Annotated in this window: 52 protein-coding genes and 2 pseudogenes (2 of these 54 cut by a window edge); 20 read left to right on the top strand and 34 right to left on the bottom strand. The window is 66.8% G+C overall.

All coding sequences use genetic code 11. The annotated features are described in order from the left end of the window. The 3 genes and pseudogenes from A5651_RS02735 to A5651_RS02725 all read right to left on the bottom strand — a co-directional run. Positions 1-948, bottom strand: partial view of a hypothetical protein gene (locus A5651_RS02735; protein WP_066975304.1) — the beginning only. The gene continues 1,107 nt to the left of window position 1, outside the view; 948 of the gene's 2,055 nt are visible here — the first part of the coding sequence; the start codon lies at positions 946-948; its stop codon lies beyond the left edge, outside the window. Between the two features lie 89 nt (positions 949-1,037). Next, on the bottom strand, positions 1,038-3,257 hold the full coding sequence (locus A5651_RS02730) for a malate synthase G (protein ID WP_066975303.1): 2,220 nt from the start codon (positions 3,255-3,257) through the stop codon (positions 1,038-1,040). A gap of 72 nt (positions 3,258-3,329) precedes the next feature. Beyond that, positions 3,330-3,614, bottom strand: a pseudogene (locus tag A5651_RS02725) (3-methyladenine DNA glycosylase); the annotation flags it as partial. A 228-nt stretch (positions 3,615-3,842) separates the two neighbouring features. On the opposite strand from A5651_RS02725, the gene A5651_RS02720 reads away from it, so the two are divergent. Further along, the gene (locus tag A5651_RS02720) at positions 3,843-4,706 is read left to right on the top strand and encodes a 3-methyladenine DNA glycosylase (protein WP_066975299.1); all 864 of its coding nucleotides are present in this window, start codon (positions 3,843-3,845) and stop codon (positions 4,704-4,706) included. A 165-nt stretch (positions 4,707-4,871) separates the two neighbouring features. On the opposite strand, the gene A5651_RS02715 is transcribed toward A5651_RS02720, so the two are convergent. From A5651_RS02715 to A5651_RS02680, 8 genes are all read right to left on the bottom strand, one after another. Beyond that, a complete protein-coding gene (locus tag A5651_RS02715; RefSeq protein WP_066975297.1) occupies positions 4,872-5,423 on the bottom strand; it encodes a hypothetical protein in 552 nt (183 codons plus the stop codon). A gap of 368 nt (positions 5,424-5,791) precedes the next feature. Then, positions 5,792-6,136: a hypothetical protein gene (locus tag A5651_RS02710; protein WP_066975295.1), complete on the bottom strand. Its 345-nt coding sequence runs from the start codon at positions 6,134-6,136 to the stop codon at positions 5,792-5,794. Then, positions 6,129-7,184 (bottom strand): hemolysin family protein, encoded by a 1,056-nt coding sequence (locus tag A5651_RS02705; protein ID WP_066975293.1) that lies wholly within the window; start codon positions 7,182-7,184, stop codon positions 6,129-6,131. The genes A5651_RS02710 and A5651_RS02705 overlap by 8 nt, the downstream gene beginning before the upstream one ends. Beyond that, positions 7,184-8,557, bottom strand: coding sequence for a hemolysin family protein (locus tag A5651_RS02700; protein WP_066975291.1), 1,374 nt, complete (start codon positions 8,555-8,557; stop codon positions 7,184-7,186). Before A5651_RS02700 ends, A5651_RS02705 begins: the two co-directional genes overlap by 1 nt. A 221-nt stretch (positions 8,558-8,778) precedes the next feature. Next, on the bottom strand, positions 8,779-10,215 hold the full coding sequence (locus A5651_RS02695; RefSeq protein ID WP_066975289.1) for a GuaB1 family IMP dehydrogenase-related protein: 1,437 nt from the start codon (positions 10,213-10,215) through the stop codon (positions 8,779-8,781). A gap of 89 nt (positions 10,216-10,304) precedes the next feature. Beyond that, positions 10,305-11,762 (bottom strand): NADP-dependent phosphogluconate dehydrogenase, encoded by a 1,458-nt coding sequence (gndA, locus tag A5651_RS02690; protein WP_066975287.1) that lies wholly within the window; start codon positions 11,760-11,762, stop codon positions 10,305-10,307. 63 nt (positions 11,763-11,825) lie between these two features. Then, on the bottom strand, positions 11,826-12,746 hold the full coding sequence (locus tag A5651_RS02685; RefSeq protein ID WP_066975285.1) for a M56 family metallopeptidase: 921 nt from the start codon (positions 12,744-12,746) through the stop codon (positions 11,826-11,828). 14 nt (positions 12,747-12,760) lie between these two features. Further along, complete coding sequence (locus tag A5651_RS02680) at positions 12,761-13,177, bottom strand: BlaI/MecI/CopY family transcriptional regulator (RefSeq protein WP_066975283.1); 417 nt, start codon at positions 13,175-13,177, stop codon at positions 12,761-12,763. A gap of 217 nt (positions 13,178-13,394) precedes the next feature. On the opposite strand from A5651_RS02680, the gene A5651_RS02675 reads away from it, so the two are divergent. Beyond that, positions 13,395-14,186: an iron reductase gene (locus A5651_RS02675; protein ID WP_066975281.1), complete on the top strand. Its 792-nt coding sequence runs from the start codon at positions 13,395-13,397 to the stop codon at positions 14,184-14,186. 120 nt (positions 14,187-14,306) lie between these two features. Here the strand turns inward: A5651_RS02675 and A5651_RS02670 are convergent, their stop codons facing one another. Then, positions 14,307-14,684 carry a rhodanese-like domain-containing protein gene (locus A5651_RS02670; protein WP_066975279.1) on the bottom strand — a complete coding sequence of 126 codons (378 nt, stop codon included), beginning with the start codon at positions 14,682-14,684 and terminating at the stop codon, positions 14,307-14,309. A gap of 56 nt (positions 14,685-14,740) precedes the next feature. Between A5651_RS02670 and A5651_RS02665 the strand changes: the two genes are divergently transcribed. From A5651_RS02665 to A5651_RS02635, 7 genes are read left to right on the top strand one after another with little or no spacing between them, the layout of a single operon-like run. Next, entirely contained in the window at positions 14,741-15,151 is a 411-nt protein-coding gene (locus tag A5651_RS02665) for a PaaI family thioesterase (RefSeq protein ID WP_066975277.1), read from the top strand. 46 nt (positions 15,152-15,197) lie between these two features. Continuing rightward, complete coding sequence (locus A5651_RS02660; RefSeq protein WP_066975275.1) at positions 15,198-15,500, top strand: urease subunit gamma; 303 nt, start codon at positions 15,198-15,200, stop codon at positions 15,498-15,500. After that, the gene (locus A5651_RS02655; protein ID WP_066975273.1) at positions 15,497-15,832 is read left to right on the top strand and encodes an urease subunit beta; all 336 of its coding nucleotides are present in this window, start codon (positions 15,497-15,499) and stop codon (positions 15,830-15,832) included. The genes A5651_RS02660 and A5651_RS02655 overlap by 4 nt, the downstream gene beginning before the upstream one ends. Beyond that, positions 15,832-17,553 carry an urease subunit alpha gene (locus A5651_RS02650; RefSeq protein ID WP_066975271.1) on the top strand — a complete coding sequence of 574 codons (1,722 nt, stop codon included), beginning with the start codon at positions 15,832-15,834 and terminating at the stop codon, positions 17,551-17,553. The genes A5651_RS02655 and A5651_RS02650 overlap by 1 nt, the downstream gene beginning before the upstream one ends. After that, complete coding sequence (locus tag A5651_RS02645; protein ID WP_066975269.1) at positions 17,553-18,188, top strand: urease accessory protein UreF; 636 nt, start codon at positions 17,553-17,555, stop codon at positions 18,186-18,188. The genes A5651_RS02650 and A5651_RS02645 overlap by 1 nt, the downstream gene beginning before the upstream one ends. Positions 18,189-18,205: 17 nt before the next feature. Then, the gene (ureG, locus tag A5651_RS02640; protein WP_066975267.1) at positions 18,206-18,880 is read left to right on the top strand and encodes an urease accessory protein UreG; all 675 of its coding nucleotides are present in this window, start codon (positions 18,206-18,208) and stop codon (positions 18,878-18,880) included. Beyond that, positions 18,881-19,519, top strand: a complete 639-nt coding sequence (locus A5651_RS02635; RefSeq protein ID WP_066975265.1) for an urease accessory protein UreD — start codon at positions 18,881-18,883, stop codon at positions 19,517-19,519. Positions 19,520-19,528: 9 nt separating this feature from the next. On the opposite strand, the gene urtE is transcribed toward A5651_RS02635, so the two are convergent. The 7 genes from urtE to A5651_RS02600 all read right to left on the bottom strand — a co-directional run bounded on the left by urtE (position 19,529) and on the right by A5651_RS02600 (position 26,623). After that, positions 19,529-20,221, bottom strand: a complete 693-nt coding sequence (gene urtE / locus A5651_RS02630; RefSeq protein ID WP_066975263.1) for an urea ABC transporter ATP-binding subunit UrtE — start codon at positions 20,219-20,221, stop codon at positions 19,529-19,531. Then, on the bottom strand, positions 20,221-21,024 hold the full coding sequence (gene urtD / locus A5651_RS02625; RefSeq protein WP_066975262.1) for an urea ABC transporter ATP-binding protein UrtD: 804 nt from the start codon (positions 21,022-21,024) through the stop codon (positions 20,221-20,223). Before urtD ends, urtE begins: the two co-directional genes overlap by 1 nt. Next, a complete protein-coding gene (gene urtC, locus A5651_RS02620; protein ID WP_066975260.1) occupies positions 21,021-22,133 on the bottom strand; it encodes an urea ABC transporter permease subunit UrtC in 1,113 nt (370 codons plus the stop codon). Before urtC ends, urtD begins: the two co-directional genes overlap by 4 nt. Continuing rightward, positions 22,130-23,014, bottom strand: coding sequence for an urea ABC transporter permease subunit UrtB (urtB, locus tag A5651_RS02615; protein ID WP_066975258.1), 885 nt, complete (start codon positions 23,012-23,014; stop codon positions 22,130-22,132). The genes urtC and urtB overlap by 4 nt, the downstream gene beginning before the upstream one ends. Positions 23,015-23,021: 7 nt before the next feature. Continuing rightward, positions 23,022-24,290, bottom strand: a complete 1,269-nt coding sequence (gene urtA, locus A5651_RS02610) for an urea ABC transporter substrate-binding protein (RefSeq protein ID WP_066975256.1) — start codon at positions 24,288-24,290, stop codon at positions 23,022-23,024. 143 nt (positions 24,291-24,433) lie between these two features. Further along, positions 24,434-25,804, bottom strand: coding sequence for an NAD(P)/FAD-dependent oxidoreductase (locus A5651_RS02605; protein ID WP_066975460.1), 1,371 nt, complete (start codon positions 25,802-25,804; stop codon positions 24,434-24,436). A 147-nt stretch (positions 25,805-25,951) separates the two neighbouring features. Next, positions 25,952-26,623: an SDR family oxidoreductase gene (locus tag A5651_RS02600; RefSeq protein WP_197496514.1), complete on the bottom strand. Its 672-nt coding sequence runs from the start codon at positions 26,621-26,623 to the stop codon at positions 25,952-25,954. A gap of 148 nt (positions 26,624-26,771) precedes the next feature. Between A5651_RS02600 and modA the strand changes: the two genes are divergently transcribed. The 6 genes from modA (at position 26,772) to A5651_RS02570 (ending at position 32,204) form a co-directional block, all read left to right on the top strand. After that, positions 26,772-27,530 carry a molybdate ABC transporter substrate-binding protein gene (modA, locus tag A5651_RS02595; RefSeq protein WP_066975254.1) on the top strand — a complete coding sequence of 253 codons (759 nt, stop codon included), beginning with the start codon at positions 26,772-26,774 and terminating at the stop codon, positions 27,528-27,530. Further along, the gene (locus A5651_RS02590) at positions 27,527-28,342 is read left to right on the top strand and encodes an ABC transporter permease (protein ID WP_066975252.1); all 816 of its coding nucleotides are present in this window, start codon (positions 27,527-27,529) and stop codon (positions 28,340-28,342) included. The genes modA and A5651_RS02590 overlap by 4 nt, the downstream gene beginning before the upstream one ends. After that, a complete protein-coding gene (locus tag A5651_RS02585) occupies positions 28,339-29,505 on the top strand; it encodes a sulfate/molybdate ABC transporter ATP-binding protein (protein WP_197496513.1) in 1,167 nt (388 codons plus the stop codon). Before A5651_RS02590 ends, A5651_RS02585 begins: the two co-directional genes overlap by 4 nt. Before the next feature lie 109 nt (positions 29,506-29,614). Then, complete coding sequence (locus tag A5651_RS02580) at positions 29,615-30,682, top strand: APA family fibronectin-binding glycoprotein (RefSeq protein ID WP_066975250.1); 1,068 nt, start codon at positions 29,615-29,617, stop codon at positions 30,680-30,682. A gap of 169 nt (positions 30,683-30,851) precedes the next feature. After that, entirely contained in the window at positions 30,852-31,154 is a 303-nt protein-coding gene (locus A5651_RS02575; RefSeq protein WP_066975248.1) for a GlsB/YeaQ/YmgE family stress response membrane protein, read from the top strand. Positions 31,155-31,175: 21 nt separating this feature from the next. Next, positions 31,176-32,204: a zinc-binding alcohol dehydrogenase family protein gene (locus tag A5651_RS02570; RefSeq protein WP_066975246.1), complete on the top strand. Its 1,029-nt coding sequence runs from the start codon at positions 31,176-31,178 to the stop codon at positions 32,202-32,204. Positions 32,205-32,211: 7 nt separating this feature from the next. On the opposite strand, the gene A5651_RS02565 is transcribed toward A5651_RS02570, so the two are convergent. Together A5651_RS02565 and A5651_RS02560 are read right to left on the bottom strand one after the other, a co-directional pair. Continuing rightward, positions 32,212-33,000, bottom strand: coding sequence for a CPBP family intramembrane glutamic endopeptidase (locus tag A5651_RS02565; RefSeq protein ID WP_066975244.1), 789 nt, complete (start codon positions 32,998-33,000; stop codon positions 32,212-32,214). Continuing rightward, positions 32,997-35,447, bottom strand: a complete 2,451-nt coding sequence (locus A5651_RS02560; protein WP_369803902.1) for a phosphoketolase — start codon at positions 35,445-35,447, stop codon at positions 32,997-32,999. Before A5651_RS02560 ends, A5651_RS02565 begins: the two co-directional genes overlap by 4 nt. Before the next feature lie 76 nt (positions 35,448-35,523). Here A5651_RS02560 and A5651_RS02555 point away from each other — a divergent pair, with 76 nt between their 5' ends. Together A5651_RS02555 and A5651_RS02550 are read left to right on the top strand one after the other, a co-directional pair. After that, the gene (locus A5651_RS02555) at positions 35,524-37,887 is read left to right on the top strand and encodes a CoA transferase (protein ID WP_066975240.1); all 2,364 of its coding nucleotides are present in this window, start codon (positions 35,524-35,526) and stop codon (positions 37,885-37,887) included. Further along, positions 37,884-39,356: an acetyl-CoA acetyltransferase gene (locus A5651_RS02550; protein ID WP_066975238.1), complete on the top strand. Its 1,473-nt coding sequence runs from the start codon at positions 37,884-37,886 to the stop codon at positions 39,354-39,356. The genes A5651_RS02555 and A5651_RS02550 overlap by 4 nt, the downstream gene beginning before the upstream one ends. 1 nt (position 39,357) lies before the next feature. Here the strand turns inward: A5651_RS02550 and A5651_RS02545 are convergent, their stop codons facing one another. The 5 genes and pseudogenes from A5651_RS02545 to A5651_RS02530 all read right to left on the bottom strand — a co-directional run bounded on the left by A5651_RS02545 (position 39,358) and on the right by A5651_RS02530 (position 44,664). After that, positions 39,358-39,942: a hypothetical protein gene (locus A5651_RS02545; protein ID WP_066975236.1), complete on the bottom strand. Its 585-nt coding sequence runs from the start codon at positions 39,940-39,942 to the stop codon at positions 39,358-39,360. A 36-nt stretch (positions 39,943-39,978) separates the two neighbouring features. Then, on the bottom strand, positions 39,979-40,707 hold the full coding sequence (locus tag A5651_RS02540; protein WP_066975456.1) for a DUF72 domain-containing protein: 729 nt from the start codon (positions 40,705-40,707) through the stop codon (positions 39,979-39,981). A gap of 51 nt (positions 40,708-40,758) precedes the next feature. After that, positions 40,759-41,082: pseudogene (locus A5651_RS25865) on the bottom strand (TfoX/Sxy family protein); the annotation flags it as partial. A gap of 88 nt (positions 41,083-41,170) precedes the next feature. Beyond that, the gene (gene lon / locus A5651_RS02535) at positions 41,171-43,522 is read right to left on the bottom strand and encodes an endopeptidase La (protein ID WP_066975235.1); all 2,352 of its coding nucleotides are present in this window, start codon (positions 43,520-43,522) and stop codon (positions 41,171-41,173) included. 134 nt (positions 43,523-43,656) lie between these two features. Next, complete coding sequence (locus A5651_RS02530) at positions 43,657-44,664, bottom strand: esterase family protein (protein ID WP_066975233.1); 1,008 nt, start codon at positions 44,662-44,664, stop codon at positions 43,657-43,659. A 197-nt stretch (positions 44,665-44,861) separates the two neighbouring features. Between A5651_RS02530 and A5651_RS02525 the strand changes: the two genes are divergently transcribed. After that, positions 44,862-46,016 carry a hypothetical protein gene (locus A5651_RS02525; protein ID WP_066975231.1) on the top strand — a complete coding sequence of 385 codons (1,155 nt, stop codon included), beginning with the start codon at positions 44,862-44,864 and terminating at the stop codon, positions 46,014-46,016. Here the strand turns inward: A5651_RS02525 and A5651_RS02520 are convergent. The 3 genes from A5651_RS02520 to A5651_RS02510 are packed head-to-tail and all read right to left on the bottom strand — an operon-like array spanning position 46,013 to position 50,844. After that, a complete protein-coding gene (locus tag A5651_RS02520) occupies positions 46,013-47,227 on the bottom strand; it encodes an alpha-hydroxy acid oxidase (protein ID WP_066975229.1) in 1,215 nt (404 codons plus the stop codon). The genes A5651_RS02525 and A5651_RS02520 overlap by 4 nt on opposite strands. A 9-nt stretch (positions 47,228-47,236) precedes the next feature. Next, entirely contained in the window at positions 47,237-48,637 is a 1,401-nt protein-coding gene (locus A5651_RS02515; RefSeq protein WP_066975226.1) for a mechanosensitive ion channel domain-containing protein, read from the bottom strand. After that, positions 48,634-50,844 (bottom strand): adenylate/guanylate cyclase domain-containing protein, encoded by a 2,211-nt coding sequence (locus A5651_RS02510; protein ID WP_066975224.1) that lies wholly within the window; start codon positions 50,842-50,844, stop codon positions 48,634-48,636. Before A5651_RS02510 ends, A5651_RS02515 begins: the two co-directional genes overlap by 4 nt. Before the next feature lie 79 nt (positions 50,845-50,923). Here A5651_RS02510 and A5651_RS02505 point away from each other — a divergent pair, with 79 nt between their 5' ends. Then, positions 50,924-51,367, top strand: coding sequence for a DUF1810 domain-containing protein (locus tag A5651_RS02505; protein ID WP_066975454.1), 444 nt, complete (start codon positions 50,924-50,926; stop codon positions 51,365-51,367). 2 nt (positions 51,368-51,369) lie between these two features. On the opposite strand, the gene A5651_RS02500 is transcribed toward A5651_RS02505, so the two are convergent. From A5651_RS02500 to A5651_RS02485, 4 genes are read right to left on the bottom strand one after another with little or no spacing between them, the layout of a single operon-like run. Next, complete coding sequence (locus A5651_RS02500; protein ID WP_066975222.1) at positions 51,370-52,677, bottom strand: alpha-amylase family protein; 1,308 nt, start codon at positions 52,675-52,677, stop codon at positions 51,370-51,372. 23 nt (positions 52,678-52,700) lie between these two features. Then, a complete protein-coding gene (locus A5651_RS02495) occupies positions 52,701-54,371 on the bottom strand; it encodes a tetratricopeptide repeat protein (RefSeq protein ID WP_066975220.1) in 1,671 nt (556 codons plus the stop codon). Beyond that, entirely contained in the window at positions 54,274-55,356 is a 1,083-nt protein-coding gene (locus A5651_RS02490; RefSeq protein ID WP_066975217.1) for a DUF3533 domain-containing protein, read from the bottom strand. Before A5651_RS02490 ends, A5651_RS02495 begins: the two co-directional genes overlap by 98 nt. Positions 55,357-55,383: 27 nt before the next feature. Next, the gene (locus tag A5651_RS02485) at positions 55,384-55,938 is read right to left on the bottom strand and encodes a TetR/AcrR family transcriptional regulator (RefSeq protein WP_066975215.1); all 555 of its coding nucleotides are present in this window, start codon (positions 55,936-55,938) and stop codon (positions 55,384-55,386) included. Positions 55,939-56,084: 146 nt separating this feature from the next. Here A5651_RS02485 and A5651_RS02480 point away from each other — a divergent pair, with 146 nt between their 5' ends. Further along, positions 56,085-56,714, top strand: a complete 630-nt coding sequence (locus tag A5651_RS02480; protein WP_066975213.1) for a PaaI family thioesterase — start codon at positions 56,085-56,087, stop codon at positions 56,712-56,714. A gap of 8 nt (positions 56,715-56,722) precedes the next feature. Here A5651_RS02480 and A5651_RS02475 read toward each other — a convergent pair whose 3' ends face one another. Further along, positions 56,723-56,984 carry the final stretch of an FUSC family protein gene (locus tag A5651_RS02475; protein WP_066975211.1) on the bottom strand. It continues 1,706 nt past the right edge of the window, so the window shows 262 of its 1,968 coding nt (coding positions 1,707-1,968); its start codon lies beyond the right edge, outside the window; it ends in the stop codon at positions 56,723-56,725.

Here is a 56,984-nt window from a genome sequence, read left to right as displayed (position 1 = left end):
GTAGGACGCGTCGCTGTTCCCGCTTCGCGGAAGCGCCAGCCGCAGCGACCCCCAACCGGGCATGTTCAGGTCGTTGAGCGAGTTCGGGTTGCTCTGCAGTCCTGGCAGTGTGCCCCAGTTCTGTTGCGCAAGAACGTTTTTGAGCTGTGGGCGGACGACAAGCACCACCGGGGAGGTGACCAGTGAGCGGCTGTCGTCGACCGCTTGCTCGCCGGCCACCGCTTCGAGGCGGGCCTGCGAGACCGAACTGCCGGGGATCCACAACGCGGGGCGTTCGCCGAGCCCGGCCGGCCAGCTTCCGACGAACCCGTTGACCACCTGGTCGGAATCGGCCGGCTTGACGTCCAGCGCCACACAGCTGTCGCCGACCGGGTTGGCCGTCTCGTTGAATTTCTTGGCCAGCGAGGAGATGGCGTCCGCGATGGACTGATCGGCGACGACGGGAACCGCCTTCTGCCCGTCGACGCACCGCGCCGAAGCCAGCGTCGACCGGTCGGACAGCGCGTCACCGAAGAAGCGCCACAGGATGAAAGCAGCCACCACCACAACGACCGCAATCAGCGCGCCGATGACTCCCCAGCTGACGCCCCGGCGCCCCGTCTGAACCGCCCGGTGGCTGCCGGTCCACTCGCCGCCCTCCCACTCACCGGAGTGCTGCCCTCGGGAAGGCCTCGGCGGGGGTGTACGCCCGGTGAACGAGAGGCTTTCGGTGGAGCTGTGGTAATCCGGCTCGTCGTCGCCTTCGTCATCGTCGCCGGGCTGCAGATACTCGGGCAGATCGGAGTATCCATCGGAGTAGACGGCGTCCGGATAGCTGTCTTCTTCGAAACCACCGCGATAGTCGTCTGGCGACACCAGCGGTTGGTCGAACGACTCGGTGGCATCGCCTGCCCCTTCGGGGACACCGCCTGAGGACTCCTCAGGGTCGGGAATGCTGTGCCTACCCACTCCTGCGCCTGCGTCCTCTCCGTTCGTCGACCACTACTGGCAGGTCACCCGCCACGGGCGAAGTCTATCGAGCTTGCGGAACAACCCGGTCAGCCGGCGTTCCCGGGGTTTGCTGCTTTGAACTCGCGCCTGCGCCTGTGCAGGATCGGCTCGGTGTATCCATTGGGCTGCTGGGTCCCCGACAGGATCAACTCCTGCGCAGCCTGGAACGCGATGCTGCCGTCCGGGTCGGGCGCCATCGGCCGGAACTCCGGGTCGGCGGCGTTCTGCTCGTCGACCTTGGCTGCCATCCGGCGCAGGCTCGCCTTGACGTCTTCCTCGGTGATGACGCCGTGGCGCAGCCAGTTCGCCAGCAACTGGCTCGAGATCCGCAGCGTGGCGCGGTCCTCCATCAGCGCAACGTCGTGGATGTCGGGCACCTTCGAGCAGCCGACACCCGCGTCGATCCAGCGCACCACGTAGCCCAGGATCGACTGGCAGTTGTTGTCGACCTCTTCTCGGATCTCTTCCGGCGCCCACGCCAGCTCCTTGGCCAGCGGGATGGTGAGCAGCTCATCGACCGTGGTCCTGGTCTTGCCCTGCAACTCCTCCTGCACCGCGAACACGTCGACCTGGTGGTAGTGCATCGCGTGCAGGGTGGCCGCGGTGGGCGAGGGCACCCACGCCGTGGTGGCGCCGGCCTTCGGCTGGCCGATCTTCTGCTCGACCATGTCGGCCATCAGGTCGGTCATGGCCCACATGCCCTTCCCGATCTGCGCCTTGCCGGAGAAACCCGCGGCCAGGCCGACATCGACGTTGGCGTCCTCGTAGGCCTTGATCCACGTCGTGCTCTTCATCGCGCCCTTGCGGATCATCGGGCCGGCTTCCATCGAGGTGTGGATCTCGTCACCGGTGCGGTCGAGGAAGCCGGTGTTGATGAACACCACGCGATCGGCGGCGGCCTTGATGCAGGCCTTCAGGTTGAGGGTGGTGCGGCGCTCCTCGTCCATGATGCCGACCTTGAGGGTGGTCGGCGGCAGGCCAAGCACGTCCTCGACACGGGCGAACAGCTCGCAGGTGAACGCCACCTCGTCGGGTCCGTGCATCTTCGGCTTGACGATGTAGATCGAACCGGTGCGGCTGGCGAGCAGCGGCCCATTCTTGGCGGCACCGTCGTCGTCCGCCTTCAGCCCGTGCATCGCGATCAGGCTGGTGAACAGGGCGTCCTGGATGCCCTCGGGCACCTCGTTGCCGTCAGCCCCGTCCTCGTTGAACACGATGGCGTCGTTGGTCATCAGGTGCCCGACGTTGCGAACGAACAGCAGACTGCGGCCCGGCAGCGTGAGTTCTCCGCCGTCGGGCGTCTTGTAGGTGCGATCGGAGTTGAGCACCCGGGTGAAAGTCTTGTCGCCCTTGGTGACCTCCTCGGAGAGATCGCCGCGGTTCAGCCCCAGCCAGTTGCGGTAGCCGAGGACCTTGTCGTCGGCGTCGACGGCGGCCACTGAGTCCTCGAAGTCGAAGATCGTGGTAACGGCCGACTCCAACACGACGTCCTTGATGCCGGCCTTATCGGTCTTGCCGACGGGCGACTGCGGGTCGATCAGGATCTCGATGTGCAGCCCGTTGTTGACCAGCAGCACCGACCACTGGGGGGAGCCGAGCTCACCGGTGTAACCGACGAACTTCTCCGGGTTGGCCAGGTTCACCTCGCCGTCGGCGGTGGAGATCTGCAGGCGGCCGTCCTCGAGGCTGAGGCCGGTGGCGTCGGCCCATGACCCGGACTCCAACGGCACCGCTTCGTCGAGGAAGTTGCGGGCGTAGGCGATGACCTTGTCACCGCGCACCTTGTTATAGCTCGTGCCCTTCTCGGCGCCGTCCTCCTCTGATATCACGTCGGTGCCGTACAGCGCGTCGTACAGCGAGCCCCAACGGGCGTTTGCGGCGTTGAGCGCAAACCGTGCGTTGAGCACGGGCACCACCAGCTGCGGACCCGCTGTCCTGGTGATCTCGTCGTCGACGCCGGAGGTGGTGATCGTGAAATCTTCGGGCTCGGGCAGCAGGTAGCCGATTTCGGTGAGGAACTGCTTGTAGGCCTCGGGGTCGAGCGGCTCGATGACCCGGTGCCGGTGCCACTTGTCGATCTGGGCCTGCAGCTCGTCGCGGCGGGCCAACAACTCCTGGTTCTTGGGGGTCAGATCGGCGACGACCTTGTCGACGCCCGACCAGAACGTGTCGGGATCGATTTCGGTCCCCGGCAGCGCCTCGTTGTTGATGAAGTCATACAACGTCTGGGCGACGCGTAGGTTCCCTACCGTCACACGCTCGGTCATCTCGTTCCTCCCTCGGCGGTATGGCGCCACGCGGCACCTGCCGTTTGTCCAGCTTACCCGCGAGTAGCTGGGCTAACTCCCCGCGGCGGCCATGGCGGCCTCCAGCAGTTGCTGACAGCGATCGGCGATCGCGGCCCGCAGCGGGGCGGCCCGCACGGCGATGTCCTGCTGCTCGCGGATGTAGGCGGCCCGTCCGGCAGGAGATTCGATCGCGATCGGGTCGAAACCGTACCCGACGAGGTCATAGGGGCTCGCACGCATGTCGAGTTCGCGGGCGTCGGCGGCCAGCGCCAGCGCGTCGAACAGCAATTCGGACTCGATCAGCGGACCGAGTTTGTAGCACCACTTGTACAGGTCCCTACGGTTTCATTCGAATATACGAAGCCGCCAGTCCGGTTATTCACCCAGCGCATTGCGCCCAATCCATCTAGGTTCCTAGAGATTTGAGGTTAGCTCCAACTGCCGGCGACCCGGCACGGCAGCCGTAGGAGAGTAGGGCTGCCGGATAGATCGACCCGGCGACAGGACGGCAAAATAGCCAGGCCCGTCGGCGCAATTGCTCACTGCCAGAGTAATATCCGTGCGATGCTCGACCCGGAAGAATGGTTGCCGCGCCGGGACCACCACCGGAGAAGGGTCCGGGCGCTGCTCGACCCATACCTGCGGCTGCGCAAAGCTGGCCAACCGCATCCGGTCATCGACTTCCTGTTCACTTACTACACCCTCACGCCTGGACAGCTGCGGCGATGGCACCCCGGGTACGGGGTCACGCTGGCCGGTCAGGAATCAGAGGAGTATGCGAACCTTCGCGGCTACCGACGAACTCCCTCCGGTGTCGCTGTCGATCCCGCGCACCTCGAAAAGCGCTGGGGCACAGTCGAATACATCATCCATCTGCTGGAGCAGACGGCGAACAGGCCTCCAAATTTCGGCTGCTTCGGGTTGCACGAGTGGGCGATGGTCTATCGGGCCCGACCCGGTGAACTCCGCCACGGGTTGCCCCTCCGCTTAGGCGATGGCGGCACCGATGCCGTCGTGGAGTCATTGCCGCTGCGGTGTACCCATTTCGACGCCTTCCGGTTTTTCACCGACCCGGCCGTGCGCCGCAACACGCGAATGCTGAGCCGCGAAACGCAGATGGCGAACGAACAGCCGGGCTGTCTTCATGCCGGAATGGATCTGTACAAGTTCGCGGGCAAGCTGCTCCCACTAGTGGGATCTGACCTGTTATGGGACGCGTTCGAGTTGGCTTTCCAGGCAAGGGAACTCGACATGCGGGCCTCCCCGTACGACCTGAGCGCCTTCGGATATACGCCAGTGCCGGTCGAAACGGGGGAGGGCCGGGCGGCGTACGTGCGGCAGCAGACCGGGTTAGCGCGCCGCGCTGCCGCTGTCCGGGCCAAGCTACTCACCCGATGCCAAGAGCTACAGCGGGCTCGCTCGAAATGAGTGCAATTGGCTTGTGCTACGGCGCACGCTTCCGCGACTAACTGGTTAGCCGTCGCCGATGAGCGGAGTAGCACGACCCGACCTGCTGGCGGTCCGCCACACGCAGCAGATCACCGCCCGTACCCCGAGCGGGATACGGGCGGTGACGTGCCACACTAGCGGAGTTTAAAGTCCTCCGAGCGCCGCCAGGATCCGGTTGAGCAGGTCGATAACCTGACCCAGCGTCCCTGGCACTCCTGGTCCACCGGCGAGACTACATAGCAGGTCGCCTAGGATCCCGCCACCTGGGGTCGCTGTGATAACCAAGTGAACCTGGTCAAGATGGACGTTCAGTCCTAGCAGAGTCAGGTCGAGCGGTCCCAGTGTCAGGTTGAGGACCTGACAAGTCGCCTGCTGGACGTCGGTGACGGGCAACGCGACCTGCTGGTCGACCTGCCGTGGGTTATTGCCTTGGCCTTGGCCCGGCGTCATGAGGGTACCGGTAAGTTGGCCGACGACGTCCGCTCCCTTCGGAGCAGACGAGGCCTGGGCACTACTCGCCGTAAACTGGCCGTTGAACTTCTCCCCGTTCGGGCCCGTTCCAGTCACCTTGACGGTGTTCTTCGCGCCCACGCCAGGCGGTGCGGCCGTAGCGGTGCTCGCGGCGCCGAGGGCGCCCATGCACGCGATCATTGCGGCGCTCACCGCAAGGATGAGCAGCCTTATTAGTCGTGACATGCCTTTTCTCCCTTTTCAGATTCCGATTCCAGATGACCGGGCCTGCGCCGTCGCAGCGCAGCCCATAGGACCGAACCCTGACCCCCCTGTGGGACACGCTTCCCATCCCCGGGAATGGGGCTAGCCACTAACTAGCGGTTTAAACCCGGGTCGACGAGATTTATTGACGCCATCGTTCGGACCGACGCCTAATACTCATGTTCAGGTCGGTTTTATGGTGCTAGTGATCAGATCGATCAATGCATTGAAAACGTCGCTTGGCCAGGCGCAAGCACAGATACGAGTCCCGCGGGTGCCGAAGAGCCACAGTCGGCGTGGGCGAGTAGAACCCACCATCTTCGTGTTGCGGCCTGACCTCCGCGACGCTTTTAACCCACGGCAACGTCTGCGATGAACCGCATAGTGTCCACCCGCGCTCGCAGGTACTCGGCGGTCACCGTCACACCCGCCGGGTGGGCGCCGTATCCGGTGCGGCCGAGGTAGCGCCGCGCCGCGGCGCTGTCGCCTCCGTCGAGCAATGTGCCGAAGCCGGGATGCCACACGCGCAGTTGGCGCGGTCGCAGGCTGTAGTGGCGAAAGCGGAAGTCCCACACCGAATGTGCCTCGCCGGCGTGAGCGCGTTGCAGATGGGGCGCGAGGAACCGCTCGACCCGTCGACGGTATGTCTCCCGCCGCGCGATCCAGTCGACCTCGGCGAGCACGGTGTCAATCATCGTGGCTCCGATGCCGCATCGTCCCGACGAGGTCTTCCACCAGGTCCTCGAGTGCCACGATCGCCGTCACGCTGCCGTCGTCGGCGGTGACCAGGGCCAGGTGGCTGTTGCTGCGGCGCAACCGTGACAGCGCATCGGGCAGCGGGGTGGAGGCAGGCACCTGGGGCAGCGGGCGGACCATCGACAGGTCGACGACGGCGTCGGCGTCGGCGACCAGGCTCAGCACGTCCTTGATGTGCACGTAGCCGATGAACTGGTCATCGCTGCCGACCACCGGGAAACGCGAGTAGCCGCTGTCCTGCAACGCCTGTTGGATCGCGCTCACGCGGGGCCCGCGGCCGTCGGCGGCCGCCGCCACGGCGTGCACCTCACGCAGCGGGATCGCCACGTCCGACACGGCCCGGGTGCGGATCTGCAGCGCGCGCGACAACCGGTTGTGCTCCTCGGGGTCGAGCAGTCCCTCGCTCAACGACTCGGCGATCATCTCGGACAGCTCGACGGTCGAAACGGTGTTCTCCAGTTCGGGTTTCGCCTTGATGCCCACCGCGCGCAGCGTCACGTGCGCACACCAGTCGTAGACCGCGATGACGGGGCGCGCCATTCGGACCCAGGCCAGATACGGCGGCACCAGCAGCATGGCAGCCGATTCGGGCCCCGCGATCGCGATGTTCTTCGGCACCATTTCGCCGAGCAGCACGTGCAACACCACCACGACGGTGATCGCGATGACGAACGACACGGTGTGCAGCACCGCGTCAGGCACGCCGAGGAGGTCGAACGGCTTCTCGAGCAGGTGCGCCACCGCCGGTTCGCCGACGCGACCGAGCAGGATCGAGCAGATCGTGATGCCCAACTGCGCGCCGGCCAGCATCAGCGACAGGTTCTGGCCGGCGCGGATCACGATGACCGCACGGCGCTTGCCCTGCTCGGCGAGGGCTTCGAGGCGGTCGCGGCGCGCGGATATCAGCGCAAACTCGGCGCCGACGAAGAACGCGTTCGCCGCGAGCAGCAACACCGTGAACAGCACGCCGAAGATGTCGCCGCCCATCAGCGCCTACCGCCCTGCTCGTCGAGGTCGCTGCGGCGGCCGAGCTTGGTCAGCTCGAGCAGGTCGATGCGCCTGCCGTCCATCCGCACGACCGCGGCCTGCCAGCGCACCGGGTCGTCGATCGGACTGTCGGGATCGAACGCCGTCAACTCGACCGCTTCACCGGGTTTGGGGATGTGCCCCAGCTCCTGCATCACCAGGCCGCCGATGGTCTCGTATTCGCCTTCGGGAGCGCGGAACCCGACCGTTCCGGCCACCTCGTCGGTGCGCAGCAGCCCCGAAACACGCCAACTGTCGCGGCTCATCCGCAACACGTCGGGGGTGACGTCGTCGTGCTCGTCGCGCACGTCACCGACGATCTCCTCGATCAGGTCCTCCATGGTCACCATCCCCGCGGTGCCGCCGTATTCGTCGGCCACCAGCACCGTCTGCAGCCCGCTGGACCGGATCTCGGCCATGACGTCGTCCCCGTCGAGCGTCGAGGGCACCACCGGCACCGGTATGGCCAGACCCGCGAGCTGAGTGCGCGGCCGGTCCTGCGGCGGCACCTCGAACACGCCTTTGACGTGCACCAGCCCAATGGTCTCGTCAAGGTCGCCCTCGACGATCGGAAACCGCGACAGGCCGGTCTCCATCGCCAACTCGATGAGATCGGCGACGTTCTGCTCTGCCTGGAGCACCTCGATCTTGGATCGGGGTGTCATCAGCTCCTCTGCGGTGCGCGACCCGAATTGCAGCGAACGGTCCACCAGCGCGGCCGTGATCGGGTCGAGCGCCCCGCGCCGCGCAGAGTTACGCACCAGGGACCCGAGCTCCTGAGGAGATCGCGCCGACCGCAGCTCCTCGGCGGGTTCGATGCCCAGCCGGCGCAGGATCCAGTTGGCGGTGCCGTTGGTCAGCTTGATGACCGGGGTGAACAACATCGAGAACAGCACCTGCGGGCCTGCCACCATGCGAGCGGTCTCCACCGGTTTGGCCACGGCGAGGTACTGCGCGACCAACTCGCCGAAGACCATCGAAACCGACGTGGCGATCAGCAGCGACAACACCAGCGCGAGGCCGGCGGCGATGTTCTCGGTCAGGGCCACCGAGGCGAAGACGGGTTCGAGCAGGCGCGCGATGAGCGGCTCAGCGAGGTAGCCGGTGATCAGCGTGGTAAGCGAGATCCCGACCTGCGCGCCGGACAGCTGGAACGACAGGGTCTTGTGGGCCCGCTTGACCAGGTGGTCGCGGGTTCCGCCGGCGCGGGCGTTGGCGTCGACCGTGCTGCGCTCGAGGGCGGTCAGCGAGAACTCCGCGGCTACGAACACCGCTGTGCCCGCGGTGAGGACGATGAAGGCGAGCAGCGCCAGCAGGGTGTAGACGACGCTCATCGCGTCCTCGTGGAAGGGTCGCCGGGCAGCAGGCCCGGCCAGCTAGAAGAGGGCTCGGCTCCGGCTTCGGGGTCGGCTCCGGTCGGGTTTCCTGGCATTGCCGGGGCTGGCCCCTCGGCCCGAAAGCTCACGGCCTCAACGGGTGCCTGCGGCACAGGTTGCCTTTCTGATCCACGACCGGTGAAAGTCTCATGTTAGCCGGTCGGCCCCGATCGGCTAACTCACCAGCCGGTCGGCAGCGGGTGTCCCTCGGCGAAGCCAGATGCCGACTGCACGCCCAGCACGGCCTTGTCATGCAGCTCGGCGAGGGTCGCTGCGCCGACGTAGGTGCAGGTGCTGCGCACGCCTGAGGTGATGTGGTCGAGCAGATCCTCCACCCCGCCGCGGGACGGATCGAGGCCCATCCGCGACGTGGAGATCCCTTCCTCGAACAGCGCTTTGCGGGCCCGGTCGAACGCGCTGTCGCCCGCGGTACGCGCGGCCACGGCGCGCTTGGAGGCCATCCCGTAGCTCTCCTTGTACGGCTGGTTCTCGCGGTCACGCATGAGGTCGCCGGGGGATTCGTAGGTGCCGGCGAACCATGACCCGATCATCACGTTGGACGCGCCTGCCGCCAGCGCCAGCGCGACGTCGCGGGGATGACGGACGCCACCGTCGGCCCACACGTGGGCGCCGAACTGTCTTGCCGCCGAAGCACATTCGAGCACTGCTGAGAACTGGGGGCGGCCGACGCCGGTCATCATCCGGGTAGTGCACATCGCGCCGGGCCCGACGCCGACCTTGACGATGGACGCGCCGGCGCTGATCAGGTCCCGGGTGCCTTCGGCTGACACCACGTTGCCCGCAGCCAGCGGCACACCCAGGTCGAGCGAGGCCACCACCTTGATCGCATCGAGCATCTTGACCTGATGCCCGTGGGCGGTGTCGATCACGAGCAGGTCGATGCCGGCCTCGGCCAGCGCGCGGGCCTTGGCCCCGACGTCGCCGTTGATGCCGATCGCCGCCGCCACCCGCAACCGGCCCTGCGCGTCGGTGGCGGGGGTGTAGATGCCGGCCCTGATCGTCGCGGTGCGGGTCAGCACACCGGCCAGGGTGCCGTCCGCCGCGGTCATCACCGCCACGTCGACCGCGGCGTGTTCGAGCAGGTTGAACACCGTGCGTGAATCAGTGCCGACGGGGGCGGTGACGAAATCGGTGATTGCGATGTCGCGCACGCGGGTGAACCGGTCGACCCCGACGCAGTTGGCTTCGGTGACCAAACCGATGGGGCGGCCCTCGAAGACCACCACCGCCGCGCCGTGGGCACGTTTGTGGATCAGCGCGGTCGCGTCGGATACCGAGTCGTCGGGGACCAGGGTCACCGGGGTGTCGACGACGAGATCGCGGCTCTTGACGAAGCCGACGGTCTCCTTGACCGCCGAGATCGGAAGGTCTTGCGGTAGAACGACGATGCCGCCGCGGCGGGCCACCGTCTCGGCCATCCGGCGGCCTGCGACCGCGGTCATGTTCGCCACGACGACGGGAATGGTGGTGCCGGAGCCGTCCGACGTCGACAGGTCGACGTCGAACCGCGAGGCCACATCCGACCGGCCGGGGACGATGAAGACATCGTCGTAGGTCAGGTCGTAAAGGGGCTTCTGGCCATCGAGAAATTTCATCGCCGACCAGTCTAGTTTTCTTACCAGAGCCTGCGGTCAGATCGCTTTGCGGGCTTGTTTCGCGATCTCACCGCAGACTCGAGGTTTGGTCAGGCTTCGACTTCGCTGCGGTCGCCGCTCCACAGCGTGTGGAACTTCTTGTCGCGGTCGGCGTCGATCCGGCCGTAGGTGTGGGCGCCGAAGTAGTCGCGCAGCCCTTGGGTCAGTGCCGCAGGCAGCCGCTCGGTGCGCAGCGCGTCGTAGTACGAGAGCGCCGAGCTGAACCCCGGAATCGGGATACCGAGCTGGGTCGCGGACACCACGACGCGACGCCAGCCGTCGATCGCCGACTCGATGGCGCTGCGGAAGTAAGGCGCGACGATCAGCGTCGGCAGGTCCGGGTTCTCATCGAACGCCTCCTTGATGCGATTGAGGAACTTCGCCCGGATGATGCAACCGCCGCGCCAGATGGTGGCAAGGTCGCCCGGCGTGATGCCCCAGTCGTACTCGGCGCTGCCGGCCTGGATCTGGTTGAAGCCCTGTGCGTAGGCGATGATCTTGGAGGCGTACAGCGCCTGTCGGACGTCTTCAATGAATTTCCCTGCGTCGCTGGGTTTTTCACCGAGATCACCCGATGCCAGGCCGGTGGTGGCTTCGCGCTGTGTCACCGATCCGGACAGTGCACGCGCGAACACCGCTTCCGCGATGCCCGTCACCGGCACACCGAGGTCGAGCGCCGACTTCACCGTCCAGCGACCGGTGCCTTTCTGCTCGGCCTCGTCGAGAATCACGTCGACGAGCGGCTTTCCGGTACGCGCGTCGGTCTGGCGCAGCACCTTCGCGGTGATCTCGACCAGAAAGCTGTCGAGATCGCCTTTGTTCCACTCGTCGAAGACATCGGCGATCTCACCGGCGGACTTGCCGAGGCCGTCGCGCAGCAGCTGATAGGCCTCGCCGATGAGCTGCATGTCCGAGTACTCGATGCCGTTGTGCACCATCTTCACGAAGTGGCCTGCACCGTCGGGTCCGATGTGGGTGCAGCACGGCACGCCGTCCACGTGCGCGGAGATCTCCTCGAGCAGCGGACCCAGCGACTCGTACGACTCGGCCGGTCCGCCCGGCATGATCGACGGGCCGTTCAGCGCGCCCTCCTCGCCGCCGGAAATGCCCGCCCCGACGAAGTGCAGGCCGCGCTCGCGCATCGCCTTCTCACGGCGAATCGTGTCGGTGTACAACGCATTTCCGCCGTCGATGATGATGTCGCCCTCTTCGAAGGCGTCGGCGAGCTCGTTGATAACGGCGTCGGTGGGGTCGCCGGCCTTGACCATGATCAGCGCGCGTCGCGGCTTCTGCAGCGCGGCCGCGAACTCGGCGATCGTCTCGGAGCGCACGAACTTGCCCTCGGAGCCGTGTTCATCGAGCAGCGCGTCGGTCTTGGCCACCGAGCGGTTGTGCAGAGCGACGGTGTAGCCGTGACGGGCGAAGTTCCTCGCGATGTTGGATCCCATCACGGCCAGGCCGGTGACGCCGATCGCAGCGGTGCCATTGGTTGATTCGGACGAGCTCACAGACTAGAGCCTTTCGTTGTTTTGTTGTGACGCAGGGAATTTCGGTAACCGAACGGCCAGGGCCTACGCGATGAACAGTCGATGGAGTTCGGTCAGCCACGGCACCGCCAGCGCGACCGTGGGCACGACGAGCACGGCCGCCGCCGCGAGATACGCACCGATGGCCACCGCGATGCTGTTGCCGCGGCCGCCGAGGCGACGTACCCGCAGCACGGTCGTCGGCCCGCCGGCGGCCAGCGCACCTGCGGGGGCGCGACCTTCGGCGCATGTGACCAGGGCGCGGGCCAGGGGAGTGGGGCCTGCGGCGCGCACCGCGGCGTCGTCGGCGAGCAGTTCGATGAGCAGCCGCACCGCGTCCAATGCGCTGGCGCTGCGGACGAACCGCGGGAAGGCCGCGTGCACCGCGGTGAACATCTCGAGCACCAGGTCGTGACGGGCCCGCAGATGGGCGCGTTCGTGGGACAGGATGGCCGTCACCTCGCTGTCCGCCAGCGCGGTGAGCGCCCCCTGGCTCACCACGACGCGGCTGCGCACACCGGGCAGGCAGTAGGCCAAGGGCAGGTCCACGTCGAGGATGCGCAGCCAGCTTTTCTGCGACCTGCCAACGAGATCGACCACCATGCGGTGGTGCGCCCTGCGGCGTCGCGTCGCGATCGCGACCTGGATGACGGCGATCATCAGCCGGGCGCCGATCAGCAGGGTTAGGGCGAAGACCAGGACATAGGTGATCCACAGCGGCCAGCCGAGCACTTCTATCTCGCTGGTGATGGTCGCCGTCGGCCTGCCGTCGGAACCGGGCACGAACAGCCGGCTGGCGATCGCGATACCGGCGCTGAACGCCGAGAGCACCGCGGCCAGCGCGATGGACTGCCACAACACGATGGCCGCTCGGGGCGCCCGCATCGGCCATGTGGCCCGGGCCAGCACTGCCGGAACGGGTCCGACCAACAGCAGCGCGACGACGGTGAAGGCCAGGGCGGACACGCTGTTAGTGTCCCTCAGTGACCGGCCGGACCGCCACTAGGTGGGGGCATTTGGTGCTTGGTCTCCAACTCGGCCAGCGCGCGCCGGAGCGCGGCGGCCTCCCCGGCGCCGACCCGCTCGACGAAATGCACCAGCGCGGCCTCACGGCTGCCGGAATCCGCGGCCTGGTCCAGGGCGTCGACCATGAGCCCCGCGACGAGCTCGTCGCGGCCGTGCGTCGGCGCATACCGATGGGCACGGTCGTCACGGTGCTGAATGACGAGGTTCTTTTTGGCCAGCCGCTGGAGCACGGTCATGATCGTGGTGTAGGCCAGATCCCGCTGGGCCGACAACGCCTCGTGTACCTGGCGCACGGTTTGCGGCTCGTGCGATGCCCACAGATGGTCCATCACCGCGCGTTCGAGGTCGCCTAGACGCGTCAACTTGGCCACTTTCCGTTCATCTCCACACGAGCGATTCATACAGGGTACTACGGCGTTACTACCGTGCGTCGTATCCAAATCGGACTCTTTCGTTTTACGGCCGTGCCCGGCACCCAAGCACCCCGCATAGCCCTCCGGTTACCTGAATGTGAGTCCGGTCACAGGGACTGGCCACTCCCCACGCCGCAGCTATAGTAAGGCTAACCTAACTCTAGCGGAGGTGCTCATGACGGTCGTGGTCGACGACCCCCTGATCGCGGGAATGGCCATCGCCCGGACGCTGCCTTTGCACGAGTCGAGCATGCGGCTGCGCCAGCTCTACCCCGAGTGCCCGCGGGTGTACGGCGTCGCGGTGATGTCCGACTTGAGCCGGCGCCGATGGTGGCCACTGCAGGAGGCGCTCACCACCGACCGGCTCGCAGAGATGTTCAGCCTCGGCGCGCTGGAGATGGACAGCCCGGCGGCCGCCGCTCAGCAGCTGGCCACGACAATGGCCCACGTCGTCATCGGGCGGGTGATACCGCTTCTTGTGTTGGAAGGCCGGGCTTGGGACGCCGGCCTGGAGAACCTCTGGGTCCACGTCGACTCCGAGGGCGCGATCGACTGGGTCGGCGTCGTCGATCCGACAGTGCGCGCGCTGCCCGATGATCCGTTTTTCCAGGGTCGAAGATCTCGCGGCGTCGGCGCGGGACATTTCGTCCGCGACGGCATCGTCGGGCTGCCCAGCGAGGCGGCGTTGACGACCTGGATCGCCCACCGCAGTCACCGGGCGCTCGGGCCGCTGTTCGCCAAGATCGCCGAGGTGAGCGACGGCGCGATCTCCCAGGCCGCCATGTGGCACATCGTCGGCGCGGCCGTCGTCGGCGTCGCTACCCACGTTCCGCTGTTGGCCAGGTCCAGCGAGGCGACCAGCATGCGCCGTGCGCAGGCCGTGCTCGACGCGCTGGTCGGGTTCGGTCTGCCGGTGCGCGGATCCCGCGCGCGCGAGGGGCGAGAAAGGGAGGCCTTGCTCAATTAGGGCAGGCTTGCCTATCCTATAAATAGATCGACCGGACCGAGCGGTATTCCTGAGGGCTGCAGGACCCGCGGTCCACTTCGAGCGGGTCCCGTGCCACTGGCACGGGGCCCGCTCACTGTCTCAGGGGCGTTCTGTCGCCCCGCCGGCGTCCGCCCAGTCGCTGAACCCGCCGAGGTTGTACACCTCGGTGTAGCCCATCTCCTTGAGAGCCTGTCCGGCCAGCGCCGCCCGGCCGCCCGACGCGCAGTAGAGGACGACCGGCCGGTCCTTGTCGAAGTTCTTGTCGTAGTACGGCGTATCGGGGTCGGCGCGGAATTCGACCATCCCGCGGGGGATGTGCAGGGCACCCGCAACCTTGCCGCTGTTGTCGACCTCGGTGACGTCGCGCACGTCGACAACGAGCGCCCCCGCCTCCATCTTCTGCCGGGCTTCGTCAGGCGTGATGCGGGGCACGACGGCGTCGGCTGCCGCCACCAGATCCTTGACACTTTTTCCCATGCCCGACGGTAACGCGAGGCCCGCTGCGGGCGTTGGGACTTCAGGAGTGTAGACACATGGACGTGTCAACTGCGCCACCGTCGGATCTGGGTAAGGGCTTCGACAACGAACTCGGTCTGCATTACCTCGAACTCACACCCGACGGTGGCACCGCCCGCCTCGAGATCACCGACAAGCTGTTGCAGCCGTGGGGCATTGTGCACGGCGGCGTCTACTGCTCGATCATCGAAAGCCTGGCCAGTGTGTCGGGGGCCATCTGGCTCAACGAGAACGGTGGCGGCACAGTTGTGGGCGTCAACAACAACACCGACTTCCTGCGGGCGATCAGAACGGGCACGGTCACCGCGGTGTCCGCCCCGATACACCGGGGCCGACGCCAGCAGCTGTGGCTGATCACGATCACCAACGACGAGGACCGCGTGGTGGCACGTGGCCAGGTGCGGCTGCAGAACCTCCCGGACGAGTAATGCAGCGTGCTGCGGAGTCGCCTGAGGCGTGGCAGCATCGCCAACTATGCGTCTGACCCCGCACGAACGGGACCGCCTGCTGATTTCCTATGCGGCTGAACTCGCCCGGCGCCGCCAGGCGAGAGGCTTGCAACTGAACCACCCCGAAGCCGTCGCGGTGCTCACCGACCACCTTCTCGAGGGCGCCCGCGACGGACGCACGGTCGCCGAACTGATGGTGAGCGGACGCGAGGTGCTCACCCGTGAGGACGTCATGGCCGGCGTCCCCGAGATGCTGCACGACGTGCAGGTCGAAGCGACGTTCCCTGACGGCACCAAGCTCGTCACCGTCCATCACCCGATTCCATGACCGAGGCAGACGACGCATCCTGGGCACCGGGACAGATCCTCTACGGCGAGGGGGATATCGCCATCAATGCCGGCCTGCAGCGGCTGACGATGGATGTGGTCAACACCGGTGACCGTCCGGTGCAGGTCGGCAGCCATGTCCACCTGCCCCAGGCCAACAGGGCGCTCGACTTCGATCGCGTTGCCGCCCACGGGCACCGGCTCGACATCCCCGCGGGCACCGCGGTGCGCTTCGAACCCGGTGTGCTGCATCAAGTTTCGCTGGTCCCGCTGAGCGGGAATCGCGAAGTCCACGGGCTGACCCTTGACCCGCCGGGCCGGCTGGACGCGTGATGACCGACCTATCGCGGGCGCGCTACGCCACGCTGTTCGGACCGACCACCGGCGACCGCCTCCGGCTGGCCGACACCGACCTGTTCGTCGAGATCACCCAAGACCGCAGCGGCGGTCCCGGGCTGGCCGGCGACGAGGCGGTTTTCGGTGGTGGCAAGGTGCTGCGCGAATCCATGGGGCAGGGTCGCGCCACCCGCGCCGATGGCGCGCCCGACACCGTCATCACCGGTGCGGTGATCATCGACTACTGGGGAGTCATCAAGGCCGACATCGGAATACGCGACGGCCGTATCGCAGCCATCGGGAAGGCAGGCAACCCGGACACCATGACCGGAGTGCATCCCGACCTGGTGGTGGGCCCGTCGACGGAGATCATCGCGGGCAACGGCCGGATCCTGACCGCGGGCGCCATCGACTGTCACGTGCATCTGATCTGCCCGCAGATCATGGACGAGGCGCTCGGCGCCGGCATTACCACCATCGTCGCGGGCGGGACAGGTCCGGCGGAAGGCAGCAAGGCCACCACTGTGACCCCGGGCGCATGGCACCTGGCCCGCATCCTGGAATCGACGGACGGCTGGCCGCTCAACGTGGCCCTGCTCGGCAAGGGCAACACGGTCAGCGCCGAGGCGATGTGGGAACAATTACGCGGCGGCGCAGCGGGTTTCAAACTCCACGAGGACTGGGGAACCACCCCCGCGGCGATCGACGCCTGCCTGACGGTCGCGGAAGCGGCCGGTGTCCAGGTCAACATCCACACCGACACACTCAACGAAATGGGCTTCGTCGAGGACACATTGAGCGCGATCGGCGGCCGGTCCATCCACGCCTATCACACTGAGGGCGCAGGCGGTGGACACGCTCCCGACATCATCACCGTCGCCGGCGAAGCGCATGTGCTGCCCAGCTCGACTAACCCGACGCGGCCGCACACCGTCAACACCCTCGACGAACACCTGGACATGCTCATGGTGTGTCACCATCTGAATCCCGGTGTGCCAGAGGATCTTGCCTTCGCCGAAAGCCGTATCCGGCCGTCAACCATCGCCGCGGAGGATCTGCTGCACGACATCGGCGCCATCTCGATGATCGGCAGTGACGCTCAGGCCATGGGCCGCATCGGCGAGGTGGTGCTGCGCACCTGGCAGACCGCGCATGTGATGAAGCGCCGCCGCGGTGCACTGGAGGGCGACGGGGCGGCCGATAACAACCGTGTCCGACGCTACGTCGCGAAGTACACCATCTGCCCGGCGATTACGCACGGATTGGACGCCGAAATCGGTTCGGTCGAGGTGGGCAAGCTCGCCGACCTGGTGTTGTGGGAGCCCGCGTTCTTCGGTGTCCGGCCGCACGCGGTGCTCAAGGGCGGCATGATCGCCTGGGCCGCGATGGGCGATGCCAACGCGTCGATCCCCACCCCGCAACCCGTGCTGCCGCGGCCGATGTTCGGTGCGGCGCCTGCCGCCGCCGCCGCGACCTCGGTGCATTTCGTTGCGCCGCAGGCAATCGAGGACAAGCTCGCCGATCGGCTTGCGGTCAATCGGCGACTGGTGCCGGTCGGCAACGTGCGCAGTGTCGGCAAGGCCGATATGCCGCGCAATGATGCGTTGCCGCGTATCGACGTGGAACCCGACACGTTCACCGTGCGCATCGACGGTGAGGTGTGGCAGGAACAGCCCGCCGTCGAGTTGCCGATGGCACAACGATATTTCTTGTTTTGATGACGAGCCTGACAACACTGTTGGCATTGTCCGACTCCCGGTTGCCGACCGGCGGACACGTCCACTCGGGTGGCATCGAGGAAGCGGTGACCAGCGGACTGGTCGCCGATCTCTCAACGCTGCGGGCATTCCTGTCTCGCCGCATCGTCACCTCGGGATCGGTGACGGCATCGGTGGCCGCTGCGGTGCACAGCGGCTCGCTGTCCTTCGCAGAGGCCGACCACGAAGCCGATGCCCGCACACCGGCGCCCGCCGCCCGACGGGCCTCTCGCGCGCAGGGGCGCGGCCTGGCCAGGCTGGCGCGCCGGGTATGGCCCGACGCCGGCTGGGACGCGCTCGGAGCCACCCCACACCTGTCGGTCGCGGCCGGCGCCGTCGGCGCAGCCTCCGGCGTGGACGCACCGCACACCGCGCTTTCGGTCGTCTACACCACGATGACCGGATCGGCGACGGCCGCACAACGGCTGCTGGCGCTCGACCCCGGCGACGTCGCCGCGCTGACATTCGAGCTGTCCCCGCTGTGTGACCGGACCGCCGAGTCGGCGTGCAAGGGGCTCACCGATCTGTCCGACCCACTGCTCGACGTGCTGGCTCAACGCCACAGCGAACGCGAGCGTCCACTGTTCGTCTCCTGAAGGGGCCCACAAAGACCATGCCACCCCATTTCATCGACGGCGCGCCGCACACGCACACCGAACGTCCCAGGCGGGTCCGCCGGCCGGGAGAACCGCTGCGCATCGGGATCGGCGGCCCAGTCGGTTCCGGAAAGACGGCACTGGTGGCGGCGCTGTGCCGGCAGCTTCGCGGCGAGCTGTCGCTGGCGGTCCTAACCAACGACATCTACACCACCGAGGACGCCGACTTCCTACGCCGCCACGCCGTTTTGCCCGACGAGCGGATCGCCGCGGTGCAGACGGGTGGCTGTCCGCACACGGCGATTCGCGATGACATCACGGCCAACCTCGACGCCGTCGACGACCTCATCGCGGCCAACGACCGGCTCGATCTGATCCTGGTCGAGTCCGGCGGCGACAACCTCACCGCCACCTTCTCCTCGGGACTGGTCGATGCGCAGATCTTCGTGGTGGATGTGGCTGGGGGAGACAAAGTTCCACGCAAGGGCGGGCCGGGCGTAACGTATTCGGATCTCCTGGTGATCAACAAGACCGATCTGGCACCGCTGGTCGGCGCGGACCTCGAGGTGATGCGCCGCGACGCCGCGGTTGTCCGGGGAGAACGGCCGACGCTGTTGATCTCGTTGACCGACGATCCGGGCGCAACTCCTGTGCTCGCCTGGATTCGCGAACAGCTGCAGGGCGCGGAGTAGGTGCGTTCCGCAGTCGAGATCGTCGCCTACCGCGACCGACCGCCCCGCATCGCGTGCTCGGGCGGTCTGGCGGCCCGCCATACGGGACCCGACACCGTCCATCTGATCTCGACGGCGGCCATCCCGCTCGGTGGCGACGCAACCCGTGTCCGCATCGTGGTGGAGGCGGGAGCGTGTCTGCGGTTGCGAAGCACGGCGGCGACCATCACGCTTCCGGGACCGCTCACCCCGGAATCGCATGCCTGGTGGTTCCTGGAGGCGGCGGGCGAGCTCGACATCGATCCGCAACCGACCGTCGTCGCGGCGGCTTCCCGTCATCTCACGTCAACGCGGTTACAGATCGGCGCAGCGGGTCGTGTTCGACTGCGGGAACGCATCCAGATCGGTAGATCGGATGAGCGGCAGGGGTTTTGGTCCGGGGCATTGCACGCCGATGTTGACGGTTCGGCGCTGTTGCGGCACCGCATCGAGCTCGGCAGGGGATCGGTGGCCGACGACGAACTCGGTACGCCGTCGGCGTGCATCAGCGAATTGCACTATCCGGACGCCGACGTGGCGACCGCCGGCGTCGCACTCGCCCTGGCCGGCGGCGGCTGCCTGGCTACCTGGCAAGGTCAGCGTCTTGCCCTCGGGCGTTAGATAGCCCCGTTAAATAGCCAACGCCGCACGCACATCCGCCTCCGAGGAAGAACCGCCGACACCGCTGGACGTGATTCGGCCCGCTTCGAGGATGAAGTAGCGCTGCGACGATTGCAGGGCGAACCCGATGTGTTGTTCGACCAGCAACACGCCCAGATCACCGCGGGCGGTCAGCGTGGTGATGGCGGCCTCGATCTCGGCCACCACCGACGGCTGAATGCCCTCGGTCGGCTCGTCGAGGATCAGGCACCTGGGTTCGGTGATCAGCGTGCGTGCGATCGCCAGCTGTTGGCGCTGGCCGCCCGACAACAGCCCGGCCCGCCGGCCGAGCAGTTCCTTCAGCGCGGGAAACAGATCGAGTTGCTCGTCGATCAGTTGCTTGCCATTCTTACGCCCGTCGGCAACCACCTGGAGGTTCTCGGCCGTGGTCAACTGGCCGAAACACTGCTGACCCTGCGGCACATACGCCAGGCCGCGGGCGACGCGTGCACTGGGCCGCAGCCGGGTGATGTCGTCGCCGTCGAAGATCACCTTTCCCGCACTGCATTTCAACAACCCGACGGCGGCGCGCAGCAGTGTCGTCTTTCCTGCGCCGTTATGACCCATCACCGCGGCGACCCCGTCGGGCGGCACCGTCAGGCTGGCGCCGTGGATGACCTCGGAACGACCGTAACCGGTGTGCACGTCAATGAGTTCGAGCATCAGTCACCCTTCTGCAGGCCTGCTGCGCCCGCTGCCGCGGTGCCCAAATAGACCTCCTGCACCTTCGGGTTGGCCTGCACCTCGGCGACCGAACCCTCGGCGATCACCCGCCCGCGGGCCAGCACCGTCACCGATGTCGCGAACGCCCGCATGAAGTCCATATCGTGTTCGACGACCACCACCGTGCGTTCTGCGCCTATGCGGCGCAACAGGTTTCCGGTTTCGGCACGCTCTTCGGTGCTCATTCCGGCCACCGGTTCGTCGAGCAACAGCACGTCGGCGTTCTGCACCAGCAGCATGCCGATCTCCAGCCACTGCTTCTGCCCGTGCGCCAGCACACCGGCGGGTTTGTCGGCCAGCTCGGCCAACCCGACGGTGTCGAGCACCTCTTCGATCAAGGGCAAGACTCCGTGGCGGCGACGCATCAGCGTCCACACCGACCGGCCGGCGCCCGCGGCGATGTCGAGGTTCTGCAACACGGTGAGCCGTTCGAAAACACTGGCGGTCTGGAACGTTCGCCCTACGCCGCTCCTGGCGATCTGGTGCACCCTCTTACCGAGCAACTCTTTGCCCGACTTGTTCACCGACCCAGTGGCCGGCACCAGCCCGGTGATCGCGTCGATCACCGTTGTCTTGCCCGCACCATTGGGCCCGATGAGGAAGCGCAGATCACCCTGGAACAGTGTGAGGTCGACGTCATTGACGGCCTTGAAGCCGTCGAAATCGACTGTCAGGTTGCGCACTTCAAGGTATTCGGTGCCCATCCCGGCGTTGCCGCCCGCCTTCGGCTCCGGTGACGTCATGACGTTACCCCCACTGTGTCGGGGTCCGGATCGACGACGGACTCGGGATGCGGCGGTGGCGCTTGAGTGCGGGGCCGCCGCCGCTTGATGAGCCCGCCGAGGCCGGCCAAACCGGCCGGAAAGAATCCGACGACGACGATGAACAACAGTCCCTGTGCGTACGTCCATTCCGACGGAAAGCGTTCGGAGAACAGCGATTGCGCCCACGCGACACCGATGGCGCCCAGCACCGGACCCAGCAGCGTAGTGCGCCCGCCGATAGCCACACCGATCAGGAAGGCGATCGATGGCACGATACCGACCTGCGACGGCGCGATGAACCCCACGATCGGTGCGAACAGGGCGCCGGCGATGGCGGCGAACAGCGCTGCGGCAGTGTAGGCAACCACCTTGATGTTGGCCGGGTCGTAGCCGAGAAACCGCACCCGCTCCTCACCGTCGCGCACCGCGACCAGCAGTTCACCGTAGCGGCTCTGCATCAGCTGGCGGGCCACGGCGACGGCGATGAGCAGGACGGCCGCCGCGATGAAGTACAGCATCCGCCGGTTCGCCGGGTCGTTGAGCGTGAACCCGAAGAACGTGCGAAACCTGTTGAGCCCGTTGCTGCCTCCAAGCCCGGTCTGCCCAACCAGCAGGATCGCCAGCGCGGCGGCGAGCGCCTGCGACAGGATCGCGAAATAGGCGCCCTTGACCCGCCGCTTGAAGACAGCCAGACCCAGTGCGGCCGCAATGGCGGTCGGCACCACCACGATGGCCAACAGGGTGAAAGCGGGGGAGGCGAACGGCTGCCAATACGACGGCAGCTCACGCACGCCCGCAATCTGCATGAAGTCGGGCACGTCGTCGCCGCGCAGTTGCGCGTCGGCGACCTTGAGGTGCATGCCCATGATGTAGCCGCCGAGCCCGAAGAACACGCCCTGGCCCAGCACCAGCATTCCGCCGCGGCCCCATGCCAATCCGATCCCGACGGCGACTATCGCAAAGCACAGGAACTTGCCCAGCAGGCTGAGCCGGAAGTCCGACAGTGCCACAGGGGCCAGCCCGAACAGCAGCACGGCCGCCACACCGAAGCCCGCCCATGTCTGCCATCGACCGAGATGAGCCCTCATGCGAGACTCCTTGTGCGAACCGTGAACAGGCCCTGCGGACGCACCTGCAGGAAGATCACGATGATGACGAAGAGGATCACCTTTGCCAGCGATGCAGTGGTGTTGTATTCGATGAACGAGTTCATAAAGCCCAACGCGAACGCCGCGATTACGGTGCCCTTGATCTGCCCGAGGCCACCGACGACGACAACGAGGAACGCATCGATCAGGTAACTCTGCCCGATGGTCGGGCTGGTCGAACCGATCAGCGTCAACGCGACGCCCGCGATCGCGGCCAGGCCGGAACCGATGAAGAAGGTCGTGATGTCGGTTCTGCGCGACGAAATGCCGCTGGTTTCGGCGAGGTCGCGGTTTTGCACGACGGCCCGGATCCGGCGCCCCATCGGGCTGACCTTCAGCACCACGGCCAGCGCCACCACGCAGATGATGGCCAGCGCCAGGATGAAAATCCGTGTTCTCGGCACGACCGCACCGAGGATCTCCACGCCGCCGGACAGCCACGTGGGTGCGGCAACGTTCACTGCCGGCGCCCCGAAGATGTCTCTGGCGACCTGTTGCAGGATCAGCCCGACACCGAACGTCACCAGCAACGTGTCCAGTGGCCGGTCATACATTCTCCGGATCAACGTCACCTCGAGCAGTGCCCCCATGGCGCCGCCGACGAGGAACCCGATCACCAATGAAAGAAGCAGTGACACACCGGCGTTGGACACCATCTTCTGAACGACGAAGGTGGTGTAGCAGCCAGCCATGATGAACTCGCCGTGCGCCATGTTGATGACGCCCATCTGACCGAAGGTCAGCGACAACCCCAGCGCCGCCAGCAACAGGATCGAACCGAGGCTCAAACCCGTTGCCAGCTGCCCAATTAGGACGTTCATCCCCGAATCAGCTGGACAGGCCCGCTGCCCACGGGTAGGTCTTCAAGTAGGGATCCGGCTTGATCGGCCCCGGTGACTCCCAGATCGTGTAGATCAGGCCGTCGGGATGGATTTCGCCGATGCGCGCGGTCTTGGTGATGTGGTGGTTCTCGCCGTCGATGGTCACCAGCCCCTCCGGGGCGTCGAACGTCACGCCGCCGGCGTTGTCTTGAATTGCCTTGACGTCGAACGACTTTGCCTTCTCGACCGTGTTCTTCCACAGATAGACCGAGACGTAGGCGGCCTCCATCGGATCCGAGGTCGGCTTGTCGGCGCCGAACTTGTCCTTGTAGGCCTTGACGAACGCCTTGTTCACCGGGTTGTCGACGGTCTGGTAGTAGTTCCAGGCCGTGAGCTGGCCCTCGATATTGCGGGCGCCGATTCCGGTGACCTCTTCCTCGGCGATGGAGACCGAGACCACCGGCATCTTCTGCGGGGTCAGACCCGCATTGGTGTACTCCTTGAAAAACGCGACGTTGGAGTCACCGTTGAGCGTGTTGAAGACCGCTGCTGCATTGGAGCCACGCACCTTGTTGACGATCGTGGAGAAGTCCGTCGAGCCCAGCGGCGTGTAGTCCTCACCCTTGATCTCGATACCGTTGGCACCCGCGTACGCCTTGATGATGCGGTTCGCGGTCTGTGGGAACACGTAGTCGCTTCCCACCAAATACAGGGACGTGATGCCCTTCTGCTTCAGGTAATCCAGCGCGGGGACGATCTGCTGGTTGGTGGTCGCACCGGTGTAGAAGATGTTCTTCGATGACTCCAGACCCTCGTACTGCACCGGGTAGTAGAGCAGCGAGTTCGCGCCCTCGAAGACCGGCAGCATCGCTTTGCGGCTCGATGACGTCCAGCCGCCGAAAACCGCTGCCACACAATCACTGCTGATCAGCTTCTCGGCCTTCTCTGCGAAGACCGTCGGTTCCGATGCGCCGTCCTCTCCGACGAGCTGGATCTGCTTGCCCAGCACGCCACCGGTGGCGTTGATCTGTTCGACGGCAAGGTCGATCGCATGGCGCACGGTCACTTCGGATATCGCCATCGTGCCCGACAACGAGTTCAGCGCACCGACCTTGATCGCCGGGCCAGACGTATCCACGCACGCCTTCGCGTCCGTCGAATCCGATTCAGTCGCCTTGCTGCCACAACCGGTCAGCAACAGGCTGATCGCGGCCACGACACTTCCGGCAGCCAGAGCCGATCTTCTCAACGTGGACCGTGGGGCGGCTTGTCGCATTGGCGGCCTTTCTTTTTCGGCAGAGCTCAGCACACGAGACACCGGAGTTGGTGCTGATCCGAAACGTTAGGTCGCCTGTGTTTCTTCTAGGTGTCGACGTGTGACCAACACATAAACCGTGAGCCCACCCCGGCCAAGGCGCGCTAGCTGGCGGCTTTCTCGCCTTCGACGGCCGCGGCGATTTCCTCGAGTTCCTCGAGCCGGATGCGGGCGTACGCCTGCTGCTCGGTAATCGTCAGCTGACCGCGCTTGTTACTGAGGAACGTGGCGATCCAGGAGATCAGCGTGGTGATCTTGCGCCGGAAGCCGACCAAGTAGACCAGGTGCAGGAAAAGCCATGCGAGCCAAGCGATATAGCCGCCGAACTCCAGCGGGCCGATCTTTGCCACCGCGCTGTTGCGCGACACCGTGGCCATCGAACCCTTGTCGAAGTACTCGAACGGTTCACGCTCGAACGGGTCGGCACCGCGTAGCTCGGCCTTGATGGTGTTGGCGACGTACTTGCCGCCCTGGATCGCGCCCTGCGCCATGCCGGGGACGCCTTCGACCGCGGCCATGTCGCCGATCACGAAGACGTTGGGGTAGCCGGGAACGGACAAGTCGGGGTTGACCTTCACCCGGCCGGCGCGGTCCACCTCAGCGGTGGACTGATCGGCGATCTGCTTGCCCAGCGGGCTTGCCGACACCCCGGCGGACCACACCTTGCAGGCAGATTCGATGCGCCGGGTCGTGCCGTCGGGGTCCTTGACGGTGATGCCGTTGCGGTCGACGTCGGTGACCATCGCGTTGAGCTGGATCTCGACGCCCATTTTCTCGAGCCGGGCCTGGGCCTTCTTACCGAGTTTCTCGCCCATCGGCGGCAGCACGGCAGGAGCGGCGTCCAACAGGATCACCCGCGCCTTGGTTGAGTCGATGTGCCGGAACGCGCCCTTGAGGGTGTGGTCGGCAAGCTCGGCGATCTGCCCTGCCATCTCCACGCCGGTCGGCCCAGCGCCGACGACGACGAACGTGAGCAGCTTCTCGCGCCGCTTGGGATCGCTGGACCGCTCGGCCTGTTCGAAGGCGCCGAGGATCCGCCCGCGCAGCTCCAGCGCGTCGTCGATGGACTTCATGCCGGGCGCCCACTCCGCGAAGTGGTCGTTGCCGAAATACGACTGGCCCGCGCCCGCGGCGACGATGAGCGTGTCGTAGGGGGTGATGTACGTGTGTCCCAGCAGCTCGGACTTCACGGTCCGGTTCGCCAGGTCGATGCCCGTCACGTCGCCCAGCAACACCTGGGCGTTCTTCTGCTTGCGCAGGATCACCCTGGTAGCCGGCGCGATCTCGCCCTCGGAGATGATGCCGGTCGCCACTTGGTACAGCAGCGGCTGGAACAGGTGATGCTGGGTGCGGGCGATCATCTTGATGTCGACGTCAGCGCGCTTGAGCGCTTTGGTTGCGGTCAAGCCGCCGAAGCCCGAACCGACGACGACAACTTTGTGCCGGTCAGACGGGGTAGCTCCGGGGTGGCTCATCAGCTGCTGCTCCTCGAACGGCTTTACGTCCTCTTCAGCATCTACCGTAGTCGCCCCCATCCCAGCGAGAGCGAGCAACTAGGTGAGATTTGCCACGTTAGAAGGTGTTTAACCCTGCCGAGGCGCGTTTCGGCGCCGCGATATCAGCTACCGGTGAGCCAGCGCGCCGTTGCTGACGTGCATGGTCTGCCCGGTGATGTGGCGGGCGGCGGGCGTGCTCAAAAAGAGCGCCAGCCGGGCGATTTCGGCCGCGACGGGGGCCGGGCTGCCGAGGCCGGCGTAGCCTTCCTGCGCGCTGCGGCCCGAGGCCACCGCGTTGACCGTGATGCCACGCGTGCCGAAGTGCGTGGCCTGGCCCTCAGTCCAGTTCGACACGGCGGCCTTGATGGCGGCATCCGCGCTGCCCTCACGCGGGTTCTCCGGCACAACGCTGATGATCGAACCGCCCGAGCGCAGGTGGTCGCCGACGACCTGGACGGTCAACACGGTCGAGAGCAGGGTCGAGGCCAGCGCGTTGCGCCATGCGGTCGCATGGTCGGCCAGCGTGTAGGTACGCGGATCACCCGCCTCCCACAATGGGGCCGGCACATTGACGATGGTGTCGAGATGGTGCGGGAACAGACCGCGGGCGTCTTCCATGCTGGCCGGGTCGGTGTTGTCGCAGACAATCGCATCGACGTCCAGCTCCTTGGCCGCCACCTCGAGGTCTTCGCGACGGGCACCGGTGATCACCACTTTGTGGCCTGCATCGCGGAAGCTCTCCGCAATCGTGCGGCCCAGATCCGTATCACCGCCGGTGACCAGCACCTCCATCGCCATGACCTCCTGTTTAGCGCGGAACCGCCGCCGCCGTGGCGCCGGTCCGCCGACGATGTTACTGGAGGGTAGCTATTCGACGAAACTCGGCGCGCATATCGGTTGTGCAGCGATTTCCACCCGTGATGCCGTGGTGACCTAGGGTTTGGCCGTGACGAAATCAGCCCGCCTTTCCGTGGTGCTCTGCCTGCTGCTCGCGCTCGGACTCGCCGGCTGCGGCTCGTCGGACCAGGACAAGCAGTCGATCGTCGTATTCGCGGCCGCCTCGCTGAAGAAGTCGTTCACCGAGATCGGCGAGCGGTTCAAGGCCGGTAACCCGAGCAGCTCCGTCGACTTCAACTTCGCCGGCTCCGCCGATCTGGTCACGCAGTTGGCCCAGGGCGCCAAGGCCGACGTGTTCGCCTCCGCCGACACCAAGAACATGGTCAAGGCCGAGCAGGCCGAACTGGTCGCAGGCAAGCCGGTGAATTTCGCGTCCAACAGGCTGACCATCGTCACCGCGCCGGGGAATCCCAAGCGGGTGGCCTCGTTCGCCGACCTCACCACGCCAGGAGTATCGGTCGTGGTCTGCGCGTCCGAGGTGCCGTGCGGGTCGGCGACCGACAGGGTCGAGAACGTCACCAAGATCGAGTTGCGACCTGTCAGCGAGGAGACGTCGGTGACCGACGTGCTGAACAAGGTGACCAGCGGGCAGGCCGACGCGGGCGTCGTATACGTCACCGATGCGCTCGCCGCAGGCGACAAGGTGGCGACGGTGAACTTCGTCGAATCCGTAGCGGCGGTGAACACCTATCCGATCGCGGTGCTGAAGGACGCCCCGAAGCCAGATCTGGCGAAGAAGTTCGTCGACCTGGTCACGGGGGAGTACGGCCAGAAGGTGCTGTCCGAGGCGGGCTTCGCCAAGCCTTGAGAACTGCGCCCGGGCCCGCGCTGCCGCGCTGGATCTACCTCCCCGCCGCGGTCGGGGCGCTGTTCGTGGTGCTGCCGTTGATCGCGGTCGTGACGAAGGTCGACTGGCCACGGTTCTGGTCGCTCATCAGCAGTGAATCCTCGCGAACCGCACTGGTTTTGAGCCTGCAGACCGCGGCTGCCAGCACCGCGCTGTGCGTGCTGCTTGGCATCCCGATGGCACTCGTGCTGGCCCGCAACGACGGCCGGGTGGTGCGTCTGATCCGTCCGGTGCTGCTGCTACCGCTCGTGCTGCCGCCCGTGGTGGGCGGCCTCGCGCTGCTGTATGCATTCGGCCGCCTCGGTTTGATCGGCCAGTACCTCGACGCCGCGGGCATCCGGATCGCGTTCACCACCACGGCGGTGGTGTTGGCGCAGACCTTTGTGTCGCTGCCCTTTCTCGTCATCGCGCTCGAAGGTGCGGCGCGCACGCTCGGGCGCGACTACGACGTCGTTGCGGCCACTCTGGGGGCGCGGCCGACCACGGTGTGGTGGCGGGTGTCCATGCCTCTTCTGGCGCCGGGCCTGACCTCGGGCGCGGTTTTGGCATTCGCCCGCTCGCTGGGAGAGTTCGGGGCGACGCTGACGTTCGCCGGCTCGCGCGAGGGCGTCACCCGGACACTGCCGCTTGAGATCTACCTTCAGCGGGAATCCGACGCCGACGCCGCGGTCGCACTGTCAGTGTTGCTGGTTGCGGTCGCCGCCGTCGTCGTGCTCGCAGTCGGGGCGCGCACTTTGCGGGCCGGTTCGGTGTTGGCGGGAGCCCGCGCGTGACCTCGGTCGAGATGCGCGCCGTCGTCGTCGACCGGGGCATCGACATCGAATTGTCCGTCGCCGCGGGCGAAGTGCTGGCCGTACTGGGTCCCAATGGCGCGGGCAAGTCGACCGCCCTGCAGGTGATCGCCGGCCTGGTCCGACCGGACTCGGGGATGGTGCGACTCGGCGAACGGCTGCTCACTGACGCGGTATCCGGGGTGTTCGTGCCGACGCACGCGCGGCGGGTCGGCATGCTGATGCAGGACGCGCTGCTGTTTCCGCACCTGAACGTGGCGGCGAATGTGGCGTTCGCTCCGCGTACCGGCCATCGCAGACGGTCTCGGCGCGAGGCCCGGGCCGCCGCCATCGACTGGCTGGCGCAGGTCGGTGCCGCTGACCTCGCTCCCCGCATGCCGCGCCAGCTCTCCGGCGGCCAGGCACAGCGGGTGGCGCTGGCCCGCGCCCTGGCGGCAGAACCTGCGGTCCTGCTGCTCGACGAACCACTGGCGGGTCTGGACGTCTCGGCCGCCTCTGCGATGCGAAAACTGTTGCGGGACACGCTTACCCGCGAAGGTCGATCCGCGGTGCTGATCACCCACGACATCGTGGACGTGCTCACCCTCGCCGACCGCGTGCTGGTCCTGGAGTCCGGTCGCGTCGCCGAAACTGGTTCTGCCGCAACGGTACTCGCCGCACCACGGAGCGCCTTCGGGGCACGGCTGGCCGGCGTCAACCTCGTCAACGGGACCGCGGCGCCCGACGGCGCACTCAGCACCGCGTGGGGCACGGCCTGGCATGGCGTTCCCGGCGACGATGTCGTCGTCGGGCAGGCCGCAGTGGCCGTGTTCTCACCCGCCGCGGTGGCGGTCTACCGCGACCAGCCGCACGGCAGCCCCAGGAACACCGTCGAGGTGGTGGTCGCCGAAGTCGAGCGCAGCGGCGGCACGACGACACTTCGCGTGCGCGCCGACGAGCAACCCGACGGCGCGCCCGGGCTGGCCGCCGACATCACGGCGCAGGCGGCCGCCGAAATCGGTGTTGCGCCGGGGGAGCGGGTGTATTTCTCGGTCAAGGCGCAGGAGGTCGCCGTTCATCGGTGGCGTAACAACCGGTCGACGCGGGTCGATCTCATGGACGAACCCCGCGTGACCCCGCGGGGGAGCTCGTCGTGCCAGCAATGAACACCGATCGCGCTAGCAGCCCTTATACATCTGCCAGCAATTTCACAGATAAACACTCTGTGACCGCCGCACACTTGCGTCACGCCAGCAACACTGTAGTTTCGTCTCCATGCACGAGCCTGAAGCGATCCTGGAACACCGCAAGCGCCGCGCGAAGGCAATGGCGATCGCCGCGGCCAGTGCCACGATGGTGGCTCTCGCGCTGCCCTCGGCGCACGCCGATCCCGAGCCGTCGCCGTCGCCCGCGCCGCCGCCCCCCTCAGGCAACACCTTCCTGCAGGGTACGCCGCCCGACCCGAACGCGCCGCAGGCTCCTGCTCCCGCCCCTGCCGATCCGGCCGCGCCTGCAGCGGCGCCTGCCGATCCCAGTGCCCCCGGCCCGGCACCCGCGGCCGCGGGCCCGAACGCACCGGCGCCCGCCCCTGCACCGGAAGCGGGCCGCGTCAACAATGCCGCGGGCGGATTCAGCTATGTGGTACCGGCGGGATGGAAAGTTTCAGACGCCACCCAGTTGTCCTATGGCCAGGCGCTGCTGACCAAGGCCACGCCGGAGTCGACGGCACCGACGCAGCCCGGACAGCAGGCTCCTCAGCCGGCGAACGACACCAGCATCCTGCTCGGCAGGCTGGACATGAAGTTGTTCGCAGGCGCCGAGCCCGACAACGCGAAAGCGGCCACCCGGCTGGCGTCCGATATGGGCGAGTTCTTCATGCCGTACCCCGGCACCCGCGTCAACCAGGCGAACGGGTCACTTTCCGCGGGTGACCTGCCGGGCGCCTTCTCCGCCTATGACGTGAAGTTCACCGACACCAACAAGCCGAACGGCCAGATCTGGGCGGGCGTGGTGGGCAATGCCACACCGACCGTGGCGCCAGGCCAGCCCATCACCCCGCGCGGGCAGCGGAACGAGCGGTGGTTCGTCGTGTGGCTGGGGACCGCCAACAACCCCGTCGACAAGGGCGCGGCCGCGTCGCTGGCCAGCTCGATCCGGCCATGGAGCCCGCCTGCGGCGCCGCCGACCGACCCGAACGCGGCACCGGCGCCGGCGGAGGCGAGTGCACCGGCGCCCGATCAGAACGCGGCGCCCGCGCCGGCCAACGCGCCCGGCCGCCCGCCGGTCGGAGTCGGCGTGCCGGTCGACCCGGCCACCGCACCCGGAATGATGCCCGCCGGCTGAGGTTCGAGAGCCTAAAGCGGCCGACCCCCAGTTGCGGGGCGGCCGCTTTTGTTCATCGGTTGTTTGATCTTGTTCGTATCCAATTCCACCGCCGAATCGTTACCCTGCGGGCGTATACCGAAGATGGTCCGACGACCGCGTCGGACGCCGACAGGCAGGAGTTCGCGAGATGGATGCCATTGCAGCGACTGAGTTCCTCGCTCGGTCGACCACACTCACCAGCGTCGGCTGGATCGGGTACATCATCATCGGCGCAATCGCCGGATGGATCGCCGGAAAGATCGTCAAGGGCAGCGGTTCGGGCATCTTGATGAATATCGTGGTCGGCATCGTCGGTGCGCTGATCGGCGGCTTTCTGCTTAGCTTCTTCCTCGACACCGCGGGGGGTGGATGGTGGTTCACGCTTTTCACCGCCATCCTCGGATCGGTGATCCTGTTGTGGATCGTCGGGCTGGTGCAGCGCAAGAACTAGCCCACTTCGACTCCCCGACGTATGGCCGACACAGTGATGACCGCTTGGCAGGTGCAACGCCCTGGCCCGATGAGCACCCGCCCCCTGCAGCAGGTCACCGTTGCGGTGCCCACACCCGCGGCGGATGAGTTGCTGGTGGCAGTGCGTGCCTGCGGGGTATGCCGCACCGATCTGCATGTCGCCGAGGGCGATCTGCCGGTGCACCGGCACAACGTAGTCCCTGGACACGAGGTGGTGGCCGAAGTCGTTCAAGTAGGGGAAGCGGTCGGCGAGGACGCCGGTGAGGAGTTCAGCGTCGGCGATCGGGTGGGTGTCGCCTGGTTGCGCCACACGTGCGGCCAGTGCACATTCTGCCTGCGCGGGCAGGAGAACCTGTGCCCGCAGTCGCGCTACACGGGCTGGGATGCCGACGGTGGATACGCCGAATTCACCACGGTCCCAGCGGATTTCGCTCATCCGCTGCCTGCCGGGTATTCCGACACCGAGCTGGCACCGCTACTGTGCGCGGGCATCATCGGTTATCGGTCGCTGCTGCGCGCCGACCTGCCCACAGGCGGGCGGCTGGGCATCTACGGCTTCGGCGGCAGCGCCCACATCACCGCGCAGGTGGCGCTGGCGAAAGGCGCCGAGGTACATGTCATGACGCGCGGGGAGGCCGCGCGCGAGTTGGCGCTCGCGCTCGGCGCGGCGTCCGCGCAGGGCGCAGGCGAACCACCGCCGGTGACGTTGGATGCGGCGATCCTTTTCGCGCCGGTGGGCGATCTCGTGCCGCCCGCCCTCGAGGCGCTCGACCGCGGCGGCACGCTGGCGATCGCCGGCATCTATCTCAGCGACATCCCGGAACTGAACTACGAGCGCCACCTGTTCTACGAACGCCAGGTGCGCTCGGTGACGTCCAACACCCGCGCCGATGCGCGGGAGTTTCTGGCCTTCGCCGGCGATCACCACATCGCGGTGACGACGCCCGAATATCCGCTCGACCGCGCCGCCGACGCACTCGCCGACCTCAGCGCCGGACGGGTCTCAGGAGCGGCCGTGCTGACGGTGTAGCCCGACGCTATGTCGACAGGTGCCACACCAGGGCGGCGGCCAGCGCCCCCAGCCCGTTGAGCGACCAGTGCAGGGCGATCGGCGCCAACAGGCTGCCGCTTCGCCGACGGAGCCAGGTGAAGACGAACCCGGCCGCGCCGGTAGCAGCCACAGCGAGCACCACGCCAGCGACGGTGCCAAGGATGCCGCCGCCGAGCACGCGGGTGAAGCCAACGTTGCTGCTGGTCAGACCCAGCGAGGTGGCGATGTGCCAGAGCCCGAACAGCAGCGAGCCCGCCGCCGCCACCCCCCGGAAACCCCAGGCCCGATTCAGCGCGCCGTGCAGTACCCCGCGAAACGCCAGCTCTTCGGGAATCACGGTCTGCAGCGGGATGATGATCATCGACGCGATCAGCGCGCCGGACACCGTGGCGTAGTTGTTGTTCAGGAACATCGGCCGTGTCCACGGCAGCGCCAATCCGATGGCGATGACGGTCAAGACCACGCCCACCGCCGCCAGCGCATAGCCGGCGCCCGATCTCCAGTGCTCGCGGGACAGGCCCAGTTCCGACCAGCCCACGCCACGCGAGCGCATCAGCACCAACAAGCCGACGGCGGCCGCGGGCACCGTCGCCACGCTGGCCCACGACGTGGTGAAGTGCGCGATCAGGTTGGTGATGGCCAGCACCACCACGACCACCGCGATGTCGACATAGGTGTGGAAGTGGTGCAGCGCCGATAGCTGGGCCACCGCGGGGTGGGGGCCTCCTGACTGCTCGGACACGTCGCCGAGTGTACCGACGGTTGTTGCGGTCATTCGTTGTCAGCGGTGTCCTGCGCCATCGATTGCCGGCCCGAGGGCTGGAAGCCCGAATCCCACGTCCAACCCGAGATCGCCGGGTCGTCCTCGCCGTGCTCACGGGTGAAGATGCGGGCGGCCAGCCGCGCGTCGAGCATCCGCTGTCGCAGCCCGGCGGCCCGCGTCGCCAGGCCCTCGACCCGGTCGATGACGTCGGTGACCAGATGGAACCGGTCGAGGTCGTTGAGCATCACCATGTCGAACGGGGTGGTCGTCGTGCCCCGCTCCTTGAACCCCCGCACATGCATCTGCGCGTGATTGGTCCTGCGGTAGGTCAGCCGGTGGATCAGCCAGGGATAGCCGTGGTAAGCGAAGATCACCGGCTTGTCAGTGGTGAACAGAGCGTTGAACTCGCGGTCGGACAGGCCGTGCGGATGTTCGGAGTCGGGTTGCAGACGCATGATGTCGACGACGTTGACGACGCGGACGGCGACGTCGGGCAGTTCGCGCCGCAGGATGTCGGCTGCGCCAAGTGTCTCGAGGGTCGGGACGTCGCCGGCGCAGGCCAACACCACGTCAGGGTCGCCCGAGTAGATTCCCGGGTCAGTGCTCGCCCACTCCCAGATCCCCAGCCCACGCGTGCAGTGCGCGATCGCCGAGTCCATGTCCAGATACGTCAGCGCGGGCTGCTTGCCGGCGACGACGACGTTGACGTAGTGGCGGCTGCGCAGACAATGGTCGGCGACCGACAGCAACGTGTTGGCGTCCGGTGGCAGGTAGACCCGCACCACCTCCGGCCGTTTGTTGGCCACGTGGTCGATGAACCCCGGGTCTTGATGCGATGCACCGTTGTGGTCCTGGCGCCAAACATGGGATGTCAGTAGGTAATTCAGCGATGCGATGGGTCGACGCCACGTCAGATGCGAGCTGCTGGAAAGCCACTTCGCATGCTGGTTGAGCATCGAGTCGACGATGTGCACGAACGCCTCGTAGCAGTTGAACAGGCCGTGCCGGCCCGTCAGCAGATAGCCCTCCAGCCAGCCCTGGCACAAATGCTCCGAGAGCACCTCCATCACGCGACCGTCCGCCGCGAGGTCCTCGTCGCCGGGCTCTTCGTCGGCCAGCCACACCTTGTCGGTCGCTTCGAACACGGCGCTCAGCCGGTTCGACGCCGTCTCGTCGGGACCCATCAACCGGAACCGGTCGGGATTGCGCGTGATCACGTCGCGGAGGAAGGTGCCGAGCACCTTGGTGGCCTCGGCGGTGTCGGTGGCGGGCTTGTCCACCGTGACGGCGTAGTCGCGGAAGTCGGGCAGGTCCAGGTCACGCAGCAGCACGCCGTTGGTGTGCGGGTTGTCGCTCATCCGGCGGGTGCCGGCAGGTGCGAGGGCGCGCAGCTCGGCGCGCAGCGCGCCGTCGTCGTCGAACAACTCCTCGGGGCGGTAGCTGTGCAGCCATTCTTCGAGCTGTGCCAGGTGCTCCTTGTTGGTCCGGGTTTCGGCCAGCGGCACCTGATGTGACCGCCACGTGCCTTCGACCAGCTTGCCGTCGACCTTGCGCGGTCCCGTCCACCCCTTCGGTGTGCGCAACACCAGCATCGGCCATGCCGGCCGTGCAGTCACGCCGTCAACACGCGCGGCCTGTTGGATGGCCGCGATCTGGTCGAAGGCCTCGTCGAGCGCGATGGCGAGCTGCTGGTGGACATTGGCCGGATCGTCGCCTGCCACGGTGATCGGCCGGTAGCCGTAGCCGATCAGCAACGATTCGAGTTCGTGGTGCGGTAGCCGGGCCAACACGGAGGGGTTGGCGATCTTGTACCCGTTGAGGTGCAGGATCGGCAGCACCGCCCCGTCGGTGGCCGGGTTGAGGAACTTGTTGGAATGCCAGCTGGCCGCCAGCGGCCCCGTTTCGGCCTCGCCGTCACCGATCACGCACGCCACGACGAGGTCGGGGTTGTCGAAGGCCGCGCCGTATGCGTGCACCAACGCATAGCCCAGCTCGCCGCCTTCATGGATCGACCCCGGCGTTTCGGCGGCCACATGGCTGGGGATTCCGCCGGGAAACGAGAACTGGCGGAACAACTTTCGCATACCGTCGACGTTCTCTTCGATACCGGAGTACACCTCGCTGTAGGTGCCCTCGAGGTAGGCGTTGGCGACCAGGCCGGGGCCGCCGTGGCCGGGTCCGGTGATGTAGATGACGTCGGCGTCGCGCTTGCGGATGACGCGGTTGAGGTGGGCGTAGAGCAGGTTGAGACCCGGGGTGGTGCCCCAGTGCCCGAGCAGACGCGGCTTGACGTGCTCAGGTGCCAGCGGCTCCCGCAGAAGGGGATTGTCCAGCAGGTAGATCTGGCCGACGGAGAGATAGTTCGCGGCGCGCCAGTAGGCGTCGATCTTGGCAAGCTCATCGTCGGACAGCCGCGGCGCGGTCGGTGCGTCAGTATCAGCGCTCATGGGGATGCTCATCGAAACCATGGTTGTCGTGCTGGGTGAACAACGAGTGCGGTAGTGGTACCCGGCTCACACAGAGCTAAGCACTAACGTGTCCGTCGTGCTGCTGTCGGAGCTTCGGGTGCTGGACCTGTGCGACGGCGACGCCGACGCGGTCACGCGGCTGTTGGCCGACCTCGGGGCCGACGTGCTGAAGGTTGAGCCGCCCGGGGGCACGGCCGGCCGCTCGCAGGCACCGCTTGTGGCGGGCGGCAGTGTCCCGTTCGCGTTGAACAACGCCAACAAGCGCAGTTGCGTGCTCGACCCCGTCGAGGCCAACGACCGCGACCGCTTCCTCGAGCTGGTCGCGGCCGCCGACGTCGTGGTCGACAGTGGCGCGCCCGATGGCGTCGAGGGGTTCGGCATGACCTGCGCGCAGCTGTGGCGCCGGCATCCCCACCTGGTCGCGATGTCGGTGACCGACTTCGGCGTGGACGGCCCTCGGGTGTCATGGTCTGCCACCGACGCGGTGTTATACGCGCTGTCGACGGCCCTGTCCCGCTCGGGCCCGACGACCGGCCGGCCGGTGCTGCCGCCCGACGGCATCGCCTCCTCGGCCGCCGCAACGCAGGCCGCATGGGCCGTCCTCGTCGCCTACTACCACCGATTGCGTTACGGCACAGGCGATTACATTGACTTCAGCCGTTTTGAGGCGGTGGTGCAGTCGTTGGACCCGCCGTTTGGCACCGAAGGGCAGGCGGCCGTCGGCCTGAAGCGCTCGCACGAGTTGTGGCGCGGTAGGCCACGCAACCAGCAGATCTACCCGATCTTCGGCTGCCGCGACGGCCACGTCAGGATCTGCCTGCTGTCGCCGCGGCAGTGGCGCGGCATGCGGGCATGGCTGGGTGAACCCGAGCAGTTTGCGGACCCGAAGTTCGACACGATCGCGGCGCGATACGCAAAGTCGCGGGAGCTCAACGAACTGATGGCCGAGCTGTGTGCAGCAGCGACCATGGACGAACTGGTCGCCGAAGGGCAGTCACGTGGTGTGCCGATCGCGGCGGTGCTCAGCCCGGCGGAAACCTTGTCCTCGGAGCATTTTCGGTCGGTGGGGGCGCTTACCGAGGCGGCGATCAGTCCGGAAGTGGCGGTCACCGGACCGGTAGGCGCATTCGTCGTCGACGGAGTCCACCGCGGGTACACGCGGCCGGCGCCCTCGACGGGTGCTGACGAAGCCGCTTGGGCCGGTCCGGGTTTCGACCGTCCCACGCCCGAGGCGAGGAGTTCCGGGCGCCCGTTCGACGGTCTGCGCATTCTCGACCTCGGCGTGATCGTTGCCGGCGGTGAGCTCGGGCGGCTCTTCGCCGACCTCGGCGCCGAGGTGATCAAGATCGAGAGCGCCGCCTACCCGGACGGGCTACGCCAGACCCCCCCGGGCCAGGTGATGAGCCGCTCGTGGGCACTCGCCCACCGCAACGAGTACGGCCTCGGCCTGAACCTGCGCGAGCCCAGGGGCGCGGAGATCTTCGCACAGCTGGTCACCGGAGCCGACGCGGTGTTCGCCAACTTCAAACCGGGCACCCTTGCCTCCCTTGGCTTTCCGCTCGAGCGGTTGCGTGACTTGAACCCGCGGCTGGTCTTGGCCGAAAGCAGTGCGTTCGGCGCAACGGGACCGTGGAGCGAACGCATGGGTTACGGTCCGCTGGTTCGGGCCACGGCCGGCGTCACAAAGCTGTGGACCTCTGACGACGCGCCGGGCTTCTATGACGCGACGACGATCTTTCCCGATCATGTGGCCGCCCGCATCACAGCGGTCGCCGCGCTGGCGTCGCTGATCGCCCGCGAATGGACCGGAACCGCTGCGCACGTTCACATTTCCCAGACCGAATGCGCCGTCAACCAGCTCGCGACAAGCTACGTCATTGACGCCGCGCGGGCCGCCGGGCTCGCCGTCGACCACGGTCCTGTCCTGCACGGAGTGTATGCGTGCGCGGGGGAGGACGAGTGGTGCGCGATCTCCCTGCGGACCGAGGCTGACCGGCGGGCGCTGGCGGACGTGATCGGCACCGCAGAGCTGCCCGTCGAGAATACCGGCCTCCTCGACGCGGTGCAGGAATGGACATCGCGACGGGACAAGAACACCGTCGCCGAAACGCTGCAGCGCGCGGGCGTGCCCGCCGCACCGATGAACCGGGCGGTCGACGTGTTGGCCGACCCCGTTCTGGTGCACAGGACATCGTTCACCAGCATGGTGCATCCGCTGTTCGACCATCCCATGCCATCCGAGACCAGCCCCGCACGGTTCGCCCACATCCCGCGGGCGGAGTTGCGGCCCGCCCCGATGCCGGGCGAGCACACCCGCGAAATCTGCCACAAGCTGCTGTCCCTGGACACCGAGGAGGTCGACCGCCTGATCGCCGACGGCGTGTTGTTCACCTCGTCCACGCCCGACAACGCCTCGAGGACCCGATCATGACTAACCCACGCACACCGGTGCTGGTCGGCTACGGCCAGACCAACCAGTTCGACGAGAACCCCGACGTGGAACCGATCGACCTGATGGAGGCCGCCACCCGCGCGGCGGCCGACCCCCGCGTGCTACGCGCCGTCGACTCGGTGCGCATCGTCAACATCCTGTCGTGGCGCTACCGTGACCCCGGACGTCTTCTCGCGCAGCGCATCGAGGCCGACGACGCCGCCACCCGGTACACCGGCGTGGGCGGCAACGTGCCGCAGACGCTGGTGAACCAGGCATGCCTAGACATTCAGCAGGGCCGCGCCGACCTGGTGCTGATAGCGGGCGCCGAAGCATTCCGCACCCGCACGCGGTTGCGGAACCGCGGACAGAAGCCGCGGTGGACCAGCCAGGACGAGTCGGTGCCGTTCGCCGAGGGCGCCAACGAGAACCTGCCGATGGTCGGACCCGCGGAACTTCGAATCAAGCTGGACCGGCCCGCCCACGTCTACCCGTTGTTCGAGCAGGCTCTCCGCATCGAAGCGGGCGAGTCACCGCAGAATCATCGGGAACGCATCGGCGAACTGTGGTCGCAGTTCAGCGCTGTCGCGCACCGCAATCCGCATGCGTGGAGCCGCACCCCGCTGACCGCCGAGCAGATATGGCAGCCGAACGAGGGCAACCGGATGATCAGCTGGCCCTACACCAAGCTGATGAACTCCAACAACATGGTCGATCAGGGCGCGGCGATCGTCGTCGCATCGGTGGAGAAGGCCACCGACCTCCAGATCCCGTCCGAGCATTGGGTTTTCCCGTATGCGGGGACGGATTCGCACGACACGTATGCGATCGGCGAACGGTGGGAGCTCAGCAGCTCGCCTGCGATCAGGATCGGCGGCCGGCGGGTGCTGGACCTGGCCGAGGTCGGCATCGACGACATCGACCTCATCGACGTGTACTCCTGCTTCCCGTCGGCGGTTCAGGTGGCCGCCGCCGAGTTGGGCTTGCCGCTGGCCGATCCGGCGCGACCATTGACGGTCACCGGCGGGCTGACGTTCGCGGGCGGTCCATGGAACAACTACGTGACGCATTCGATCGCGACCATGGCGCAACGATTGGCGGGCAGCGACGGTCGGCTCGGGCTGATCACGGCCAACGGCGGTTACCTCACCAAGCACAGCTTCGGCGTGTACGGATCGCAACCGCCGAGGCACGAATTTCGCTGGGAAGACGTGCAATCTGCCGTGGACGCGGAACCGACCAGAGCGGCCGACCCGCAGTGGTCCGGCGTGGGCGCCATCGAATCCTGGACCACACCGTTCGACCGCGGTGGATCGCCCGAGAAGGCGTTCGTGGCCGTCCGCACACCCGATGGTTCCCGTGCGCTCGCGGTGATCACCGACCCCGCCGAGGCGGCGGCAACGGTAGCCGAGGACATCGCGGGCGCCGCGATCACGGTGCACCCCGACGGCACGGCGAACCTCAGTTGAGCTAGGGCGCGTCGAGCGGGACTTCGCTGTAGTGCGGCAGGTACCCGTCGGCGCTGAACGTGAAGCCGTTGCCGCTTTCCTCGCTGAGGCACGACACGCCGGTGGCTTGCTGGATGTTGCACCGGAACCGGGCCACGATCAGCGTTCGGTTGAACGGCAGCATGGGCGCCGGTGCGGGCGGCTCGAACTGGGCCGCGTCCAGCGCCGCGAAGTGGGGGTCGCCCTGAGGTTCGATGACGACCGCGTTCGGGGGCACCTCTTGACCGGTGGCGTCCGCCACCATGTCGGGCGCGCCGGTAATCGCCAGGGCGCCGGCGGCGGCCACACAGCCCGCTTTGTCGCGGGGCAGGATTGCGCACTGCCACCGGCCGCTGGGCGTCGAAAAATAGTAGGCCGCTTGCCCGTTGAGATCTTGGGCGAAGTCATGGGCGTCCGGCAGGAGCGCGGGGTTGGTGGGCGGCAGCGACGGCGCCACGGACGTACTCGTCGCGGTAGCTGTCGCCCATTCGCCGGTGTTGACGACGCGCTCGGCGGTGCAACCGGTGACAGCCAGCAATGCCGCGGAGGTCAGGGCAATGGTCCTCATGTCGCGCAACAGCCTAGGGGAGCAAAGCGTCTGCCGTTACGTGGGGGTCAGAAAATTGCGCAGTAGCCGCGCGTTGCGCACAGCGTGGCCGCCGAGGTCGTTGTTGAAGTAGACGTCAACCCGCCTACCTTCTTCGTGCCAGGCCGTGATGCGGTCGGCCCAGCGCCGCAAATCGTCGTCGGAATAGGAGCCGGTGTACAGCGACGCCGGTTCTGGGCCGTGCATCCGGATGTAGACCAGTTCGCTGGTGGCGACCGGCACGCAGGCGAGCTTGGCACCGCTCATCACGACATAGGCGGCGCCGTGTCGTTCCAGCAGTTCGAAGACGGCGGGATCGTTCCATGATGGGTGCCGTAGTTCCATCGCTACCGGAATCCATCGCGGCATCAGGCCGAGGAAGTGGTCGAGGCGGGCGTCGTCGCGCTCCAGTTCGGGGTGCACTTGCACGAGTAGGGCCTCGGCGCGGTCGCCGAGAGCCTTCCAACACCGCTCGAAGCGCTCCACCCACGGTTCCGGGCTGTTGAGCCGACGGAAGTGCGTCAGCCCGCGATGCGCCTTGACGGCCATCGTGAAGCCGTCAGGGAGCCGCTGCCGCCAACCGGCGAAGGCGGCGTCGCGTGGCCAGCGGTAAAAGCTTGCGTTGAGCTCAACGGTGTCGAACTCCTCGATATAAATCGCGAGCCGCTTCGACGCCGGGGTCTTCGGTGGGTAGAGCACGTCGGTCCAATGGTCATACGACCAGCCCGACGTGCCGATCCGGATCACGCGAGGTGACTTGCCCGTTGCGCGGATCTCCGAAACGTGGGGCTCACTTCGTGGCAGGGATTTCGCGTAATCGACGCCGCGGGCCACCCACGATTGCAGCTGGCGTTTGGTCTTCACGCCGTCGATGGAAACCCGCAGCCAGCCCCGGGTCTCCCTGCCGGCCATCACCATCGGTTCGACGTGCTTGCGGGTCAGCAGTTCGGCCGTCTCGGCTGCGGGCACGCGCACCATCAGACCGCCGCGCCCGCTGACCGCCACCGCCATGTTGCCGTTGAGCAGGAATGCCAGGCCGCCGAACATCCGCTTCTCCTCAAGCCCCTTCTGGGGCCCGAGGAGTTCGCGGATTCGGTTGGCGAGGTCCTCGTCGTAGGCCATGTAACCCACCAACCTATGCCGAGCAGACGCAAAAGCTCGCTCCACGTCGGCGTGTCGGAAGCTTTTGCGTCTGCTCGCCGGGCGGGTGTCAGGCGGCTTCGGTCACGACGGAGTCCACCGGCGCGAGTGCCTGCGCGACGATATCGGCCACGTCGGTCATCGGCCGCACCTCGAGCGCCTCGAGCACCTCGGCAGGAACATCGTCGAGATCCGGCTCGTTGCGCTGCGGGATGAAAACCGTTGTCAGCCCGGCACGTTGGGCCGCAAGCAGCTTCTGCTTGACTCCGCCGATCGGCAGCACTCGGCCGTTCAGCGTGACCTCACCGGTCATGCCGACGTCGGAGCGCACCTGCCGACCGGTGGCCATCGACACCAGCGCGGTGACCATCGTGACGCCCGCCGACGGGCCGTCCTTGGGAACCGCGCCCGCGGGCACGTGCACGTGGATCTTGCGGTCCAACGCCGCGGGGTCGACGCCGAGCTGCCCGGCGTGCGAGCGAACGTAGGACAACGCGATCTGCGCCGACTCCTTCATGACGTCGCCGAGCTGACCCGTCAACTGCAGGCCCGCCTCACCGTCGGTGGAGCCCGCTTCGATGTACAGGACATCGCCGCCGAGGCCGGTGACGGCAAGGCCCGTAGCCACTCCCGGCACGGCGGTCCGCTCGGCGGACTCCGGCGTGAACCGCGGACGACCCAGGAACTCAACGAGATCCGGCTCGTCGATCCGAATCGGGGCCGCGACCTCACCTCCTTGCGCTCCTCGCGTCCGCGAGTCGAGTTTGGTGGTGACCTTCCGCAGCGCTTTGGCCAGCAGCCGCTCGAACTGCCGCACACCCGGTTCGCGGGTGTAGTCCGCGGCGATCTTGCGCAGCGCCGCCTCGGTGACGACAACCTCGTCTTCGGTCAGCGCCGCCCGCTCGCGCTGCCGCGGCAGCAGGAAGTCGCGCGCGATGGCGACTTTGTCGTCCTCGGTGTAGCCGTCGATCTGCACGAGCTCCATCCGGTCCAGCAGCGCCGATGCGATGTTCTCGATGACGTTGGCGGTGGCGAGGAACACGACGTCGGACAGGTCAAGATCGAGGTCGAGGTAGTGGTCGCGGAACGTGTGGTTCTGGGCCGGGTCCAAGACCTCCAGCAGGGCCGCCGAGGGGTCGCCGCGGTAGTCGGAGCCGACCTTGTCGATCTCGTCGAGTAGCACGACGGGGTTCATCGAACCCGCCTCACCGATCGCGCGCACAATCCGGCCCGGCAGCGCACCGACATAGGTGCGCCGATGTCCGCGGATCTCGGCCTCGTCGCGCACACCGCCCAGGGCGACGCGAACGAACTTGCGACCCAACGCCCGTGCCACGCTCTCGCCGAGCGAGGTCTTGCCGACGCCAGGGGGACCGGCCAGCACCATTACCGCACCGGAACCCCGGCCCCCGACGACGGCCATGCCGCGCTGGGCCCGCCGCGCCCGCACCGCCAGGTATTCGACGATGCGGTCCTTGACGTCCTCCAGACCGTGGTGGTCGGCGTCGAGGATTTCGCGAGCGGCCGTCAAGTCGGTGGAGTCTTCGGTGGTGATGTTCCACGGCAGATCCAGCACGGTGTCCAGCCAGGTGCGGATCCACCCGCCCTCGGGGCTCTGCTCGCTGGAGCGCTCCAGCTTGCCGACCTCGCGCAGCGCCGCCTCGCGGACCTTCTCGGGCAGGTCGGCGGCGTCGATGCGGGCACGGTAGTCGTCGGAACCGTCCGGTTCACTCTCGCCGAGTTCCTTGCGGATCGCGTTGAGCTGCTGGCGCAGCAAGAACTCCTTCTGCTGCTTGTCCATGCCGGCGCGGACGTCTTCGGCGATCTTGTCGGTGACCTCGACCTCGGCCAGGTGGCCGCTGGTCCAGTCGATCAACGCCCTCAACCGTTCGGCGACACCGGGTGTCTCCAGCAGCTGCCGCTTCTGCACATCGGTGAGATATGAGGCATAGCCGGCGGTGTCGGCCAGCTGCGACGGATCGGTCAGCTTGTTGACGAAATCGATGATCTGCCACGCGTCGCGCCGCTGCAGCATCGCCAGCAGCAGCTTCTTGTACTCTGCGGCCAGCGCCAGCGTCGCCGGCGAAGCCGGTTCCTCGTTCACCTCGGTCACCTCGACCCACAACGCCGCGCCGGGCCCGGTGGTACCGGCGCCGATGTGGGCGCGACGCTCACCGCGGACCACCGCGGCCGAAGCCGACCCACCGGCGACGCGGCCGACCTGCACGATCGAGGCGAGCACGCCGTAAGTGGGGTAGCGGTCATCGAGCCGGGGCGCGATCAGCAGCTTCCCGCTGTCGCTGGCTTGCGCGGCGTCGACGGCAGCGCGGGCGGCGTCGTCGAGCTCGATGGGCACCACCATTGTCGGCAGCACGATCGGCTCGCTGACAAACAGCACCGGCACTGAGAAAGGTTGCGGCATTTATCCTCCAAAGTTAAGCCTGATGCACTCAACCTTGTTGCGGCCGCCTTTGTTCCCACCGGAATAGCGTCCCTGACGCCAAGGCAGTGGGCCTGCCGCTGGGGTAGCGGCAGGCCCACTGGAGGGAGGTGCTGTTACGCGGAGGTGGGGGACGCGCCCAGCACCCGTTGGAGGTCGGGCTTCATCTGCTGCAGCTGCTGTCCCCAGTAGCCCCAGCTGTGTGTCCCGTTGGGCGGGAAGTTGAACACGGCGTTCTGCCCACCAGCGGCCACGTAGGTGTCCCGGAAGGTCTCGTTCGTACGGAGAGTGAACCCTTCCAGGAACTGCGCCGCCATCAGGTTGCCGCCGTCACTGGCCACGTCGAGATCCGCAGGCGTTCCGTTGCCGCAGTAGATCCACAACCTGGTGTTGTTGGCGATCAGCTGATGGATGTTGACCATCGGGTCGTTGCGTTTCCACGCGGGATCCGTCGACGGGCCCCACATGCTCTCGGCGTTGTATCCGCCCGCGTCGTTCATCGCGAGACCGATCAGCATTGGCCACCAGCCCTCGGAGGGGTTCAGGAAGCCCGACAGCGAGGCGGCATAGATGAACTTCTGCGGGTAGTAGATCGAGTACGTCAGCGCGGTGCTGCCCGCCATGGAGATGCCAACGACCGCATTGCCGTTCTGCGACACACCCTGGTTGGCCTCCAGGTAGGCCGGTAGCTCCTGGGTCAGGAACGTCTCCCACTTGTAGGTGTAGTCCTGCCCGTTGCCTTTCGACGGCTGATACCAGTCGGTGTAGAAGCTGGACATGCCGCCGACGGGCATCACCGTCGACAGGCCCGAGCGGTAGTACCACTCGAACGCCGGGGTGTTGATGTCCCAGCCGTTGTAGTCGTCCTGCGCACGCAGGCCGTCGAGCAGATAGACCGCGTGCGGTCCGCCGCCCTGGAATTGCACTCGGATGTCGCGGTTCATCGCCGCCGAGTGCACATTCAGATACTCGACCGGTAGCCCCGGCCGCGAGAACGCGTTTGCCGTCGCCGACCCCCCGGCGAACCCGATCGCGCCGGGCAGGGCCGCCGCCACGAGGGCACTGGCCGCAAGCCGGCGCATCCATGTGCTTCGAGTTTCTCGAAACCTCTCTGACCACTTCATAACGGCAACAACCCACCTTTCCAATTACTTGCCTTCAAGCAATTGCCGTTGCTTTGCGTGGGCCAGTGAACATCCGCCACATCAGTCACTTGCGTACCAACACGGCATTTGGATGTCGCGAACCGCTAACGATTGCGACTCGGCGCCGATATCTACTTGTTGAGCTGGCCAAACAGGCATCGATTACCGTCGTCGCGGTGGCGTGGCTGCGGTGGTTCGTGACGGTGACGACGGCGTGTGCGGTTGTCGCAGGCTGCGGCGGCACCCGCGAAGTCGACCCGAGCAGCCTGGACCCCGGGCCGTATTCGACCGCGCCGCGCATGATCCCGAATCCGCAGTCGCTGCCGGTGGGCACGGCGCTGGAGGGCATTCGGATGGCCGACGCGGTAGCCGATACGTCGCAGTTCGGATCCCCGTTGATCCACCTGCGGCAGGCGGGCCCGATTTCCGACCCCGCCAGCCTGTCTGCGGTCGTCGGCGAAACGGCTGCACGGATCCTCGACCGTCGCGGTTGGGTCGCCGGTTACCGCGCCACCTACGCCGATGCCCCGGACGGCCGTACGCCGCATGCCGAGTTGTCGATCATGGTGTCGCGTTTCCCGATCGACGCGGCCGCACAGTCGGCTGCGTCTGTTCTCGAGGTAGCCAACTGGGAGGACTTCGACAAGACGATCGCCACGCCGCTGCCCACCCGCCCCGAAATCGCCGCCCGGTACACGCCCGGCATGAGAAAGCTGCTGCTGGACACTGCGATCGGGCCGTTCGCTCTGCACCTGACGCTCGACGCGGCGCCCGATGGAATCGAGAAGCACATCGGTGAACTCGACGCCGCGGTCGACGAAGAACACGCGTTGCTGCAGGCCTTCACACCGACGCCGATGGCCGACATTCCTGCGCTGCCACGCGATCCCGACGGTCTTCTCGCCCGGATGGTGGCCACCGATCCAACCGCCGCGCCGCCGCCGTCGCCCACGTTCGCCGTCTACGGGCCGACGGGCGCTTTGCATGACCAGCCGGCGACCTTTCGTCGGGACAGCCTCTTCGACGCCTGGGGTGTCGAGCGGTTCGCCGTGTCGGGTCACCAACGCCTGTACCGGTTGCGCGACCACCAGGCGGCCAAGGACATGGCCGCGGCGGTCATCGCCGAGGTATCCAACCGCGAACACCGCATCGACAACGATGCGAATCTGCCTGACACCCAATGCTTTCAGACCGACCCGCCGACCGTGGCCATGCCCGCTTTCGCCTGCCGGGTGGTCTACGACGCCGTCTACACCGAGGTTCGCGCCGATTCGGCGACCAAAGCGCAACAGATGGCGGCGGCGCAGTACGTACTGCTGGCCAACCGTTAGGAGTCCAGCAGGGTGACGTGCCGCGGCGTCAACTCCTCCAGGCACGTCACACCGAGCAGTCGCATGGTGCGCAGGACCTGCTCTGCCAGAATTGTGATGGCGCGGTGGACGCCGGCCTCACCGCCGGCCATCAGACCGTAGAGATAGGCGCGCCCAACGAGGGTGAACCTTGCGCCCAGCGCGATGGCGGCGACGACGTCGGCGCCGGACATGATTCCCGTGTCGAGCAGGATCTCGGTGTCGGCGCCCACCTCACGGGCGACGTCGGGCAGCAGGTGCAGCGGCACCGGCGCGCGGTCCAGCTGCCTGCCGCCGTGGTTCGACAGCACGATACCGTCGACGCCGAGGTCGACGACCGATCTGGCATCGTCGAGTGTCTGAATCCCCTTGACCACCAAGTTGTTCGGCCACTGCGATTTGATCCAAGCCAAATCGTCGAACGTCACCGTCGGGTCGAACATGGTGTCGAGGTATTCGGCTACAGTGCCCGGCCAGCGATCCAGTGAGGCGAACGACAACGGCTCGGTGGTCAGCAGGTCGAACCACCACCGCGGGTGGGTCACCGCGTCGAGCACCGTCCGCAGGGTGAGCGCCGGCGGTACGGACATTCCGTTGCGGGTGTCGCGAAGCCGGGCTCCGGCGACGGGAACGTCCACCGTGACGAGCAGGGTGTCGAATCCCGCCGCGGCGGCGCGTTCGACCAACGCCATCGACCGGTCCCGGTCTTTCCACATGTAGAGCTGAAACCAGTTGCGGCCCTGGGGGTTCGCGGCCTTGACCTCTTCAATCGACCTGGTGCCCAGCGTCGACAACGAGAACGGAATGCCTCGCCGCGCCGCCGCGTGCGCGCCGGCGATCTCGCCTTCGGTGTGCATGAGGCGGGTGAAACCGGTCGGCGCGATGCCGAACGGAAGGTCCACCCGACTGCCGAGAATATCCCAGCCGGTGTCGACGTCAGCGACGTTGCGCAGGATCGTCGGGTGAAACTGGATGTCGTGGAATGCTTTGCGCGCCCGAGCCAGGGACAGCTCCTCTTCGGCTGCGCCATCGGTGTAGTCGAATGCCGCTTTGGGTGTGCGCCGCTTGGCGATTCGGCGCAGGTCGGCGATCGTCAGTGCGTCGGCCAGCCGGCGGGTGGTCGGGTTCAGCCTCGGTTTTTTGAACTGGATGAGCGGAGCCAGCTCCCGTGGCCGTGGTATTCGGCGGTGCATCGCCCGCGTCTAGTCCGCCGCCGCAGCGACTGCGCGGCGCAAATCGGCGCGCCGATCTTCGATAGCGCGGCCGATTTCCTGAAGCAGCACCGGTTTACGGGCCACGAGATCCTCGATGTGTTCGCGTTCGACCAGCAGTACCGTCACCTCTTCGAGCGCATATGCGCCCGCCGTGACCGGCTCGCGGGTGAGAGTGGTCTGACCGAGGAAGTCACCTGGTTCCAAGGTTCTCAGCGGAATCAGCGCGCCATCGCTGTCGCTGAACACAAGGCGGACGCGTCCGTCGACGATGAAGGTCATGCCGTCGGGGATTTCGCCGGCAGACTGCAGATATTCATCGGCGCCGTAGCGGGTGACGCGGCAGTGCGTCTGCATCGCTTCGCGTTCCGTGTCGGTCAATCTGAGGGTGGATGCGACGACACGAAGTGACTGCTGCAGCCGCTCAGGCGTTTCGAAGTCGTCTTCGGCCTCATCCAAGCTCAACCCGGCGCGCCGCGATGCGTACCACACCCACCGCAGAAAGACCGATCGCGCCGCGAAATCGTCGGCGGGCGAACGCAACGGTATCGAGGTGCTGTACTGCAAGCCGCCCAGCGGAACGGTCGACGGCGTGGCGTCCGGTCGCAGTTGGGGTAGCGCGCTTGCCACTTGATTGAGCATCTTGCGGACATCGTCGGGGGGATCGTCGACAGAGAAGATCGTTGTCACAGAGAGCGAATGCGCCCCGGGCGGACGCGAGAAATTGGTGAACGATGCCGCAGCCAGGACGGAATTGGGCATGATGAGAAGGCCACCGCCGGTGTCGATATGTGTTGCGCGCCAGTTGACTTCGACGACGCGGCCCCTGGCGGTCGGAGTCTCGATCCAGTCACCGAGCTGGAACGGCTGCTCAAAGAGGACCAGCAGGCCGGCGATGATCTGTCCGACCGAGTTCTGCAGGGTCAAGCCGAGCACGATCGACGAGACTCCGAGGGCAGTGAACAGGCCGCCGATGTGCGCGCCCCAGATGTAGGCGAGGATGAGCCCGACGCCCAGCGCGATCAAGGCGAAGCGGGCCACATCCAGGAAAATCGACGGGATCCGCTTACGCCAGCTGCCTTCCGGCGCCCCTTGGAAGACCGTGGCGTTCGTACCGGATAGAAGAAGCACCAACACCACGAAGCCGAACATCGTGGCGACGACCCGCACCGGCGTCGCCGTCCCGGAGATCTGCATGACGCCGATGAGAAGAACCAACAGAGCGCCCAGCGGCAGGATGTAGTTGCGGATGAGGTGCACAGGCCGGGCGAGGAAGCTGCCCCTCCGGCGCAGCGCGCTGTGCAACTCCGTCAGCAGAATCAGGCAGACCGGAAAGCCGATCGCCATGCCCACCGCCCAGTAGAACCACGGCGCTTCCAGCACGCTGATCATGACGGATGCTCCATCAACCGCCAGATCGGTTGTTGCTGTCCGTCGACGCTTACATCGTCGGCTGCGGCGAAGTCCCGGCTGTCGCGCATGACGTCGTACACCGCCGAACTCACGTAAATTCCTGGCTGCGGCGCGCCCCGGTGCACCTGATAGGCGAGATCGACAGCCGAGCCCCACATGTCGTAAGCGAGCGTCGTCCGCCCCACCAGTCCACTGGTGACCGCACCCGTATCGATTCCCGCCCGAAGTCCGAGGTTGTGACCTGTCTCAGCGTTGAAGCGTTCAATGGTGCGTTGCATTTCGACGGCGAAGTCGACCGTGCGCCGAACATTGTCCAGCCTGGGTACCGACAATCCGCAGCTGGCCAAGTAACCGTCGTGCAGTGTACGTACCTGTTCGACACCGAGATCTTCTGCGGCAGCGTCGAATTGACGCGTCAGCTTGTTCACGATCGCCAGCAGTTCCTCGGAGCTGATCTCTTCGCCCAGCTGGTTCAGGCCCATGATGTCGGCGAAGATCACGGTGACGTTCTGATGGTCCTGCGCGATGGTCTCCTCGCCCTCCCGGTAGCGCTGCACGACAGGCTCGGGCATGAGCGACCGCAACAGCCGATCGTTCTCGCGGCGTTGCTCGGCGAGCAACTCCTCCTTTATGGCGAGGTTGCGGCTCATGTCGTTGAACGCCACGGTGAGATCGCCGAACTCGTCGCGGGACTCGACCGGCACGATCACGTGGTAGTCGCCGGCGCTTATCTGCTGGGCACCCGCTTCGAGCCTACGAATCGGCCGCACGAAGAGCCGGGCCAGCAGCATCGCCCCGAGCGATACCAAGAAGATGATCACAGCGGTCGACACCACGAGCGTGCGGGTGAATGAGGTCACGGGCGCGAACGCCTCTGATGTGTCGATCTTGGCGATGATCGACCAGTTCAGGCCGTCCAGGTTCAACGGTGCATAGGCCTGTAGCGTTCGGCGGCCCAGGTAGTCGTCCCCGATGATGGTGCCGGTCTGGCCCCGCTGGGCCGAACGGGTGGCTTCGCTTTCGACCGGCTGCACCAGGGTCGTTCCGTGCTGACGGATCGACTCTTCGGCGACCTCGGGCGGCGTGCCCTCGTCGATCACCGCGCGCTTGAAGGCGTCGGGATCCTCGAGGAACAACCGGGAGTCCGACCGCATCAGCCCGTCGGGACCGACAAGAAAGGTCTCGCCGGTCTTGCCCATCCCCGCTGCTTCCCACTGTTTGTCGACCGTCATCAGCCGGTTGATTGAGGAGATCGGGAACTGCAGGGCAAGCACGCCCTCCGCGGTTCCCGGTTTGCCGACCGGCGCGAGCAGCCATGCGGTCGGCTCGTCTGCGGGCTGGTAGTCGCTGAAGTCGGTGACGCCCACATAGTCCACAGTGTTGGCGCTCATCGCCTTCTCGTACGCACCCCGCAGGGAACTGCCGCGATATGGCCCGGTGAGGATATTGGTGCCGAGGTCGACGCCCTTATATGCGCTGTAGACGACGTTCCCTGCGGTGTCGAGCAGGAGGGCGTCCTCGAACTGGAACCGCAGCACGATCGTTCTGAAGAAGTCGTTGAATCGCGCGTTGGCCGCTGACCACGCGCTGCCGTCGCGGGCGTCGTCGAGTTCAATCGCCTTGTCCCAGTCGCGGAATGGAGCCGTGTAGTAGGCCTGCAAATAACGCTGAGCATTGGACACCGGCAGCAGGGCGTCGACGTCGACATCCTCTCCGGTCTGGTCCTTCTCGCGCTTGCGGAACTCGTTGTCGTAGTAGGCGACGATCGACTGCCATTGGGCCGGGTTGGTCGGCGCCGCGTTCAGCTGGTTGAAAGCCGTGGAATACGCCTGGACAGCCTCGGTCAGAGTGGTTCCGCGGGCGTAGCTGATGAGGACTCTTTGCAGATCGGTGAATTTCGCCTCGAGCTGCCGCGACTGCGACGCACGTATCTCGGTGAGCCGGTCGAACACCGATGCCCGCAGAGATGTCCGGCCGGAGTGAAAGCCGATGGCACCCACCACTGCAGCGGACAAGATGCTGGTGGTCAGCAGCATGACCAGGAGCTTGGACTGGATGCTGACCCGCGACAACGGATGCCTCCTGCGGGCGAAGCGGCCAAGCTTCGGCGCCGACTCCTCGTCGTTTCGTTCGTCGCTCTGGGTCGTCGCAGGCGCACCGTTGCGGCCAGTGGATAAAGGCGGCATGGCGTCCTCTCGCGATAATGGCTGCCGGGCGAGACTAACGTGTCGGCCGTACGGCCAGCAGCACAGTGAGGAAATCGTGGTGGGCGGGTTTGGAAACGCGACCGGCGACCCTTTCGACCTGCAGCGGTTCGTCGACGCGCAGGCGCCCGTCTATGACGCCGTGCTCGCTGAGCTCCGCGCCGGCCGCAAACGCAGTCACTGGATGTGGTTCGTGTTTCCCCAATTGCGTGGGCTGGGCAGCAGCCCGACGGCCGTTCGGTTCGGGATCACCTCGATCGAGGAGGCCCGCGCCTACCTCGCCCACGTGCTGCTCGGCCCGCGCCTGCGGGAGTGCGCCAGGCTGGTAGCGGCGATCGAAGGCCGCACGGCGCAGGAGGTCTTCGGCCAGCCCGACGACATGAAGCTGCGGTCGTCGATGACGTTGTTCGCGAAGGCGACCGACGACAACGCCGACTTCGTGGCGGTCCTGGACAATTTCTATGGCGGCGAAGCCGATCCCGTCACCGCTGCGCGGCTGACGTGACGTCAGCCCGGCGCGACTATCAGCCAGCCGTGTGGCTCGATTTCGGCCTGTGAGAGGACATCCTGTGGGGGTGCTCCTGATCCCGCGACGATGCGCCCTTCGGCGAGCCCGACGTCACGCAACGACAACGACATCGAGGCGTCGTCGATGTTGAGTGCGACCACCAGTGCCTCCGCCCCGTAGCTCGTCCGGTAGACATATCCGGTGTTGGTTAGCGCAACGGACGAGGTCCGGGCGGTGTGCAGCCACGGGTGGCGGCGGCGTAGCCCGATCAGATACTGGTGCAGCCGGTAGATGTCACGTCCACGATCGCCGACTCCTGTACCGGGAGCGGTGAATTCGGGACGCACGGCGTCGTCGCCGCCGACGCGCTCCTCCTTGACGCCAAGGTATGCGGACTCGTCGCCGGCGTAGATGCTCGGCGTGCCGCCGATGGTGAGAAGCAGCACCAGCGCGTGTTCGAGGTGGCGGGTGTTCTCCAGCTTGCTCGCGATCCGGGTGACATCGTGGTTGCCGATGAAGGTCATCGGGACAAAGACGTCCAGAAAGTCGTTGTGCCGCTGCAGCGCCCAGTCCAGCTCGTGGAAATTGCCGTCGTTGAGGCTGCTCCAGATGGCCTTCCACAGTTCGTACTGGGTGACCGAGTCGACTCCCGCCTCGCGGACATGCGCCGAGTAGTCGCCGTGAATGACCTCGGCGACAAACCATGCGTCGCCGAATTCCGCACGCACGCGCGGCAGCACCTGCGCCCAGAACCGGTCGGGAACGGCGTATGCCGCGTCGAGGCGCCAGCCGTCGGCTCCGCGGCCCAGCCAGTGCGTCATCACATCGACGGTGTAGTCAACAACGTCGGGATTGTCGTGGTTGAGCGCGACGAGTTCGCCGTGTCCCTCGAACGTCTCGAATTCACCGCTACCGGTCGGCAGGAACCACGACGTGTCGTCTCCGGCGACGGCGTCGCGGTAGCGCGGGAAATCCGTCCCAACATGGTTGAAGACGCCGTCGAGCAGCACCCGCAGGCCGCGCCGGTGAGCTTCGGTGATCAACTCGTCGAAGTCACCGTCGTCCCCGAGGCGCGGGTCGATGCGGCGGTGGTCGGTGGTGTCGTAGCCGTGCGTCTTCGAGACGAATATCGGTCCCAGGGCGACACCGGAGGCGCCGAGCTCAACGGCGTGGTCGAACCATTCGATGATCCGGCGCAGCCGGTGCTCGTCAGGGCCCGGCGGCGGCTCGGCGGGAAACGCGCCGACGAAACCGAGCGGATAGACCTGCCACCAGATCGCATGCTGGACCCACGCCGGTTCCGTCATAGCCAGCACCGTACGGCGTTCGGTCAGCCGACCTCCAACCGGCACGCGCAGGACGCCGCGATCGGCACGTCGGCACGTGCCGCGGCCAGCACCAGCTGCTGGCCGATGATCGCCGCCTCCGCCGTCCGGCCCAGCCGCCGCAGGCATTCGTGGTAGCCGTGCAGGCTCCACACGTTGCCGGGATGCTGGCACGGCCGGCTCAGGGTGGGGTCCAGGCCCAGGTCGGCGGCGTACACCTCGGCGGCCTCTTCGACGCGGCCCTGCTCCAGCAGCAGGGCGCCGTAGGCGTGCCGTGTCGGCTGCATCCATCCCCACGGTTCGTCGTAGGGCAAGGCGTCGTCGAGCGCGATGGCGCGCCGTAGGTGAGCGAAGGCGTCCTCGAAATACCCTTCCCGATAGGCGATTTCGCCGTCCAGCATGGCCGCTGCGATCGCCAGGATGTCGCGTGCGGTGTTGTTGAACAGATATCGGGAATCTGGGATGGCCTCGTAGGCAGCGACGAACGCCTCGCGCTCGGAGCGCGCCTGCGCTAGCTGCCCCTTGGCCGCGTGGGCGACGCCGCGTCCGTAGTGGATGGTGGCGGCCGTCGTGCAGTACAGCTCGACATCGTCGGGAACGGGGCGGGCGATAAGGTCGTCCCAGCGGCCGAATCGGACGAGCACGTGGATGCCCAGCGGCACAAAGGCTTCCAGCCAGTCAGCCATCGGCGGTGACTCGATGGCCAGCAGCTCAGGGGTGAGCTGTCCAGCCAGTTCGTCGGCGGCGGCGAGCGCGACGGCCGAACTGCCCTCGAACATTGCCGAGTACACCACGAAGTGCAGGTTGTGCGCTCGGTAGAGCGAATAGAAATTCAGCGGACCCTCGCGTTCGACGAACAGCCGATCGGCTTTCACCGCGGTTAGATTCGACACCACCGAATTGCGGTAGTCGCCGCACAGCACGTCGATGTGGCTGGCCATGTGCTGCAGATGTCCGGCGTCGGGTACCAGGTTGCGCAGCAGATCCGCGGCGGGCAGCGCCTCCTCCGGCGCCGTCGACATCTCCATGGTGTGCAGGTACAGGTGCAGCACACCGGGGTGTTCCCGGCCCGCGGCCGTGCCGAGCGCATCGTCGAGGATGCGCTTGGCCTCGACGACCCTCGAACCCGGCGCTGGCTCTCCGGTTCTGGTGTCCCACAACGCCCATGCGGTGACATTCACCAGAGCGTCGGCAGCCAGTGCCTGCACGTCGATGTCGCTGGGATAGGTCTTGGCCAGCGCGGCCATCGCGTCGGCGTAGCGGGCGTGCCCGGCCTGCAACGCATCGGTGTCGGCGGGGTCGTCGGTGGGGAAGCGGGAGCGCAATGCCTCGATCAGACCGAGCTCGACGGCAGAGGTCCGCCCGCTTTCGGCGAGTCCGAGCTCCATTCGGGCCCGCGCCAGCGACGCGGCGAGGTCGACCGGGTCGAACGCCTCCCAGGCCTTGTTGTAATTGGGGCCGACGGAATACGCGATGCCCCATCGGGCGAGGGCAAGCTCCGGATCCAATTGAAGAGCCCGCTCGAAGCAGCGGATGGCCTCGTCGTGGTTGAAGGCGTAGGCCCAGACGAGCCCGCGGTCAACCCAGATCTGCGCCTGCGGCGACGGCGTCTCGATCGGCCGGTGATACCTGCCGAGGTCGTAATACGGCTCGGCGTCGGCCAGCGAAACGCTCATGGAGGGCACGATAATTCACGCGGGATGCGGTGGCGAGGGCCGCCAGCAGACACCCCGCGGCAGCCCACATCACCAGCGTCAGCAGCGCCGCCGCAGCGCCGTGACCGCCGAAATACGAGATGCTGCGTAGCAGCGAGACCCCGGATCCCTGCGGCACGATCGCCGTGAACGTGGCGTAGAACGGCGACAGCAGCGGCCTGCCGACGGGTCCTGCGGCGGCCGCATTGCCGACGACCACCAGGAACAGGGTGAGCAGCGCCGATGCCGCCGACCCGAACGCGGCCGCGACGCCGGTGACCGCGCCGCCGACTGCCATCGCATACAGCCACAGCACCCCGACCACAGCCCAGGTGTGGCCGGGCAACGCGCCAAGGACCGCGTCGATGTAGACCGTCACCACACCCGCCAGCAGCGCCGAGTAGCCGGTCAAAGTCAGGGTGCGCAGAAGGAAGGTGGCGGGGCGGTGCACCTTGCCCATCAGGTAGCCGAAGGCGGCCGCACCCACCGATGCGCCGATCGACACAAAGATGATCGCGTAGAACTCGACGGTGCCCGACGGGTCAGCCGCCGACGTGGGCGCCAGGTCTTCGACCGTCGCGGTGAAACCACCCCGGGAAGCGATTGCGCGGCCGACATTTTCGGCTGCAGTCGCCACACTCTTGCCGCCGCCGCCGGCCACATAGATTGTCAGATCACCGGTCGGGCTCACGACGTAGGCGGAGTCGGCCTCTCGCTCGCGGACCAGTTCGCGTGCTGCGGCATCGTCGCCGACCTCGTTGACCTCCAACGCGTTTTGCTCACGCAGCGCATCGACAACCGGGGGCGGGGCGGACACCGCGACGGTCAGGTGGTGCAGGGTGGGCCTGGCGAAGGCACCGGAGTAGCTGGCGATCATCGCGACGACGAACGCCGTCAGTCCCAGCATCACAAGCACCATCGTGCGGATGCCGGATTTGGTGGCCTCGGGGGTGGCATGTCGTGGCATGGGACAAACCCTTCTCGGAAATCGGATTCAGGAGCTGGCGGTGCCGAGCAGCGCGCCGACGGTGTCCAGCGCGGCGGTGACTCTGCCGCGCAGATTTGTCGCGGTCGGGTCTTCCATCCAGGAGCGCAGGACCTCTACCAGGCCGCCGACCAGGAATCGGCTTACCGATTCGGTGGTGGGGCCCGCGACGTCGGCCGCCGCGGCGATCTGGTCGCACGCGGGGGCGAGCTCGGCGCGGAATGCGGCGACCACCCGCAGCGTGACCGCGCTCGGCACCACGTTGCGGTACATCGACCGCTGGTCGGCGGCGAAGTCGAACAGGGCTACGATCCGCGCACGCGCATCACCGGCGATATCGGCGGTGGCCGACGCGAAGGCGGCCGTGAACGCGTAGGCGATCGCGTCGTCGCGGTCGATGAAATGCCGGTAGAAGACCTGCCTGCTGACCCCCGCGCGCTTGACGATGTCACCGACGGTCAGCTGGTCGACCGGCCGCTCGCGCACCAGGGCGAGCGCAGCGTCGCGAAGCTTCGCCCGGACGCGTTCGGCGCGGGGATCAACGCTGTTGCTGCGAGTTGGCATGACTGCACCATAACCGATTTCATAGACACTTGCCTACGATAGGCTAGGTAATCTAAGACACCTATCTGAGCTGGTGTGACGGGCGTGACGCGGGCACCCCGGGAGGTCGATTCGACTTCAGACTAGAAACGTGTTCTAGTTTTGGGGTGCTGGAGTTCACCCATATCGGGGACCTGACCTCCGAGGACGTCGACCGAATGCGCGCGGTGTACGAGCCGCTCGCCGAGTCGGTTCGCGAGCTGATCGACGCGACGATCAGGACCGAGGTCGGCGCCGCTGACATCGCCGCAGCCCAAGCCGAGATCGATGCGGTCACCGCGCGGCTACGCGCACAGCAGATCGACGGTGCCTTCGGGGTGCGCTATACCACCGCCGGTGAGCGGATGGCGTGGGGCAACCCGGCCGTGGGCATCCGTAATCCCATCGCGCCGCCGCTGGTAATCCATCGCGACGGTGACGGCGGCGCCTTCACCGATTTCGTGATGGGCGCCGCCTACGAGGGGCCGCCCGGACACGTCCACGGGGGAGTGTCGGCGCTCATCCTCGACCATCTGCTCGGAGAGGTGGCCAGCGACGGGATCACGCCGCGGTTCACGGGCACCATCACGATGCGCTATCTGCGCACCACCCGCCTGGGCCCGCTGCACGCCGAGGCCAGAATCGACCGCACTGAGGGCGTGAAGACCTTCGTCGTCGGCCATCTCGCCGACGACGAGGGGATCACCGTCGAGGCGGAGGGCGTGTTCATCACGCCGCGGTGGGCGCGCGAAAACTGAGTCGCCCTTCACGGCGTCGCGCTGTCGCGGGCCTCGGCACCGATACCCGCAAGGCTGCGGGTAATCGTGCCGATCTCGGCGACGAGCACACGGGCCGCCCCGTCATCTGAGGTGAGATGTGTTGCGGCGTCACGCAATTGCTGATAGGCCACTGACAGCTGCACGGTATCGACATCCCACGGGGTGGCCGGCGTCGGCGGGTCGCCACGAAGCACCTCGACGTAGTCGTCCACCGCCAGCACGAATCGGCGGCTCAGCGTCGGGGACGGA

It is taken from the genome of Mycobacterium sp. 1274761.0, assembly GCF_001668615.1.
GTDB lineage: Bacteria > Actinomycetota > Actinomycetes > Mycobacteriales > Mycobacteriaceae > Mycobacterium.
The sequence above is the reverse complement of the archived record's forward strand: the minus strand, read 5'-3'. Positions and strand labels throughout refer to the sequence as shown.

Excerpts from the sequence above, each read along its gene's own strand:
- A5651_RS02600 (WP_197496514.1), bottom strand. The coding sequence starts at position 26,623 with ATGGCGATGGAGGTGCTGGTCACCGGCGGTGATACGGATCTGGGCCGC.
- A5651_RS02560 (WP_369803902.1), bottom strand. The coding sequence starts at position 35,447 with ATGAGCATCCCCATGAGCGCTGATACTGACGCACCGACCGCGCCGCGG.
- A5651_RS02730 (WP_066975303.1), bottom strand. The coding sequence starts at position 3,257 with ATGACCGAGCGTGTGACGGTAGGGAACCTACGCGTCGCCCAGACGTTG.
- A5651_RS02520 (WP_066975229.1), bottom strand. The coding sequence starts at position 47,227 with ATGCACCGCCGAATACCACGGCCACGGGAGCTGGCTCCGCTCATCCAG.
- A5651_RS02660 (WP_066975275.1), top strand. The coding sequence starts at position 15,198 with ATGCGTCTGACCCCGCACGAACGGGACCGCCTGCTGATTTCCTATGCG.
- A5651_RS02510 (WP_066975224.1), bottom strand. The coding sequence starts at position 50,844 with ATGCCGCCTTTATCCACTGGCCGCAACGGTGCGCCTGCGACGACCCAG.
- urtC (WP_066975260.1), bottom strand. The coding sequence starts at position 22,133 with ATGAGGGCTCATCTCGGTCGATGGCAGACATGGGCGGGCTTCGGTGTG.
- A5651_RS02575 (WP_066975248.1), top strand. The coding sequence starts at position 30,852 with ATGGATGCCATTGCAGCGACTGAGTTCCTCGCTCGGTCGACCACACTC.
- A5651_RS02720 (WP_066975299.1), top strand. The coding sequence starts at position 3,843 with ATGCTCGACCCGGAAGAATGGTTGCCGCGCCGGGACCACCACCGGAGA.
- A5651_RS02670 (WP_066975279.1), bottom strand. The coding sequence starts at position 14,684 with ATGGGAAAAAGTGTCAAGGATCTGGTGGCGGCAGCCGACGCCGTCGTG.
- urtA (WP_066975256.1), bottom strand. The coding sequence starts at position 24,290 with ATGCGACAAGCCGCCCCACGGTCCACGTTGAGAAGATCGGCTCTGGCT.
- A5651_RS02565 (WP_066975244.1), bottom strand. The coding sequence starts at position 33,000 with ATGACCGCAACAACCGTCGGTACACTCGGCGACGTGTCCGAGCAGTCA.
- A5651_RS02655 (WP_066975273.1), top strand. The coding sequence starts at position 15,497 with ATGACCGAGGCAGACGACGCATCCTGGGCACCGGGACAGATCCTCTAC.
- A5651_RS02700 (WP_066975291.1), bottom strand. The coding sequence starts at position 8,557 with ATGAGCGTCGTCTACACCCTGCTGGCGCTGCTCGCCTTCATCGTCCTC.
- A5651_RS02530 (WP_066975233.1), bottom strand. The coding sequence starts at position 44,664 with ATGAAGTGGTCAGAGAGGTTTCGAGAAACTCGAAGCACATGGATGCGC.
- urtE (WP_066975263.1), bottom strand. The coding sequence starts at position 20,221 with ATGCTCGAACTCATTGACGTGCACACCGGTTACGGTCGTTCCGAGGTC.
- A5651_RS02485 (WP_066975215.1), bottom strand. The coding sequence starts at position 55,938 with ATGCCAACTCGCAGCAACAGCGTTGATCCCCGCGCCGAACGCGTCCGG.
- A5651_RS02500 (WP_066975222.1), bottom strand. The coding sequence starts at position 52,677 with ATGACGGAACCGGCGTGGGTCCAGCATGCGATCTGGTGGCAGGTCTAT.
- A5651_RS02545 (WP_066975236.1), bottom strand. The coding sequence starts at position 39,942 with ATGAGGACCATTGCCCTGACCTCCGCGGCATTGCTGGCTGTCACCGGT.
- A5651_RS02515 (WP_066975226.1), bottom strand. The coding sequence starts at position 48,637 with ATGATCAGCGTGCTGGAAGCGCCGTGGTTCTACTGGGCGGTGGGCATG.
- urtD (WP_066975262.1), bottom strand. The coding sequence starts at position 21,024 with ATGACGTCACCGGAGCCGAAGGCGGGCGGCAACGCCGGGATGGGCACC.
- A5651_RS02645 (WP_066975269.1), top strand. The coding sequence starts at position 17,553 with ATGACGAGCCTGACAACACTGTTGGCATTGTCCGACTCCCGGTTGCCG.
- A5651_RS02490 (WP_066975217.1), bottom strand. The coding sequence starts at position 55,356 with ATGCCACGACATGCCACCCCCGAGGCCACCAAATCCGGCATCCGCACG.
- A5651_RS02580 (WP_066975250.1), top strand. The coding sequence starts at position 29,615 with ATGCACGAGCCTGAAGCGATCCTGGAACACCGCAAGCGCCGCGCGAAG.
- A5651_RS02570 (WP_066975246.1), top strand. The coding sequence starts at position 31,176 with ATGGCCGACACAGTGATGACCGCTTGGCAGGTGCAACGCCCTGGCCCG.
- A5651_RS02675 (WP_066975281.1), top strand. The coding sequence starts at position 13,395 with ATGACGGTCGTGGTCGACGACCCCCTGATCGCGGGAATGGCCATCGCC.
- A5651_RS02605 (WP_066975460.1), bottom strand. The coding sequence starts at position 25,804 with ATGAGCCACCCCGGAGCTACCCCGTCTGACCGGCACAAAGTTGTCGTC.
- A5651_RS02710 (WP_066975295.1), bottom strand. The coding sequence starts at position 6,136 with ATGATTGACACCGTGCTCGCCGAGGTCGACTGGATCGCGCGGCGGGAG.
- A5651_RS02705 (WP_066975293.1), bottom strand. The coding sequence starts at position 7,184 with ATGGGCGGCGACATCTTCGGCGTGCTGTTCACGGTGTTGCTGCTCGCG.
- A5651_RS02650 (WP_066975271.1), top strand. The coding sequence starts at position 15,832 with ATGACCGACCTATCGCGGGCGCGCTACGCCACGCTGTTCGGACCGACC.
- A5651_RS02715 (WP_066975297.1), bottom strand. The coding sequence starts at position 5,423 with ATGTCACGACTAATAAGGCTGCTCATCCTTGCGGTGAGCGCCGCAATG.
- lon (WP_066975235.1), bottom strand. The coding sequence starts at position 43,522 with ATGCCGCAACCTTTCTCAGTGCCGGTGCTGTTTGTCAGCGAGCCGATC.
- A5651_RS02665 (WP_066975277.1), top strand. The coding sequence starts at position 14,741 with ATGGACGTGTCAACTGCGCCACCGTCGGATCTGGGTAAGGGCTTCGAC.
- A5651_RS02695 (WP_066975289.1), bottom strand. The coding sequence starts at position 10,215 with ATGAAATTTCTCGATGGCCAGAAGCCCCTTTACGACCTGACCTACGAC.
- A5651_RS02495 (WP_066975220.1), bottom strand. The coding sequence starts at position 54,371 with ATGAGCGTTTCGCTGGCCGACGCCGAGCCGTATTACGACCTCGGCAGG.
- urtB (WP_066975258.1), bottom strand. The coding sequence starts at position 23,014 with ATGAACGTCCTAATTGGGCAGCTGGCAACGGGTTTGAGCCTCGGTTCG.
- A5651_RS02550 (WP_066975238.1), top strand. The coding sequence starts at position 37,884 with ATGACTAACCCACGCACACCGGTGCTGGTCGGCTACGGCCAGACCAAC.
- ureG (WP_066975267.1), top strand. The coding sequence starts at position 18,206 with ATGCCACCCCATTTCATCGACGGCGCGCCGCACACGCACACCGAACGT.